Consider the following 57671-nt stretch of genomic DNA (forward strand, 5'->3'; position numbering starts at 1 on the left):
CTCGTCCAGCGCGCCCCGGTAGCCGCCGGGGTGGTCGGTCGACTCGGTGGTGACCGGGTAGACCAGCGCTTCCTCGATGTGGTCGGGGCGCAGGTGCTCGGCGGCGATGGAACGCGCGATGGAGCGTCCGTGCCGGGCGCTGTGGTACGCGATGACGTCGGCCTCGGCGATCACCCGCACGGCCCGTACGGTCATCAGCGAGGGATCGCCGGGGCCGAGCCCGACGCCGTACAGACGGCCCGGGGACTCGCTCGGGCCGCCGTTGGCCTGCTGCTCGCTCACGCTCATTCTTCCTCGCTCGCCATGGCGTTGATCGCGGCGGCGGCCATGGCGCTGCCGCCACGCCGCCCGCGCACCACGATGTGATCCAGCTTCGACGGGTGGGCGATCAGCGCGTCCTTGGACTCGGCCGCGCCGATGAAGCCGACGGGTATGCCGATGACGGCGGCCGGGCGGGGCGCGCCCTCCTCGATCATCTCCAGCAGCCGGAACAGCGCGGTGGGCGCGTTGCCGACGGCCACCACGGCACCGTCCATCCGCTCCCGCCACAGTTCCATCGCGGCGGCGCTGCGGGTGGTGCCCATGCGGGCGGCGAGTTCGGGCACCGACGGGTCGGCGAGCGTGCACAGCACGTCGTTGCCGGCCGGCAGCCGCTTGCGGGTGACGCCGCTGGCGACCATGTTGGCGTCGCACAGGATCGGGGCGCCGGCGCGCAGCGCGGCGCGGCCGTTCGCCACCACCTCGGGGGTGAAGGCCAGGTCGCGTACGAGGTCGACCATGCCGCAGGCGTGGATCATCCGGACCGCGACCTGGCTGACGTCGGCGGGCAGGCCCGCGAGGTCCGCCTCGGCGCGAATGGTGGCAAAGGACTGGCGGTAGATCGCCGCCCCGTCCTTCTCGTAGTCGAACACTGTGCCCTCGGGGTGGTGGGTCATCTGATGGGTCGTGCGGTCGGCTGTGCGGTGAGCTGTGCGGGGAGCCGCGGGGTCGGGTGCTGCGGTGGGTCGTGCGGTCATGGAGCTGCCGGCGGGGGCGCGGTGGCTCCGGAGACGGCCGCGGCGACGTCCCGGAGCCGGGCGGTCGTGCCGGCAGGCGCGTCGTCGTCGGCGGCGCTCCCGGGAACGGGCCGCCGGCCCTCCGGTCCCACGACGGACACCTCGTAGCCGTCCTCGGTCGCCAGGACGTCGACCCAGGTGCCGTGCGGATGGCCGCAGCGGCGTGCGCAGCCGGACCAGTGGACGGGGAGCCCCGGCGGGCCCGCGGGGGAATCGGCGATCACGGCGGCGGCGTCGGCGCGGACGTCGCGGAGTGACTTGGCGCAGCCGGGGCGGCCGGTGCAGGCGCCCGTCCGGTGCCAGGGGGAGGCGGGGTCGGTGAGGAGCCCGGCGTCCGCCAGCTCGCGCAGCCGGGGCGCGGACGCGGCGGCCGGCAGCCCGGGGACGATCACACCGCGCCATGGGGTGACCCGCAGTACGCCCGCTCCGTCTTCGGCGGCCACCGCGGCCAGCAGCCGCCACCGGTCGACGGTCAGCCGGCCCAGCGGGGCGAGGACGGACAGGGCGTGGGGGCCGGGGGAGCCGTCCGGTTCCGCGGGCCCTTCGACGACGCCGGGGACGGGGACGTTCGTGTGGTCGGGAGCGGGGCGGGGCTGTTCCGGCGCCGGGACGTACGCGGCCGGAATGCCCGCGGTCCGCATCGCTTCCGCCGTGCCGCGCGCGGTCAGGGCGTGCGCGGCGGGCAGCTCACGTATCCGCCAGGCACCGCTGCCGCTCGCCGCGGCGGCGCCGAGGAACGCCTCGGCGGCGACGAGCGCGGCGCGCGCGACATCCGGCCCGCAGATCCGCACGGCCGCCGGGTCGTCGCCGACGTACAGCAGCGCACTGCTCCCGGCGGTGGCTTCCGCCACAGTCCCCCGCGCCTGCCCGCACGGTTCTGCGACCAACCTCACATCACCGCCGAGCGCCGTCACATCTCCCCTGCCGTCGTCCAGGACGAAGAGGAAACGGCCGGAGAGCGCCGTCGCGGACGTGCTCGCGCAGAGCAGGCCGTCCAGCTGACGGGCCCACAACCGCACGTCAGGCGGGGTGCGGCGGTCCAGACCCGCGAGCGGGGAGGCCAGGATGTTGCGGACGCGTTCGTGGCGTTCGGAGGGCAGCAGGCCCGCGTCGCGCAGCAGCTCCGCGAGCTCCCGGCCGCAGTCCTCCGCGAGGCCGCGCAGTTCCACGTTGCCGCGGGAGGTGAGGGAGAGGTGGCCGTCGCCCAGGCGCTCCGCGGCGTCGGCCAGCGCCGATGCCTGCCGGGCCGTCAAGTCGCCTGCGGGCAGCCGGACTCGCGCCAGGCTGCCGTCGTCGGCGGAGTGCAGCCGCAGCGCTCCCGGGCAGGCGTCACCGCGGTCCCGGAGGGGCGGTGCGGCCGCAGTGGGCCGGAGCGAGGGGGAGGGCGGCATGGCGGCGAGCATACCGACGTCGGGCAAGGGCGGACCGGGGGAGGCGGGCCGGGGGCGGGGCCCGCGCGGGCGGGCCCGGAGGCGCTCTCCCCCGCCCGGCACAGAGCCCTTACTATGCAGGTCGGTGGGTCGGCTGATCCGCCGGACGCCAGCGACGGCGCCAAGGGAGGAAGCCCGGTGAGAATCCGGCGCGGTCCCGCCACTGTGAACCCGTTCCACGGGTGAGCCAGGAACTCCCGCCGTCCTCCTACCGCCCGGGGCGCGGACCCCGAGGAAGGCCTGACGCCGCATGCTGCAATCTTCCGGGGGGCGGCCCCCGCGCCTCCGCGCAACCACCGGGCCGCAGGGCGTGACCCGTGAGATCTCGCGAGGTGCATCCCTGTGATCCTGCTGCTGTCGACGTCCGACACCGACCTGCTGAGCGCCCGTGCCGCCGCAGGCCCCGTGCCGTACCGCCTCGCCAACCCCGCACGCCTCGACCTCGACGAGCTGCCCGCGCTGCTGGAGGGCACCGACCTGGTCGTCGTCCGCCTGCTCGGCGGCATCCGCGCCTGGCAGGAGGGCCTGGACCTGCTGCTCGCCCAGGAGCGGCCGGTCGTCGTCCTCACCGGTGAACAGGCTCCCGACGCCCAGCTGATGGAGGCGTCCACGGTCCCGGTCGGCATCGCGGCCGAGTCGCACGCCTACCTCGCGCACGGCGGCCCCGCCAACCTCGACCAGCTCGCCCGCTTCCTGTCCGACACGGTGCTGCTGACCGGCCACGGCTTCGAACCGCCCGCGCCCGCCCCCACCTGGGGACAGCTGGAGCGCCCGGACGCCCGTACGGACATCGAGGGCCCGCTGGTGGCGGTGCTCTACTACCGCGCCCACCACATGAGCGGCAACACCGGCTTCGTCGACGCGCTCTGCGGCCGGATCGAGGAGGCGGGCGGCCGCCCGCTGCCGCTGTTCGTCGCCTCGCTGCGCGCGCCCGAACCGGAACTGATCGACGCCCTGCGGCCGGTCGACGCCATCGTCACCACCGTCCTGGCCGCCGGCGGCACCAAGCCCGCCGAGGCATCGGCCGGCGGCGACGACGAGTCCTGGGACGCCGGCGCGCTCGCCGCCCTGGACGTACCGATCCTCCAGGCCCTGTGCCTGACCGGGTCGCGCGCCGCCTGGGAGGAGAACGACGAGGGGCTGTCCCCGCTCGACGCCGCCTCGCAGATCGCCGTCCCCGAGTTCGACGGCCGGCTGATCACCGTCCCGTTCTCCTTCAAGGAGGTCGACGAGGACGGACTGCCCGTCTACGTCGCCGACCCCGAGCGGGCCGCCCGGGTCGCCGGCATCGCCGTGCGCCACGCCCGCCTGCGCCACATCCCGGCCGCCGACAAGCGCCTCGCGCTGGTGCTGTCCGCGTACCCCACCAAGCACTCCCGCATCGGCAACGCCGTCGGCCTGGACACCCCGGCCAGTGCCGTCGCCCTGCTGCGCCGACTGCAGGCGGACGGCTACGACTTCGGCGCCGAAGAGGTCCCCGGACTGGTCTCCGGCGACGGCGACGAGCTGATCTACGCCCTCATCGAGGCCGGCGGCCACGACCAGGAATGGCTCACCGAGGAGCAGCTCGCCCGCAACCCCGTCCGCATCCCGGCCGCCGACTACAAGCGCTGGTACGCCACGCTGCCGCAGGAGCTGCGCGCGTCGGTGGAGGAGCACTGGGGCTCGCCGCCCGGCGAGATGTTCCTCGACCGCTCCCGCAACCCCGAGGGCGACATCGTCCTCGCCGCCCTGCGCCGAGGCAATCTGCTGATCCTCATCCAGCCGCCGCGCGGCTTCGGCGAGAACCCGATCGCGATCTACCACGACCCCGATCTGCCGCCCTCGCACCACTACTTGGCGGCCTACCGCTGGATCGCCGCCTCCCAGGACGACGGCGGCTTCGGCGCGGACGCGATGGTCCACCTCGGCAAGCACGGCAACCTGGAGTGGCTGCCCGGCAAGAACGCCGGCCTGTCCGCCGCCTGCGGCCCGGACGCGGCGCTCGGCGACCTCCCACTGGTCTACCCCTTCCTGGTCAACGACCCGGGCGAGGGCACCCAGGCCAAGCGCAGGGTGCACGCCACCCTCGTCGACCACCTCGTGCCGCCGATGGCCCGCGCGGAGTCCTACGGCGACATCGCGCGCCTGGAGCAGCTCCTCGACGAGTACGCCGCCATCTCCGCCATGGACCCGGCCAAGCTGCCCGCCATCCGCGCGCAGATCTGGACGCTGATCCAGGCGGCCAAGCTCGACCACGACCTCGGTCTGGAGGACCGCCCCGACGACGACGGCTTCGACGACTTCCTGCTGCACGTCGACGGCTGGCTGTGCGAGGTCAAGGACGCCCAGATCCGCGACGGTCTGCACGTCCTCGGCGGCGCGCCGGAAGGCCCCGCCCGCGTCAACCTCGTCCTGGCCATCCTGCGCGCCCGGCAGATCTGGGGCGGCACCTCCGCCCTGCCCGGTCTGCGCGAGGCGCTCGGCCTGGACGAGTCCGCCGCCACCCGGACCGCCGCCGACGACACCGAGGAGCGCGCCCGCGCCCTCGTCCAGGCGATGGAGGACGCGTCCTGGGACCCGGCCGCCGCGGAGCGGGTCGCCGCCGAACTCCCCGTCGCCCAGCGGGAGGCGGTCACCGCCATCCTCACCTTCGCGGCCCGCGAGGTGGTCCCCCGGCTGGCCGGCACCACCGACGAGATCGATCACGCCGTGCACGCCCTCAACGGCGGCTTCGTCCCGGCGGGCCCCTCCGGCTCGCCGCTGCGCGGCCTGGTCAACGTCCTGCCGACCGGCCGCAACTTCTACTCCGTCGACCCCAAGGCCGTCCCGTCGCGGCTCGCCTGGGAGACCGGCCAGGCCCTGGCGGACTCCCTCCTGGAGCGCTACCGCGCCGACAACGGCGACTGGCCCACCTCGGTCGGCCTGTCGCTGTGGGGCACCAGCGCCATGCGCACCTCCGGCGACGACGTGGCCGAAGCGCTGGCGCTGCTGGGTGTCCGCCCGGTCTGGGACGACGCCTCGCGCCGGGTCACCGGCCTCGAAGCCGTCCCCGCCGAGGAGCTGGGCCGCCCCCGCATCGACGTCACCCTGCGCATCAGCGGGTTCTTCCGCGACGCCTTCCCGCACGTCATCGGCCTGCTCGACGACGCCGTACGGCTCGCCGCGGACCTCGACGAGCCGGCCGACGTCAACTTCATCCGGGCGCACGCCCAGGCCGACCTCGCCGCCCACGGCGACGAGCGCCGCGCCACCACCCGGATCTTCGGCTCCCGGCCGGGGACGTACGGCGCGGGCCTGCTCCAGCTGATCGACAGCCGCGACTGGCGCACCGACGCCGACCTCGCCGAGGTCTACACCGTCTGGGGCGGTTACGCCTACGGCCGGGGCCTCGAAGGCCGCCCGGCCCGCGACGAGATGGAGACGGCCTACAAGCGGATCGCGGTGGCCGCGAAGAACACCGACACCCGTGAGCACGACATCGCGGACTCCGACGACTACTTCCAGTACCACGGCGGCATGGTCGCGACGGTCCGCGCGCTCAAGGGGACCGCGCCCGAGGCGTACATCGGGGACTCCACCCGCCCCGAGACGGTCCGCACCCGCACCCTCGTCGAGGAGACGTCCCGCGTCTTCCGCGCCCGGGTGGTCAACCCCCGCTGGATCGAGGCGATGCGCCGCCACGGCTACAAGGGCGCCTTCGAACTCGCCGCCACCGTGGACTACTTGTTCGGCTACGACGCCACCACCGGCGTCGTCGCGGACTGGATGTACGACAAGCTCGCCCAGACCTACGTCCTGGACCCGGAGAACCGCGCCTTCCTCCAGGACGCCAACCCCTGGGCCCTGCACGGCATCGCGGAGCGCCTCTTGGAGGCGGAGTCCCGGGGCATGTGGGAGAAGCCGGACGCCGAGACGCTGGCCGCGCTGCGCCAGGCGTTCCTGGAGACCGAGGGTGACCTGGAGGGCGAGGACTGACCTGCCCGGCGCCTCGGTGATCTGCCCCGCGCGGGCAGATCACCGAGGCGGCGGCCGTTGCGTGCCGTGAGCCCCTCGGCCTCTGGTCAGCCTCCGGTGACGGCGAAGTCCGGGCCGATGGTGAGGGTCACCTCGCCCGGCGTCGCCTCGGCCGACCCGCTCAGCTCGGCGTGGGGGAGGCGCGAGGCGAGGACGCGCGCCGCGGTCCTGAGGTCCGCCGGGTAGGTGACGGCGGTCTTGCCGGCGGCCGGGGCGTTGCCGGTGGTGGTGACCGTGAACCCGAGCTTGCGCAGCTGTTCGGCAGCGGCGGCGGCCCGGCCGGGGGTGCCGGTCCCGTTGAGCACGCGGACGCGTACGGAGTGCGCGGTCACCGGGCTCTTGGCGGCCTGCGCCAGCTTCTTCTTGCCGGCGGCGCCGATCTCCCGGTCGTGGGCGAGATCGCTGAACAGGTCGCCGGCCTGCGGGTACTGCCAGACGACATTGGCCCGGTCGGTGGGCACGTCGGCCTCCCGGGGGTAGTTGGGCACGGTCAGGAAGGTCAGCCGGTCACTGGGGACGTCCTTGACCGTCGCGGCCAGGTCGTAGAGGGGCTTGAGGCCGGCCAGGTCCTTGTCGGTGGTGATCGACTTGGTGGCCGAGTCCAGGAAGTCGTAGAGCTCACCGGGACTGGTCAGCTTCGACTGGGCGCGGGCGGCCAGCGCCTTCATGAACTCCTGCTGCCGGCCGATCCGTCCGAGGTCGGAGCCGTCGCCGACGCTGTAGCGGGTACGGACGTAGCCGAGCGCCTTCTCGTCCCTGACGTTCTGGCAGCCGGCCTCCATGTCCAGGTGGGCCTTCTTGTCGTGGATGGCGTGCTCGGGGCAGACCCTTATGCCGCCCAGGGCGTTGACCATCCCCTTGAAGCCCTGGAAGTCGACCGAGGTGAAGTGGTCGATGCGCAGACCGGTGTTCTTCTCCACGGTCTTGATGGTGCAGGCCGCGGCCTTGCCGATGTCGCCGCCCTCCCCGCCGATCGAGAAGGCTTCGTTGATTTTGAAGTGGTGCGGGGCGGAGCTGCTGCCGTTGCTGCGCCGGCACGCCGGGATCTGCACCCAGGAGTCCCGCGGGAAGGACACCGCGGTGGCCCACTCGCGGTTGGCGGCGATGTGCAGCACCATCAGCGTGTCCGACTGCATCGTCGTCAGGCCCTTGCCGTACTTGGCGTTGGCGCCCGCGCGGCTGTCGGAGCCGACCACCAGGATGTTCTTCGAGCCGGGGCTGAGGTTGACGGGCCGGTCGCCGCCGAGGCCGATGTCCGCGCCACGGATGTTGGCGTCCAGGTGCTGGTAGATCCAGGCGCCGCCGCCGGTGACCGTGAGCAGCAGCGCGCCGAGCACACCGGCGGACCAGGCCACGATCCGGCCGCGGCGGGTCATGCGCACCCTGCCTGCCTTGCGGGGGCCGCGACCGGCCCGGCGTGCGGAGCGAGCGGGCGGACGCGGTCCGCCGGACCTGCGGCGGGCGCCGCCGTCCGTCCCGGACGTACGGGAGGCGTCAGCGGCCCCTCGGTCGTCCCGCTGGTAGGTCTGCCTGTCATGCACGGCCGGTGGCCCTTCTGGTCCTTCTGGTGCTTCGTGGGGGAGGGAGCGGCAACGGCGGCCGGGGGCGGGGGCGGAGAAGCGGGCGAGGGCCGGTGGGAAAGGGGAGCGGTCAGATGCCGGTGCTGGTCACCAGCCGTACCGATTCGGGGTCGTAACGCAGCCACCGCGGGGCGCTGCCGCCGGGCAGGGTGCGCAGCCGGCACCACAGCTCGCCGGCGCCGTCCGTCCACCAGGCGCTGATCCGGCCCAACTGCCATGTGCCGTCCGGGGAGTGGACCTCCACGGGTTGATAGACCCATCGCACCTCCGCCTCCGGTGGCGGGCAGTCCCAGGTCAGGAGTCCGCACCTCGTCGCCATCTCCCCCTCCGGCCGCGCCTGTTGCATCCGCCGGAAACTCTACCGGCAGTATCTACAAGACTGTAGAAGTTGCCCGAAATGCATCGGAACAGCCCGAGAAATCAGGAGAGTCAGAGATCAGTGTGCCCGCACAAGGGCGTGACCGCTCCGAGAACGACGAACGGGGCTACCGCCGTGTTGGGCGAAAGCGGCAACGGTGCGTGGGGCGCGTGGGGAGTTGTGGGCGCGCGGGCCCGAACGGTGGGCGAGGGAGTGTGCGGGGCGCAGAGAGGCGTGCGGGGGGCACGGGGCCCGCGGGGCACGGGACGCGGGTCCGCTGTGGTCTCCGCGAGGGCTCCGTGTACGACCGCGCCGGGAGGGCCGGCGTCCCGTTCAGGTGCGGTGGCCGGGGGCGGGGCGCCCGGCGGCGGACTCCGGGGCGGGCTCCTGCCGCTCTTCCGGTACGCGGTCGAGGAGGGCGCGCAGCAGCCGCGCGTCCCGCGGGGAGAGCGCGGCGGCGAAGCCGGTGAGGACGGCGTCCCGGTCCGGTTCGCCGTCCAGCACGCGGTGCATCCGCAGTGCCGCCAGCCCGGCCTCGTCGGCGGTCGGCGTCCAGACGTAGGCGCGGCCCGCCCGCTCGCGGGTGACGGCCTTCTTGGCGTGCAGCCGGGACAGGATCGTCACCACGGTGGTGTACGCGAGACCGCCGCCGAGCTGCTCCTGGACGCGGGCGGCGGTCGCCGGGCCGGGCGCGCGGTGCAGCGCGGCTAGCACCTGCGCCTCCAGCTGGCCTTGCCCGCGTCGGCGACGCCCCCGGTCGGCGGGATCGGCGCCGGGGCTGTCCGGGGCGCCGGACCCGGCGGGATCTTCGGGGCGGCGAGGCGCGCCGGAGCCGTCAGGGCCTTCGCGCGGCACTCCGTGCGGCTCCTCGCTTCGCTCCTCGCCGCGCCCTTCGCGTGGCTCCTCGAAGGAATCGCCGAGGGCTTCCCCGGAGGGCTTCCCGCCCATGCCGTCGTCTCCCGTCGCGCCAGGTGCCCCGCTGCCGGGACGTCGGGGCATCCTACTGAGCGTCCGGGGCCCGGCTAAGGGCCCGGACGCGGGTGTTTTCGGGCGCCCGGCCCGAGGCGGCGGCCGACGGGCGGACCGGGCCCGGCCGGCCCGACCGATCCCCCGATCACTCCTCGACATCTGTGGGTCTTCGTCCCGTCATCGCTGCTTACGCGCGAGTTCCTCCCATATCACCCGTCTCGGGCGGATTTCCGGGCCGCGGGCGGAGTACGGTGGAGGAAACCGAGGGGACCACGTATGTCGGCAGTACGCCGCTCTCGTCCTCGGATCTCCACAACACCGGGCGCGCAAGGGACCTGCCGCGATCCGCCCGAGTGAGGTGAGCACCATGCAGACTCTGCTGACCGTGATCGTGCTGCTCGCGCTGGTGGCGCTGGGGGCACTCTTCCTGATCAAGATGAACTCCCAGCAGGCCGGGCGGCTCGCGACCCACCGACATCCGGCCCCGCCGCGGCACCACCAGGCGCAGCGTCCCACCCACCGCTTCTGGGCGCGCAAGACCGCGCAGGACGAGGACCCCACCATCCACCCGGGCACCCACTCGGCACAGCAACCGCCGCGCGACCCCCTGACGGATGACGACGCGCGCCCCCGAGACTGGCGATGACCTGTGAATATCTGTGCCGATCCGCAGCCGGCCGCCGACGCGAGCACCCCCCGCTATGACACGCGTCATCGCGCACCGCACGCGGACCACCCGCTGCCGGCGCCGGGCCTGGCCGAAGTCCGGATCGTCTCGGCCACCCCCGACGCGGCCCGGCAGGTCGCCGAGGTCATCCACCGCGTCTTCGTCGGTGAGGAGCAGCGCAGCTACCCCGCGGGCGACGACGGCAGCGGCACGCGCCTGTACCTCACCGTCGACACCCTGCGTGAGGTCAGCACCTCGCGCGGCCCCGCGGCCTCCGCGCCGCCGCAGCGCCGTGGGCGCCACGGCAGCAGGACCGACACCGTCAACGGGCGCGTGCACCACGGCGAGTCCGGCTGAGTCCGCGGCCGAAGCGGGGCCCGTGCGGGACGTCCGTCCCCTTTCCCCACTTCCCCTTCTCCCCCGTTCCCTCTTCCCTTCGTCCCCGTCCAGGAAGCAGCCCGGCGCCCCGGCCGCCGCTCCACCATCCCCGAGGCACCTGGAGTGTCCGTGTCAGCGCATCCCCCCGCATCCACCACCGGAACCGGCCCGCCCCAGGGGCCGCGGAAGCAGCCGCCGCGCAAGCAGGAGTACGACGGCGTCTCACCCTTTCCCACCGACGGCCCCGAGCCACCGCCCAGTAGCGGGCGGCGGATGTATGTGACGGTGACCGGCATCATCGTCCTCGCCCCGTTCGTGGGCCTGGCCATCGCCATCCCGCTGCTGTGGGGCAAGGTCGTCGGCCCCACCGACCTCGTGCTCGCGGCGGTGTTCTACCTCATCAGCGGCCTGGGAGTCACCGTCGGATTCCACCGCGGCCTGACCCACGGCAGCTACACCGCGAAGCCCGCGCTGCGCATCGCCCTCGCCCTCGCCGGGTCGCTCAGCTTCCAGGGCGACGTCATCGACTGGGTCGCCACCCACCGCCGCCACCACGCCTTCACCGACCGGCCGGGCGACCCGCACTCCCCCTACCGCTACGGCACCGGCCTGGGCGGTCAGCTGCGCGGCCTGGTGCACTCGCACATCGGCTGGCTGTTCGGCAACGACCCCACCTCGCACGAGCACTACGCGCCCGACCTGCTCGCCGACCGCGGGATCCGTGCGGTGGACCGGGCGTTCCCCGTGCTGTGCCTGGTCACCCTCGGCCTGCCGTTCCTGCTGGGCTGGGCCATCGGCGGCTCCTGGGTCGCGGGGCTGACGGCCCTGCTGTGGGCGGGCTTCCTGCGTATCGCCCTGCTGCACCACGTCACCTGGAGCGTCAACTCGCTCTGCCACCTGATCGGCGAGCGGCCGTTCCGCACCCGGCGGCACGACCGGGCGACGAACCTGTGGCCGCTGGCGCTGCTCTCGTTCGGCGAGAGCTGGCACAACCTGCACCACGCCGACCCGACCTGCGCCCGGCACGGCGTCGACCGCGGTCAGATCGATGTCTCCGCCGGGCTCATCCGGCTCTTCGAACGCCTCGGCTGGGTGTACGACGTCCGGTGGCCTGACCCGGCACGGGTCGCGTCCCGCCGCGTCGAGGCGGCGAGCAGCGCCTAGAGCCCGGGCCATGCGCCGCCTCCGCCTGTGCGGCGACCCGGTACCGCGCCCCGGTGCCGGGTCACCGCACTGCCCGCACTCCGTCAGGAGCACCCCATGACCACCGCCCTCGGCGCCCGGCCCGAGCACCCCGCCCCGCCGCTCGTCTCCCGGCTGACCATCGCGCCGCACAGCGGGCTCCCGCGCCGGATAGACGGCGCGTGGTGGCCGCACTCGGCCGACCTGGTGACCGAACTGCCGGAACTGCTGGGCGCCTTGCCCTTCGACTGGCCGCCCATCACCCACGCCACGGTGAGCGGTCCTCTCTGGCCCGCGCTGCCCGGCCGGCTGCTCGTCGCCGGCCACGTCGTCCGGCTGCGCAGAATCGCCGACCGCCCCGGCCCCGACACCATCTGCCTCGTCTCGCACGGCAACGGCCGCTGGGACCTGCTGGTCATCCCACCCGCGGCGCCCGAGCCCGAGGCCATCCGGATCATGGCGGAGATGGCCGGGACCACCGGTCTGACGCCCGCCTGACCACCGCGGCCCGGCCGTCCGCCGCCGGGCCGCAGGACGCCGACGTCCCCCGCCCTGAGTGACCGGCACGATGCCCGCCGCCGCAACACGGCGCCTGCGGCCCGTACTGCGGACGAGTGGCCGACTACTGCGTCCGAGTGCTGTTCATCCGAAGAACGCCGATCCAGGGGCGTTGCTCCACAGTTCCTCGCATTGCGTACTCATCATAAGAAAACGCAACAGATCCCCCATGGATCCGGTGCCGACCCACCCGTGGATCTCCCGGAGAGATCCTCACCGAAAGCGAGGGACCATGGCTGCGACCAAGGTCATGAAGTTCTGGGCGGTGTGCCTGGCCGTGCTGGGCAAGCTGCTCGCCGCACTGGGCGTCTCCGCCCCGGCCGCGGCGGCACGCAGAGAGGCCGCGCTGTACGAGGCCACGACGCGCCCGGCGATCCCCTTCACCCCGGCACAGCGCGGCCCGAGCACCCCGCGGGACCCGGACCCTGGGACCGCGGGCGTTCCCGTGAAGCCTCCGGCGCCGCGGTACGACCAGGGGCGTTCCCTGGGCCGGATGCTCAGCTGTCCGCAGCTGCCGCCCACGATCAAGCAGCGCATCCGTGCCGAGGCCCACGGCGCCTCGCCGACCTCGCGCACGCGCCTGGCCAACGGCGTCGAGCCGCTGTCCACCCTCCCCGCGGAGGCCGCGCTGCACTCCGGCGCCCAGGCCGTTCCCGCGGCCATCCCGGCGGCCCGTCGCCGCGAACACGCCGCTTGCGCGCGCTGACCCGGGGACCCAAAGACGCAGCACGCAAAGACGCAGAGCAGCACGCATCGACGCCGAAGTGACGGACCGATGCCCTGCCCGAAAAGACGCAGCACGCGACGCAGCACGCAAAGACGCAGCCGGCCTCGCAGCAGGAGCAGCGACAGCTACCCGGCGCAGCGACACGGAGACCGGAACGAGACGTAGAGGACCTTGGAGGAGCTAGAGGCCCTGGAGGACCCAGCTAGCGGACCTGGAAGACGCAGCGGCGCGGCGATGTAGGGCACGCGAGCCCCGGAGCCGTATGGCCGCAGCGCCGTGGAGCGACACAGATTTCAGCGACACAGACTTCCTCGGCGAGTCATCAGGGCCCGGCCCTGCCGGCCTCGCCACACCCTCCGCGCATCCAGGAGCCGCCATCCGCCCGCGGCCCGCGACCTCGGGTTGCGCACGCGCCTGCCACGCCGGCCCGCTACCGCGCCACCGCCACCAGGTGCCGCGTGAACCAGTCCCGGGCCAGGTCGGCGACCTCGTCCAGGGCGCCCGGCTCCTCGAAGAGGTGGGTCGCGTCCTCGATGACCTCCAGCCGGTTCTCGCAGCGCAGCTCGGCCTGCGCCTGCCGGTTGAGGTCCAGCACGGTCGTATCGCTGCCGCCCACGATGAGCAGCGTCGGCGCGGCCACGTCGCCGAGCCCTGCCCCGGCCAGGTCGGGGCGGCCGCCGCGCGAGACCACCGCGCCGACGTCCGTGTCCGGGGACGCGGCGGCCCGGAGTGCCGCCGCGGCGCCGGTGCTCGCGCCGAAATAGCCGATCGGGACCGCCTCCCGGTCCCGCAGCCAGCGGGTGGCGCCGGCGAGCCGCTGCGCCAGGGTCCCGATGTCGAAGACGTTCGCCCGGTCCGCTTCCTCCGCGGGCGTGAGCAGGTCGAAGAGCAGTGTGCCCAGGCCCGCCCGGTTCAGGGCGGCGGCCACCGCGCGGTTGCGCGGGCTGTGCCGGCTGCTGCCCGAGCCGTGCGCGAACATCACGACCGCTCCGGCGCCTTCCGGCAGCACCAGGTCACCGGCGAGCCGTATGCCGCCCGCGTCCACATCCACCGCCGCCACCTCCCTCGTCAGCCCGGCTGCCGGTGGGGGCCGCGCGGGCCGGGCGTGACCTCGGCACGGGCGAGCAGGGCGACGACCTCCTCGTCCGGCGTCTGGGAGAAGTCCGCGTACCACTCGCCGACGGCGGCGAAGCCCAGCGGCGTGGACAGGCAGACGACCTCATCGACCGCGGTGCGCAGCCGGGCCGCCGCGTCCGGAGGCGCCACCGGGACGGCGAGCACCACCCTTGCCGCCCCCTGTGCCCGCACCACCTCGCACGCGGCGGCGGCCGTGGAGCCGGTCGCGATCCCGTCGTCCACCACGATCGCCGTCCGGCCGTCGAGCGGCAGTCGGGGCCGCCCGGCCCGGAACCGCTGCGCCTGCCGGGCCAGCTCCGCCTCCTCGGTCCGCTGGACGGACTCCAGATCCTCGGGGCGCACCCCGCCACGCCGTACGACGTCGTCGCTGATCACCCGCACCCCGCCCTCGCCGATGGCGCCGAAGCCCAGCTCCGGGTGGTAGGGCACGCCGAGTTTGCGGACCACGATCACATCGAGGGGGGCGCGGAGAGCTCTCGCGACCTGGAAAGCCACCGGGACGCCGCCACGGGGCAGCCCGAGCACTATGGGGTCGTCGTCCGCCAGCCCTTGCAACGCCTCTGCGAGGCGGCGGCCGGCGTCCGCGCGGTCAGTGAACAACACGGTGTTCACCCCCTGCGAGGGGAGACGGTAACCACGTTCACACCTCCTTCGAAACAACCTCATGTACGGACATTTCGCAAGTCGGGGCGGTGACGGCCACCGCGCCGCCCGCGGGGCTACGGTCGCCGGTATGGAACGAATCGGAGCGGTCCTGATCGATATCGACGGCGTGCTCACGGTCTCCTGGAAGCCCCTGCCCGGCGCCGTCGAGGCGATGGAACGGCTGCGCGCCGAGGACCTGCCGCTGGCGCTGGTCACCAACACCACCTCGCGCAGCCGGGCCGCGATCGCCGAGAAGCTCTCGGGGGTGGGCTTCCCGATCGTCGCCGACGACATCCTGACGGCTCCCGCCGTGACCGCCGGGTACCTGCGCGCGCACCACCCGGACGCCCGCTGCCTGCTCCTCAGCAGCGGTGACGTCCGAGAGGACCTGGCGGGCGTCACGCTCCTCGGGGAAGGGGACACCGGCACCCCGGACGTGGTCGTGCTGGGCGGCGCGGGCGAGGAGTTCGGCTACCCGGCCCTCAACTCCGTCTTCCGGCACCTCCAGCACGGTGCCCGGCTGGTCGCCATGCACCGCAACCTCTACTGGCGTACGGCGGACGGGCTCGACCTCGACACCGGTGCCTTCCTCCCCGGCCTGGAGCGGGCCGCGCGGGTGGAGGCCGCGGTCACCGGCAAGCCCTCCGCGGATTTCTTCGCCACGGCGCTGGCGCACCTCGGCGCCACGGCCGGCGCCACGCTCATGGTGGGCGACGACATCGAGTCCGATGTGCTGGCCGCCCAGCGCAGCGGCATCACCGGCGTCCTCGTCAGGACCGGCAAGTACCGCCGGGAGACGCACGAGGCGGCCGACGGCACCCCCGACCACGTCCTCGACAGCTTCGCGGACCTCCCCGACCTGCTGGAAGGCAGGACGTAGCGCGGAGGCCCGCTGCGGACTCACCCCGGCCGGGATGCACTCCCGCCCCACGGGGTGGCACTCACCCCCCGGCGTCCGCTCCACTCTCTCCGGCCGCTCTCCCCGGCCCGCCCTGTGCCCCGTCCTCTTCTGCCAGCGCGGTGATGCGCGCGGCCGTCCACTGCCCGTCGGCGCCCGGGCACCCGGCCACGTACTCGGCGGCCTGCCGCACGCTCCAGCCGTGCGCGGCCGTGATCCCGGCGATGAGGTGCCGCAGATACGCCCAGGAAGGAGTGCTCACCGCGACATCCGCCCGCTGCCAGGGGCAGGTGAAGGTCAGCACCGGGTAGCCGTCCAACTGCCCCGGGCAGACCAGCGTTTCGTACCGTCCAGGGCCCATCCGTGCCCGGCCTCGCGCGAGTACCTCCGTCAGGTCCAGGTCCTCCCCCGGCTCCCGGTACATCTCCTGCGCGACGATGTCGGAGAACTGCTGGGCGGTCAGCAGATAGGCACGGCCGGGCACTTCGCCCGCCGCCCCCGGGTCGTAGAAGGCCCGGCCGCCGGTCCACACCTCCGACTCGGTGGCGAAGTAGACCAGCCCCGGCAGCAGGACCGCCTCCGTACGGGCCGGCCCGCGCGGATCCCGGCAGCCGGGAGAGGCCAGCCGCCCGCCCACCGGGCGGCCGCCGTGGAGGTAGGCGGCCAGCCGGTCCAGATGCATGTTGGACCCGTACGCCGCGTACCAGACATGGCGGACGGGCCCGTCGAACCCGCCAAGAGCTTCGAGTCGTCGGGGCCTGATCACGTACTCACTCCGTGGGGACGTCGTGGCATGCCGCTGCCACCGGGCTTGAGCCCTCCCCGTTCCGCCGGAACAGGAAACGCGCACCGGCGCACAGGGCCCGGCCACCGGAGGCCCGTGTGGCCGCCGGGTAGCCACCAACAACGCCGGGGGCTACCCCCACCCCCACTGTCCTGCTTGCCGGATGGGCCGCGCGCCTCCGCTCAACAACCCTGGCCACATGCCGACTTACCGTCCCGACGCATCCGAATCCCTGCGCACCCGCAACCCCGCCGCCTCCCCTCCCTCGCGCCCTTCCCCGCCCTCCCGGGTCGCGCAGCGGGCGCTGCTCCTCACGCTCTCCGCCACGGCCGTCGCGGCGACCCTGGTGACCGCCCCTGCCCGGCCCGCCCACGCGGAAGCCACGCCCCGCACCTCCGCCGCGCCGGGTCTCACCTGGCGGCCCTGCGCGCCGTCCAACGGCCCCGCCGAGCTGGAGTGCGCCACCCTGCCCGTACCGCTCGACCACGCCGACCCGAACGGCCCGCAGATCTCCCTCGCCGTGACGCGCCTCCGCAGCGACCGGCCCGCGGCGCGGCGCGGGACGCTGCTGCTCATCCCCGGCGGGCCGGGCGGCTCCGGCGTGCGACACCTCGCGCAGAAGGGGGCCGCATTGCGCAAGGAGATGGCCGGGGCGTACGACATGGTCAGCTTCGACCCGCGCGGCGTCGGCGGCAGCACGACCGCGAGCTGCGCGCTCGAACCGGCGGACCGGCACCTGGTGGCCCTGCGGTCCTGGCCGGGCCCGGACGGCGACATCGCGGAGAACGCCGCCAGGTCCCGGCGGATCGCCGACGCGTGCGGCCGGCACGGTGGAGCGGTGCTGCGCAGCCTCTCCACCGCGAACGAGGTACGCGACATCGACCGCTTCCGCCAGGCGCTCGGCGAGCGGAGACTGTCGGCCTGGGGCGTCTCGTACGGGACCTATGTCGGCGCCGTGTACGCGCAGAAGTACCCGCAGCACACAGACCGTTGGGTGCTGGACAGCGCGGGTGACCCCGACCCGGCCCGCGTGGAGCGGGGCTGGCTGGCGAACACCGCGGTCGGCGCGGACGACCGGTTCCCCGACTTCGCCCGGTGGGCGGCGGACCCCGCCAGGGACGACCAAGGGCTGCGACTCGCCCAACGGCCCGAGGACGTAAGGCCGTTGTTTCTCGCCCTGGCGGCCGAGCTGGACCGCGAGCCGAAGGAATCGACCACCCCGGGCGTCCCGCTGACCGGCAACCGGCTGCGGCTGGCCCTCCAGATCGCCCTGCAGGACGACGACCTCTTTGCCGAGCCGGCGCGGCTCGTCCGGGCGGCCCAGGACCCGGCGGCGAAGCCGGTCCTGCCCGCCGTCCTCGCCGGGCCGCTGCCCGACCGGGACGCGGCAGTGACCATGGCCGTCATCTGCAACGATGTGCGCTGGCCAGGGTCGGTGTCCACGTACCGGCGCGCGGTGGCCGAGGACCGCGTCCGCCACCCCCTCACGGCCGGGAGTCCCGCCAACATCCCGCCGTGTGCCTTCTGGAAGGACCGCCCGGCGGACAAGCCCACCCGGATCACCGCCGAAGGCCCGTCCAACATCCTGATGGTCCAGAACCTGCGCGACCCCAACACCCCGTACGCCGGGGCCCTCAAGATGCGCACCGCCCTCGCCGGCCGCGCCCGCCTTGTCACGGTCGACCACGGCGGCCACGGCGTCTACCTCGCAAACGGCAACCCGTGCGCGGACCGCACCGTGACCACCTTCCTCACCGAGGGCCGACGACCGCACCGGGACACCACCTGCGCGGACTGAACGGGGCGGTGGTGGAGCGACGGGCGGACAGGGCGCGCCAGGACATCGCCGTTCGCCTGCCGTTCAGCGGCGGCCTGCCGCGTGGCCGCCCTCGGAGTCCCAGACCGCGACCACCCCCGCCTCCACCTCCGCCTCCACCTCCGCGGCGGTCCGGCGCTGCTCGGCCGCGGCCATCAGACCGCTCGCCGTGAGGGCGCTCAGCGGATCGGCGGCCTCGGCCATGAGCCGGGCCGCGTCGGCCGGACCGGTCTCCGGCGGAATCACCAGCAGGTCCCAGCGGCCGGTGCGGTAGGAGAGCAGCAGCAGTTTGTGCGGGTCCTGCTCGGCCGTGAACCAGCCGACGCGCATCACATGGCCGTCAACAGGCACTTTCCGCGGGATGACCGACCAGAACGCCGGGTTCACCGTGGCGTGCGTGATCCGCCCCCACAGCGGGTCGAGCGCCCTCGCCAGGACGGGGAGTTCCGCCGTGAGGTCGCGGGAGTGGGGCCACCAAGCCCCGTCGAGCAGGGCCGGAGCGGTGCCGGCCGGTGCGAGCGTGAGGCGAAGAGCGAGAGAGGAAGTCCGGTCTTCCGTCGCCGGCGTGTACAGAATGGTCGCGGTCATGACGCGAACCCTGCCCCGGGCGGGTCTGAATCGCCCGGTGTCGTGAATCGCCGAAAACGACACGGGCGTGGAAGCCGGTGTGCGAAATATCCTCGGTATCTCCAGAATACTCCCGAAACAGCTGGCCAGGCCGATGCGATGCAGGAGTTGGCGCCCGATCATTCGGCCCGAATGATCGACCCGAAGCGAGCCATCACGCGCCGAATGTGAAGGCACACGACAACGACCCCGGCGTATTCAGCACCGGGGTCGCCCTTCCGGGCGGTGACACGTGAGAGTGCACCTACCCACATCCCATTTTACCGCGAGGGAGGGCCGGGCCGGCTTCGGCGGGCAGGCGGCGGGCTTGGGTGAGCCTCCCTGCGCACGATGAAGCCGATGCGGTCCTCTCTTATGCGGAGGAGCCGACAGGGGGAGCCGTCGATGGCCAGGCCCGCCCCAGTGAGGCTCCTGTTCGAGACCCCTTGCCGGCGGCCGGAGACCTCAAACCGGCTCCGGCCGCCGGCAAGGGGGTCTGTTGCAGGGCTGTGACAGCCGATATCTCATCGCAACCTGTCTGAACAAGTTAAGCGGCCGATGCGTGTCGGGAGCAGCTGTCGTCAGCAGGCCCTGCCCGGGCGGCGAGAGGGGTGAGGCGGCAGCGGTACGCGACTCCGATGGACAACCCTGGCCATTTTGTCGCAGGTAGAAGGCATGTCATGCTGTCCGCCCGGCTCTGCTGCGGTGGGTGTTCCGATGCCCGACGCAGCGGGCATCGCGCTTGAGGACGGCGCCACCGGCCGCCTCGCCCTTACGGGAAACAGCCGCCGAAGCACCGGAACTGTGCACAACTCCGGCCAGCCGGACCGGCCTTCACAGCGCGGTGGGGGCCGCCCCCACGGGCGCTCCGCGACGCCCGCCCCCACGACCAGGAAGCGGACGATATGCGACCGGTAGGCAGCAAATACCTGCTGGAAGAGCCGCTCGGGCGCGGCGCCTCCGGCACGGTGTGGCGAGCCCGCCCCACCGGCACACAGGACACGCCGACCGGCACCGAAGCGCCGGAGGCCACCGTCGCGATCAAGGTGCTCAGGGAAGAACTGGCCGGCGACCCCGACGTGGTGCTGCGCTTCCTCCAGGAACACTCCGCGCTCCGCCGCCTCACCCACGCCAACATCGTGCGCACCCGCGACCTGGTCGTCGAGGGCGACCTGCTCGCTCTCGTCATGGACTTCATCGACGGCCCCGACCTGCACCGATACCTGCGGGAACAGGGCCCCATGGAACCGCTCCGAGCGGTCCGGCTCACCGAACGCATAGCGGACGCCCTGGCCGCCAGTCACGCCGACGGCGTGCTGCACCGCGACCTCAAGCCCGCGAACATCATGCTCGCCGACACCTGTACGGACGACGCCGGCGACATCCGGCCGATGCTCACGGACTTCGGCATCGCACGCCTGGCGGACGCCCCCGGCCTCACCCGCACCCACGAGTTCGTCGGAACGCCCTCCTACATAGCGCCCGAGTCCGCGCTGGGACACCAGCCGACCTCCGCCGTCGACATCTACAGCGCCGGAATCCTGCTCTATGAACTGATCGCGGGACAGGCCCCCTTCCAGGGCGGCACCGCCCTGGAGATACTCCACCGCCACCAGAGCGAGGAGCCCGAGCGCCCCGCGGGATTTCCCCAGCCCGTCTGGACCGTCGTCGAGCACTGCCTGCGCAAGGACCCCCTCGAACGCCCCAGCGCCGCGAGCCTCGCCCGTGCCCTGCGCGCGATCACCGCGGAGACCGGCGAACCGGCCCTCCTGCCCGAGTCGACGGCCGATCCCGCCGCGCTCCTGCCCCCGGACCCGCAGCCCACCCTCCTTCGCGCCCCGATGCAGCCGCTGCGTACGGACACCGTCGTCACCGGGACGCCCCACGGCGGAGACGCAACGGCAGGCGGGGCAGGAGCCGTGGCGGAGCCGCCTGAGAGCCGTCCGCAGGAGCGCAACGAGGACGCGGCGGAAGCCCCCTCCTCCGGCCGCCCGCCGAACTGCCCACACTGCGGAGCAGCCCAGCCGGCTCCCGAGGCCGCGGCTGATCCCCGAAGTCCGTCGGCCCGTACCGGGGAGGCCGGCCGCCCCCGCCGCCGCATCCTCCTCAAGACATCCCTCGCACTCGTCGTGACGCTCGTCCTCGCGGGTGTGGCCGTCTGGAGCATCCCCCCTCTGCACGACTGGGTGACCGGGGGCGGGAGCATGCGACACCAGATCGGCCACTGGTACACGAGCCTGAAGCACTGGGCCGGGTCGCTCCGCTGAAGCCGGCCCGGCGCGAAGCGAGACGAGGGCCGGGCTCGGAAAACGCCCTTGCACCCCTGCCGGCCCGTCGCGACCCTCGTCCGGGACGAGAAGCAGCCGTTGCCCTTGCCGCCGTTGCGGTAGGGATCCCCGGCCGTGTCCCGTACGACCACGTCGTTCCTGCCGTCCCCGGTGCGGCCGTTCCCGGTCGGGTCGCCGGGAGCGGTCAGCACGCCGTACGCGCTCCACCTGGTCCCCAGCGATGCGTGACTGTCGGCCGGTGTGTAGGCGCCGCCGCACTTACCCGCGTACCGGCGCGGTTCCCCGCCCGGTATCCGTACGAGCATCTCGGCGCAGCGGTCGCTGCCCATGTCGCCGAACGGGACGGCCATCGAACCGGCCGGCCAACCGGAGCCGGAGTGCTTCCAGTTGAGGACGCCCTTGCCCTCGGCAGGCGTCGCGGTCAGTACCCAGCCGTACATGCCGTTGCAGGTGTAACTCCCCGCGCCGGTCCTCCCGTCCCAGAGGACGACCGCCTCCGTGCTCCCGCTTCCTGACTCCCTGCGTACGGCCTGGCCCGCCGCGTCCTTGGCGCGCGGGCGCAGTGCGCCAGAACGACGGCTCGAATCCTGAGCGGCGCCAGGGGAGTTGGCCCGGCTGCCGTCAGAGACGCGTATCGGACGACCGGCCCCAAGGGGAACCGCCGACCGTCGCGCCAACGGGTGTCCCGGCACGCAGCGGCCAAGCTCCGATCGGCTGTGTTCAGCCTTCGGCCCAGGCTTCTTCTTCCTCGCGTGCGGTGTCGTACGCGCGTCGGGCGGCGGTCACTGCCGGGAAGTGCTCGCCGGACCAGTCCGTGATGGCGCTGAAGAGCGGCGTCAGGGTGCGGCCCAGGTCGCTGATCTCGTACTCGACCCGCGGGGGGATCTCGGCGTGGTACGTGCGGATGACCAGGCCGTCGCGTTCGAGCCGGCGCAGCCGCTGGGTGAGGACCTTGGGGGTGATGGTCGGCAGATACCGCTGCAGCTCGTTGAAGCGCAGCCGGCCGTGGTGTTCCAGGACCCACAGGATCGGTGTGGTCCAGCGGCTGAACACCAGGTCGATCACCGGGTTGATCGGGCACGCCTGCTCAATGGCATCGGCCACGGCTCCTCCTCTCCCTCCTGCCCCGTGATCATGACCAGGGCACTTTCCCATAGGAAACCACTATACCGAGGAAACTAGCCTGGTGGTGTGCACAGCGGCTCCGCTTCGTCCGGGTCGCCGATGCCGGCCGCGCCCCGTGCGGGTGAGCGGTCCCCTGACGACCAAGGAGGCACCACCATGACGTTCCCGACACTCCCCACCCGCGAAGGCGACCGGCCGCACACGGGCCCCGAAGTCCCCCACCTGCAGTTGAGCCAAACCGGCCCCGCCGAGGCCAGGGGCGAGCTGCTGGAGTGGATGGACGCCGCGCTGCCCGGCACCACCTGGGGCCGGAGCAAGGTTTCCGCTCCCAGCTCCCGCGCGCTGTTCCTCGACGGCACGGCAGCCGCCCCGGGTGCGGTGCTGATGCCGCCGGGCGGCGATGAGGAGTTCGCGCACGTGCACGCCGACGGCAGTCTCCACCTGGCGCTGGACCCGGCCGACCACGCGGCATTCCTCTCCAGCGGCTGGGGTGAGAAGCACCCGCTGTACGACCACGGCATCAACGTCGTGATGCTCTACGCCCCACGCGACCAGGCCGAACTGGCCGTGGCCAAGACGGTCATAGGCGCTTGCTACGCCTACGCGACGGGCCGCGCGCCGCTCTCCGACCCGGCTGCGCTCTGACCCTCCCCGCCCAGCGTCCGCTCCCTCCCCGGTAAATCCCCTCCGCATTCCGACTCTCCACCGTCCCTCTCCGGCCCTGACCGGTCGGCCGCCACGAACCGAAAGGCCCTTCTGATGCGTAACTCCTCCTCGACCGCGCCCGTTTCCGCCGCAACGCCCGCCCCGTCGGCCGCGGTGCCCGCAGCACGGACGCGCACGGTGGTGGGCAAGGCGATGCTTTCGCTGGTCGCCCTCTTCACGGGCGTCTCGCCCTACCTCGCCGACTGGAACCACACCCACGTGCTCAATCCGCTCTGGCCCGCGCACGCCAAGTTCCACAACGGCCAGACGATGGCCATGGGCACCCTGCTGGCCCTGGCCACGCTCTACTTCGTGTGGCGCCGCCGCGGCGACGCCGGTTCCAACCTGCGCGCCGCGGTCGCCTTCGCCGGCCTGTACTGGGTCAGCCAGGCGGCAGCCATCCTCTATCCGGGCGCCGCGTACTTCGATCCCCGGTTCGATACCCCGGGCATGTACATCGCCGGCCTGCCGGTGCAGGCCGTCATCGAGATCGTCGCCCTGGCACTGATCGCGGGAGCGGCCCTCCTCTCCCGTCCGACGCCGGCCCCCCGGCACGTCCACAAGCAGCAACTGACCCGGAACGCGCAGCCAGAACCTGCCGGCCCCACAACCTGCCTGAACGGGGACGAGTTCCACCGCTGAAGCTCCATCGGGAGTGCTCCGCAGCGGAGTTGGGGCGGCGGTGAGATCCGCATCGGCCGTCAGCGGTACGGGGGTGGGCCGGGCCGCCTCGCCGGTTCAGCCGGCGAGGCGGCGGCAGGGAGGTTCAGGGCAGGAGAACGGCCTTGCCCTTGTTGCGGCGGGCCTCGATGTCCCGGTGGGCGGTGGCGGCCTGGTCGAGCGGGTACGTACGCCACACCGGCACGTCGAGTTCACCGGCCGCGGCCAGTCGCACCAACTGCGGCAGGGAGTCCTCGGCAGGGTCGGCGCTTCCGGCGCTGAAGCGCACACCGTGCTCGGCGGCGGACATGTCGGCGATGGTGATCACGCGCGCGCTGTCGCCGGTCAGGGCGACGGAGTCGGCGAGGACGCCGGCACCGGAGGCGTCGAGGACGAGGTCGACCCCCTTAGGGGCCGCGGCCTTCACCCGCTCCGCCCAGCCGTCGCCGTAACGGACCGCGGTGGCGCCCCGCGCGGTGAGGCGCTCGACGTCGTGCTCGCCGACGGTCCCGACGACGGTGATGCCGCGTGCGACGGCCAGTTGTACCGCGATGGTGCCCACACTGCCCGCGGCGCCGTGGACGAGCAGGGTCTGCCCGGCCTGCGCACCCAGTTGCCGCAGGACACGGGACGCGGTCTCGCCGACCGTGACCAGCGACGCGGCGACCTCCCACGGCAGGGTCCGGGGCCTGGCCACCGGCCGCTCCAACAGGGCGTACTCGGCGTAGCTGCCGCCGACGACGGCACCGAGGACCTCGTCCCCCACAGCCGCACCGGCTCCCTCGCCGACGGCATCGACGACACCGGCCGCGTCCAGACCGGGAATCACGGGGAAGCGCGCCGGGGCGGCCTTCGCCATCAGACCGGACCGGATCTTGAGGTCGAGGGGATTCACGGAGGCGGCCCGCACCCGGATCCGGACCTGGCCCGGCGCGGGCTCCGGCGGGGTGACCTCGGACGGCCGCAGCACCTCGGGCGCGCCGTAGTCGGAGAAGGTGATCGCTTTGGACATCGGAAACTCCCGGGTTGGGGCGAGGGGGGAGGGACCGCACGCGCGGTGACTCACGGTGCGGTTGCCTCGGCGGAGTCGTCGCCGCTCAGGCGGTGAGGGTGGGGTAGTCGGTGTAGCCGCGGTGGTCGCCGCCGTAGAAGGTGGCCTTGTCGGGGTCGTTGAACGGACCGCCGGAGGCGAGGCGCCGGGGCAGGTCGGGGTTGGCCAGGAACAGCGCTCCGTAAGCCACCATGTCCGCGCTCCCGTCCTCGATCAGACCCAGCGCGTCGGGGCCGGTGGCGTCGGGGTAGGTGAAGGGGTTGAGGACGAACGTGCCGGGCCAGCTCTTGCGCAGGCGCGGGGTCAGATCGCGGTTCGGCCCTTCCATCAGGTGCAGGTAGGCGAGGTCCAGGCCGGCGAGCCGGTCCAGCAGGGCGAGGTAGATCTCGTCCGGGGCGTCCTCGGAGATGTCGTTGAACTGGTTCCCGGGCGAGATCCGCAGGCCCACCCGGTCGCCGCCGATCGCCTCGGCCACGGCGGTGACGACCTCGACGGCGAAGCGGATCCGGCCCTCGGTGGTGCCGCCCCAGCCGTCGGTGCGGTGGTTGGTGTTGGGCGCGAGGAACTGGTGGATCAGGTAGCCGTTGGCGCCGTGCAGCTCCACGCCGTCGAACCCGGCCGCGACCGCGTTGCGGGCCGCGTCGGCGAAGTCGGCGACGGTCTGCCGGATCTCCGCCTCGCTCAGCTCCTTCGGCGTCACGAACTCCTTCGGCCCCTCATGGGTGAAGACCCGCCCCTCGGCGGTCACCGCCGACGGCCCCACCGGCACCAGCCCGTCGGGCAGCAGGCTCGGGTGCCCGATCCGGCCGGTGTGCATCAGCTGCGCGAAGATCGCGCCGCCCTCGCGGTGCACGGCGTCGGTCACCGTCCGCCATGCCCGCACCTGCCCGGGCGTGTGCAGGCCGGGGGTGTCGGGGTAGCCCTGGCCGACCGGCGAGGGCTGGATGCCCTCCGTGACGATCAGCCCGGCGGCGGCGCGCTGCGCGTAGTACGTCGCCATCAGCTCGGTCGGCTCGGCGCCGGGACCGTGGGCGCGGCTACGGGTCATCGGCGCCATCACGAGGCGGTTCGCCAGGCGCGTGCCGCCCAGGGCGATCGGATCGAATGCAGTGGTCATGGGTCTGTCCTCCGGGTCGGTGGTGCTCCGCGGCCGGGCGCTCACGAGCCCGCACCAGCAGTTGCCTGCCTGAACAAGTAAATCACCTGTCCGAACAGGCAACCACCCCGAATCCATTCCCGCCTTCCCCTGTGAAGCACGCAACAGGTCGCCATCAGCCCCTACGCGCCCTGGTGCCGGCGCAGGTGCCGCCAGCTGTTGCATCGGAAGGTAGGCTTAGGCTGCCCAAGCAGGAAAGTGAGATTCGATGACGCAGTCCACGCCGGAAACCGGGAAGGGTCCCGCGGAGGCGGGGCAGGAGGTCACCGTTCCGGTGCCGGCCGCGGCCGGCGGCGGGCCGGTCAGTCACGCGATCTTCCGCCTGGCCCGCCTGCACCGCATGTTCGCCGGACAGCTGCTGCGCCGGATCGGCCTGCATCCGGGCCAAGAGCTGGTGATGATGCATCTCTGGGAGCTGGGCCCCCAGCGGCAGGCCGACCTGGTGCGGCTGATGGACTCCGACGCCGCCACCATGACCCGCACCGTCCGGCGCCTGGAGCAGGCCGGCTTCGTCCGCCGCCGCCCCTCGCCCACCGACAAGCGCGCCTCACTCATCGAACCCACGGCGGCCAGCCATGCCCTGCGCCGCGAGGTCGAACAGGTCTGGACCCACCTGGAGGACCTCTCCACCGCGGGCCTCTCCCCCGACGAGCGAACCGCCGCCCTGCACACCCTCGAACGCCTGGAACAAAACCTCGTCCAGGCCGCCGCCGACCCCGACAGAGCCGCCGGGGAGGGGGACTAGTACCTCGACGCCTGCAAGGCGCTCAAGGCGCTCAAGGCGCTCAAGGCGCTAGGCCGTCGGCAAAGGGGGATACGCGAAATGGGGATTGACCACCCATCAACGGCCATCCGCAGCGCGACCGGCGTCTCCCGCGGCACCCTCTCCAAGAGCGGCGCATCGACCACCAAGAGCCCCGGACGAAACAAGGCCCAGGTCGTTGACCTGGGCCTCAACTATGGAGCGGGTGACGGGAATCGAACCCGCGCTCTGAGCTTGGGAAGCTCATGTTCTACCATTAAACTACACCCGCGCGAGCCGCCTCCGATGGAGGGCGGAGCATCGTCGCACACTCTACCCCATAGCCGTTCTGCGGTGTATTTGGCGTGTCCGAAGGGTGTGGGGGCGGGCGTTGAGGCCGGTGTGCGGCCGGTGTTGAGGCGGGTGTGGTCGCCGGGGCTCGCGGGGTGGGATGCGGGTGTGAGGTAAGGGAGTTGGGGCGTACCGTGGGGCCGCGGAGTGCCGCGTGGAGTGGCGCCCAGTTCATCCCCTAATGTGGCTTTTGTTGTCCACGCAGTTGGGAGAGGGACCTGATGGAGCGCACCGTCGTACGTTGTGCCGAGGGGCATGTGTTCAGCACCGCTTCGTTCCCCATGCAGACCACCGACCGGCTCGGTCCCGGACGGTTGTTGCGCTGCCCGCGCTGTGCGCGCCTGCGGCATTCGGTGCCCGTGGAGCACGCCAAGCGGTAGTGAGCGCAGCGGTAGCAGGCGGTAGCGAGCGAAGGCTGTGAGTGAGGGCCCGGTCCCCCTGGTGGGGCCGGGCCCTCGCCGTGCGGTGGGGGCGGCCCGGACGCGTATCCTCATCTGCGTGCTTCTCTCAGACAAGGACATCCGGGCCGAGATCGATGCAGGTCGGGTGCGCATCGACCCCTACGACGAGTCGATGGTGCAGCCGTCCAGCATCGATGTGCGGCTCGACCGCTATTTCCGGGTGTTCGAGAACCACCGCTACCCGCACATCGATCCCGCGGTGGAGCAGCTGGACCTGACCCGCGAGGTGGTGCCGGAGGGTGACGAGGCGTTCATCCTCCACCCCGGTGAGTTCGTGCTCGCCTCGACGTACGAGGTCATCACGCTGCCGGACGATCTGGCCTCCCGGCTGGAGGGCAAGAGCTCGCTGGGGCGGCTGGGACTGCTGACGCACTCCACCGCCGGGTTCATCGACCCGGGATTCAGCGGGCACGTGACGCTGGAGCTGAGCAATGTCGCGACGCTGCCGATAAAGCTGTGGCCGGGGATGAAGATCGGTCAGCTGTGCATGTTCCGGCTGACCTCGCCGGCCGAGCACTCCTACGGCTCCGCGCACTACGGCTCCCGCTACCAGGGGCAGCGCGGCCCGACGCCGTCCCGGTCCTTCATGAACTTTCACCGTACGCAGGTCTGACGGATGCGGCGGACCCGGCGGACCGGAGAGCCCGAGGAGTGCTCCGCGGTCATGGGTCCGATGAGTACGAGCAGGTGTGGGGAAGCGCCGATAGGTGGCGTGTGGACAGCGAAGGTCTGAGAGAGATACGTGAGTGACGTGCGGGAGAACCTGACGTACGAGCGCTTCGGCGGTGCGATCCGCGAGCTGGCGCAGACGATCGCGGACGACGGGTACGAGCCCGACGTCGTGCTGTCGATCGCCCGGGGCGGCGTCTTCGTCGCCGGCGGTCTGGCGTACGCCCTGGACTGCAAGAACATCCACCTGGTGAATGTGGAGTTCTACACCGGCGTCGGTACGACGCTGGAGATGCCGGTGATGCTCGCGCCGGTCCCGAACGTGGTCGACTTCTCGCAGAAGAAGGTGCTGATCGCGGATGACGTCGCGGACACCGGCAAGACGCTGAAGCTGGTGCACGACTTCTGCCAGGGGACGGTCGCCGAGGTACGCAGCGCGGTCATATACGAGAAGCCGCATTCGCTGGTGAAGTGCGAGTACGTGTGGAAGCGCACGGACGACTGGATCAACTTCCCGTGGAGCGTCGAGCCGCCGGTCGTGCGCCGGGAGAACCAGGTGCTGGACGCCTGAGCCGCTGCCCGGCCGCGGGGGGTGTGGGGCGCCCGCCTCCCCGCCGTCCGTCGCTGTGTTGACCGATGGACTGATGGGGCATCAGTAACCCTTTCGCGTAAGCGAGTTGGCGGACGGGCCCGTCTTCTTGCGCGCCTTTCGGCCAATCCCGTTCCGGGTGTTCCGCCGGTGGCTACCTCCGAGTAGAAACCGGCGGTAACAGCAGACCGGAGGGGAGGCCCAATGGTGCGTGCGAGACGTGAGTGGCCGGCAGGTGCGCGGCGGTGGCGGCGGAGGGGGCGACGGTCGCGGCCGGGGCTGGTGGCCGCGGTGGCGGCCTTGACGGTGGCGTTCACCGGGGCGGTGGGCGGCGCCGGATCCGCCGCCGCGGTCCCGGCCGCCGCCGGGGCGGGCACGGCGGTGGCCGCGAAGCCGCTGCCGCCCGAGCTGGAGAAGGTGCGGGCGCAGCAGGCGGCGAAGCTCTACGGCGATCCGGCCGAGCGGCCGGTCGGCGAGCGCAAGACCTCGTTGATCTCGCTGGGTGACAGCGAGATCTCCGGCGAGGGCGTCGGGACGTACGAGCCGGGGACGAACGGGCCCGACAACTGGTGCCACCGGTCGCCGGACGCGGCCATCCACCGGACCGGGATCGCGGCCGATGTGACGTACAACGCGGCCTGCTCGGGCGCCTACAGCGGCAATATCCGGATCGGCGGCAGCAAGCAGTACGCCGATGAACTGGTGCAGAGCGACAGCCTGGCCATCGCGGCCCGCAACACCCGGCTGAAGATGGTCCTGCTGGTGGCAGGGGCCAACGACGACCTGCAGTTCGGCCCGGTGATGACGGACTGCGTCACCCGCTGGTTCCTGCTCCAGGGCACCTGCGAGACGAAGTACCGGCCCGGGTGGCAGGCCCGGGTCGACGGGCTGGTGCCCAAGGTCGAGCAGACGGTCGGCGATCTGCGGACGGTGATGCGGGACGCGGGGTACGCGGACGGCGACTACCGGCTCGTGGTGATGTCGTACCCCAGCCCCATCGGGCCGGACGTGGAGGACAACCCGTCCTACCCGGGGAAGCTGCCGGGCGGGTGCACGGGCTACACCTCCGACGCGGGCTGGGGACGCAACAGCGCCGTGCCGGGCTTCGAGAAGGGCATGCGGAAGGCCGCGCGGGACACCGGCGCCACCTACCTCGACGCCTCCCGGCTCTTCCACGGCCACGAGGTGTGCATGGAGGAGACCTGGGCGCGCGGGCTGTACGTGGACATCACCAACCCGTTCCCGCCCGACTCGAACTCGGTGCGCCAGTCCTTCCACCCCAACGCGCGCGGCCACGGCGCCTTCGCGTCGTGCCTGACGCAGCTCTACACGTCGGGGCTGCGCGAGGCGTCCTGCGCCGACCCGGCGAGCACCGGGCAGCCGAAGCTCTTCGCGGGGGCGTGGGACGACATGTACCGGCCGCTGAAGAACGCCGGGACGGGCAGCTGCGTGGACGCGACCGGCGGCGCCAGCCGCAACGGCACGGCGGTCGTCGGCTGGGACTGCAACGGGGAGCGCCATCAGAGCTGGTGGCTGGACCCGCAGCAGCGGTCGGTGCACGTGGAGCTGACGCACGACCGGTGCCTGGACGTGCCGGGCGGGCGCTACGAGCCGGGGGCGGCACTGGTGCTGTGGAACTGCTCGGGCGCGGCCCATCAGCAGTTCGTCCGGGCGGCCGGCGACACGCTCCGGCCGGCCGGAGCGCCTTCGCTGTGCCTGACGCTGGACGCGGCGAAGGATCCGCTGCGGCTGCGGGCGTGCGACGGTTCGGCGGCGCAGCGGTTCGTCTGACGCAGGCGTAGCGGTTCGTCCGAGGGGTGGTGCGGTCGCCGGTGGCCCGGCCGGGGGCGCCGGCGGCCTCCGCCCCGGATGAGCGCCGTGGCATGGCGAAGGGCCCCGCTCGCAGGTCGGAGCGGGGCCCTTCGTCGTACGGCCGGTCGGTGGGGACGGCTACAGGGTGCCGAGCTTCACCAGGGCCAGCAGGGCGACCAGCTGGATCGCGGAGGCGCCCAGTGCCTTGGGCCAGGGCAGGTCGTGCGACTTGTTGACCATGGTGGTCAGCAGGAAGCCGGTCGCCAGCCAGGTCAGCCAGCCCAGAACCTGGACCAGGGTGCTGTCGCCGCCGAGGAACATCGCGAAGAGCAGCCGGGGCGCGTCGGAGACCGTCATGATCAGCATCGACAGGCCGATGGTCGGCGCCCAGGCGCCGTCGCCGCCGAGCTGGCGCGCCAGGGTGTGGGTGACCGTGCCCAGGATCAGGCTGCCGATGACGAACATCACGCCGGTCATCAGCACCCACGGGATGCTGTTGGAGAGGGTGGCGTTCAGCACGTCCTCGCGGGCCTTGTCGAAGCCGAAGACCGCGAGCAGGCCGTAGACGAAGCTGACGATCAGGGCCGGGGCCCACACCGAGTGGTCACGCATCTGCCAGAACGTGGCCGAGGGGCGCAGCACCATGCCGGAGAGGAGCTGCTTCCAGTGCAGCCGGGGGCCGGTCGGTGCCGTCGTCTGGCCGGCGCGGTAGACGCCGCCGTCGGCGTACTGCCCGTCCTGGCCGCCGTCGTAGCCGCCCTGCGGGCCGTAGGCGTCGGGCGCCTCCCCGACGCTGAACTGCTGTGTGTGGCCCGGGTTGTTGTCGTTGGTGTACGGCGCGGACGGCTGCTGTGGTGGGTAGCCGTCCCCGAAGTACTCGGGCTCGCCGTGCTGCGCCTGCGGGCGGCTCTGCGGCTGCGTCTGCGGCCGGCCCCCGTAGTGCTGCTGCGGCTGCGGCGTCTGCTGCCACTGCCCGTGCGGAGGCGGGGGCTGCTGCCCGTACGGCCCTTGCTGCCCGTACGGCATCTGCTGCCCCTGCTGCTGTCCGTCCTGCGCGGCGCGGGCATCCCGTCCGCGACCCATCCTGAATCCAGCCACGTCATCGAAAGTACCTGGTCTGGGTGGCTTCGGTGGCGGAGCCGGGCACTGGGCGGGGGTTTGCTGCTGACCTGTGACATCCCCTAAGGGGCTCCCCGAGGGGCGCGGGGGCGCAGTCGGAGCCGGTCAGGGCCGGTGTGGCCCGGGTGCGCGCGGGCGGGACGGGGGCGTCGGCATCGGCAGGGCCGCATGTGCGTTGCCGTCCTCGGTGGTGCGCAGGGCGCCAGGGCGGAGAGGTACGCGGAACTGCCCTCCCCCGATGCTGAGTTGACAGGTGCTTCGGTAAAACGCCGACGGCCGGCCCCGCGCTGTGCGGGACCGGCCGTGGTGTTGAGCGTGGGCCGTTACTTCACCGGCTCGGGCTCGGGCGCGTCCTCGATCTCGGCTTCGCCCGCCGGGTCCACGGGGGTCTTGACGGAGTCCAGCAGCAGCTGGGCGACGTCGACGACCTGGACCGATTCCTTCGCCTTGCCGTCGTTCTTCTTGCCGTTGACGGAGTCGGTGAGCATGACCAGGCAGAAGGGGCAGGCGGTGGAGACGATGTCGGGGTCGAGGGAGAGGGCTTCGTCGACGCGCTCGTTGTTGATGCGCTTGCCGATCCGCTCCTCCATCCACATCCGCGCGCCGCCGGCGCCGCAGCAGAAGCCGCGCTCCTTGTGGCGGTGCATCTCCTCGTTGCGCAGGCCCGGCACCTTGGCGATGATCTCGCGCGGCGGTGTGTAGACCTTGTTGTGGCGGCCCAGGTAGCAGGGGTCGTGGTAGGTGATCAGACCCTCGACCGGGTTGACGGGGGTGAGCTTGCCCTCGTCGACGAGGTGCTGCAGCAGCTGGGTGTGGTGGATGACCTCGTACTCGCCGCCCAGCTGCGGGTACTCGTTCGCGATGGTGTTGAAGCAGTGCGGGCAGGTCGCGACGATCTTCTTCGACGACTTCGGCTTCTTGGTCGTCTCGTCCTCGTCGTCCTCGCCGAAGGCCGCGTTCAGCGTGGCGACGTTCTCCGCGCCGAGCTGCTGGAAGAGGAACTCGTTGCCCAGGCGGCGCGGCGAGTCACCGGTGCACTTCTCGTCGCCGCCCATGATCGCGAAGTTGACGCCCGCGATGTGCAGCAGTTCCGCGAAGGCCTTGGTGGTCTTCTTGGCGCGGTCCTCCAGGGCGCCGGCGCAGCCGACCCAGTAGAGGTACTCGACCTCGGTGAGGTCCTCGACGTCCTGGCCGACGACCGGAATCTCGAAGTCCACCTCCTTGGTCCACGCCAGGCGCTGCTTCTTGGCCAGGCCCCAGGGGTTGCCCTTCTTCTCCAGGTTCTTGAGCATCGTGCCGGCCTCGCTGGGGAAGCTGGACTCGATCATGACCTGGTAGCGGCGCATGTCGACGATGTGGTCGATGTGCTCGATGTCGACGGGGCACTGCTCGACGCACGCGCCGCAGGTGGTGCAGGACCACAGCACGTCGGGGTCGATGACGCCGTTCTCCTCCAGCGTCCCGATCAGCGGGCGCTCGGCCTCGGCGAGGGCGGCGGCGGGCACGTCGGCGAGCTGCTCGGCGCTCGCCTTCTCGTTGCCCTCCTCGTCCTTGCCGCCGCCCGCCAGGAGGTACGGCGCCTTGGCGTGCGTGTGGTCGCGCAGTGCCATGATCAGCAGCTTGGGCGACAGCGGCTTGCCGGTGTTCCAGGCGGGGCACTGCGACTGGCAGCGGCCGCACTCGGTACAGGTGGAGAAGTCGAGGATGCCCTTCCAGGAGAAGTGCTCGACCTGCGAGACGCCGAACTGGTCGTCCTCGCCCGGGTCCTCGAAGTCGATCGGCTTGCCCGCGCTGGTCATCGGCTGCAGCGCGCCCAGCGCGACGTCGCCGTCGGCCTCGCGCTTGAACCAGATGTTGGGGAAGGCCAGGAAGCGGTGCCAGGCGACGCCCATGTCCGTCTTCAGCGCGACCGTGATCATCCAGATGAAGGACGTCGCGATCTTCAGGCCGGCGAAGAAGTAGGTGAGGTTCTGGAGCGTCGAGACGTCCATGCCCTCCAGCCACGAGATCACCGGGTAGGAGATGAAGAACGACGCCTCGTAGCCGTCCAGGTGGTGCTGGGCGCCCTCCAGCGCGTGCAGCATGAAGATGCACACGCCGACGATGAGGATGACCGCCTCGACGAAGTACGCCTGGCCGACGTTGGAGCCGGCGAAGCGGGACTTGCGGCCGGCGCCGCCCGGCCTGTTCAGCTGCCGGATGGCGATCAGGACGAGGATGCCGACGACCGTCATCGTGCCGATGAACTCGACGAAGACGTTGTAGGGCGTCCACTCGCCGATGACGGGCAGCAGCCAGTCGGCTTTGAAGAGCTGGCCGATGGCGTTGACGATGGTCAGCAGCAGCGAGAAGAAGCCCACGGCGACGAACCAGTGCGCCACGCCGACGATGCCCCAGCGGTTCATCCGGGTGTGGCCGAGGAACTCCTTGGCGACCGTGACGGTGCGCTGCACGGGCTCGTCCGTGCGGGTGCCTGCCGGTACGGACTGGCCTAGCCGTACGAAGTTGTAGATCTGCAGGATGGCACGGCCGAACAGCGCGACGCCGACCGCGATTAGGACCAGCGACACGATGATCGCGGCGAGTTGCATTGGGGGCTCCTCGAACCTGCGAGAGCGGAAAACAGAGACAGCTGAGCGGAACTACTAAGCGGTAACTTTTTGAGTCTGCGGCTGAGGTTACCCAGTATCCCCGGCGCCATGAAGCCGCCCGGCCGGTGATCTGCGTCGCGCAAGGCAACCCTCTGTGGGTCCCGCGAGGGGGCGGGACGGCCTCACTGAGGGTCGGTGACGATAAGCGCGACATAAAAGTTGAGCGCGCCTGACTCAGGTCTGTTGACAGGTTTCCTTCGGTGTTGCACGCTTGAGCCTGTTCCACTCAAGTCAGCTGGAGGAATTGAAATGGCACGTGCGGTCGGCATCGACCTGGGCACGACGAACTCCGTCGTCAGTGTTCTCGAAGGCGGTGAGCCCACCGTCATCACCAACGCCGAGGGCGCCAGGACCACGCCGTCCGTTGTCGCCTTCGCCAAGAACGGCGAGGTGCTGGTCGGCGAGGTCGCCAAGCGCCAGGCGGTCACGAACGTCGACAGGACCATCCGGTCGGTCAAGCGCCACATGGGCACCGACTGGAAGATCGACATCGACGACAAGGGCTTCAACCCGCAGCAGATGAGCGCCTTCATCCTGCAGAAGCTCAAGCGTGACGCCGAGTCGTACCTGGGCGAGAAGGTCGTGGACGCGGTCATCACCGTCCCGGCCTACTTCAACGACTCCGAGCGCCAGGCCACCAAGGAGGCCGGCGAGATCGCGGGCCTCAACGTCCTGCGTATCGTCAACGAGCCCACCGCGGCCGCCCTGGCGTACGGCCTGGAGAAGGACGACCAGACCATCCTGGTCTTCGACCTCGGTGGCGGCACCTTCGACGTCTCGCTGCTGGAGATCGGCGACGGCGTCGTCGAGGTGAAGGCCACCAACGGTGACAACCACCTCGGTGGTGACGACTGGGACCAGCGCGTCGTCGACTACCTGGTCAAGCAGTTCCAGAACGGCCACGGCGTCGACCTGGCCAAGGACAAGATGGCGCTGCAGCGTCTGCGCGAGGCCGCCGAGAAGGCGAAGATCGAGCTGTCGTCCTCCACCGAGACGACGATCAACCTTCCCTACATCACCGCCTCCGCCGAGGGCCCGCTGCACCTGGACGAGAAGCTCACGCGCTCGCAGTTCCAGCAGCTCACCTCGGACCTCCTGGACCGCTGCAAGACCCCGTTCCACAACGTCATCAAGGACGCCGGCATCCAGCTGTCCGAGATCGACCACGTGGTCCTGGTCGGTGGCTCGACCCGTATGCCGGCCGTCGCCGAGCTCGTCAAGGAGCTGACCGGCGGCAAGGACGCCAACAAGGGTGTCAACCCGGACGAGGTCGTCGCCATCGGCGCCACCCTCCAGGCCGGTGTCCTCAAGGGTGAGGTCAAGGACGTCCTCCTGCTGGACGTCACCCCGCTGTCCCTCGGTATCGAGACCAAGGGCGGCATCATGACCAAGCTCATCGAGCGGAACACGACGATCCCGACCAAGCGGTCCGAGATCTTCACCACCGCCGAGGACAACCAGCCGTCCGTGCAGATCCAGGTCTACCAGGGCGAGCGCGAGATCGCGGCGTACAACAAGAAGCTCGGGATGTTCGAGCTGACGGGCCTGCCGCCGGCCCCGCGCGGTGTCCCGCAGATCGAGGTCTCCTTCGACATCGACGCCAACGGCATCATGCACGTGACCGCGAAGGACCTGGGCACGGGCAAGGAGCAGAAGATGACCGTCACCGGCGGCTCCTCGCTGCCGAAGGACGAGGTCGACCGCATGCGCCAGGAGGCGGAGCAGTACGCGGACGAGGACACCAAGCGCCGCGAGGCCGCGGAGACCCGCAACCAGGCCGAGCAGCTCGTCTACCAGACCGAGAAGTTCCTCAAGGACAACGAGGAGAAGGTCCCCGGCGAGATCAAGACCGAGGTCGAGGAAGCCGTCACCGAGCTGAAGGAAAAGCTCAAGGGCGAGGACACGGCCGAGATCCGCACCGCCACGGAGAAGGTCGCGGCCGTCTCCCAGAAGCTGGGCCAGGCCATGTACGCCGACACCCAGGCCGCGGGTGGCGCCGAGGGCGCGGCCCCCGGTGGCGAGCAGGCCCAGTCGGCGGACGGCGCCGATGACGTCGTGGACGCGGAGATCGTGGACGACGAGAAGCCGAAGAAGGATGGTGCCGCGTGACGGAGGAGACCCCGGGCTTCGACGAGAAGCCCGACGTCCCCTCCGACACCGAGTCCGCAGGAAACCCTGACGACACGGCGCAGAGTGCCGAGTCCGCCGAAACGGCGGGCTCGGCCCCGGCCGGGGACGACAACCAGGTGACAGCTCTCACGGCGCAGCTGGACCAGGTGCGTACGGCGCTCAACGAGCGCACGGCGGACCTCCAGCGGCTCCAGGCGGAGTACCAGAACTACCGCCGTCGGGTGGAGCGGGACCGGATCACGGTCAAGGAGATCGCCGCGGCGAACCTCCTGTCCGAGCTCCTTCCCACCCTCGACGACGTCGGCCGCGCCCGCGAGCACGGCGAACTGGTCGGCGGCTTCAAGTCGGTGGCCGAGTCGCTGGAGACCGCGGTCGCCAAGCTGGGTCTGCAGCAGTTCGGCAAGGAGGGTGAGCCCTTCGACCCGACGATTCACGAAGCGCTGATGCACTCCTACGCGCCCGACGTCACCGAGACGACGTGCGTGGCGATCCTGCAGCCCGGGTATCGCATCGGTGAGCGAACGATCCGCCCCGCGCGGGTCGCCGTCGCCGAGCCGCAGCCGGGCACGCAGACCACCAAGTCCGCCTCCGAAGAGGACACCAAGGCTTCGGACGAGGAGAACGGTGGCCCGGAAGAGGGCTGACGTGAGGACAGGAAAGAAAACCGCGCGGAAGGAGGGACGTCGGGGATGAGCACCAAGGACTTCGTGGAGAAGGACTACTACAAGGTCCTCGGCGTCCCGAAGGACGCGACCGAGGCGGAGATCAAGAAGGCGTACCGCAAGCTCGCCCGCGAGTTCCACCCGGACGCCAACAAGGGTGACGCCAAGGCCGAGGAGCGCTTCAAGGAGATCTCCGAGGCGAACGACATCCTCGGTGACCCCAAGCGCCGCAAGGAGTACGACGAGGCCCGGACGCTGTTCGGCAACGGCGGCTACCGGCCCGGCCCCGGCGGGGGCGGCGGCAGCTTCAACTTCGACCTGGGCGACCTCTTCGGGGGCTCGCCGGGTCAAAGCGGGGGCGGCGCCGGCGGCTTCGGCGGCGGTCTCGGGGATGTCTTCGGCGGCCTGTTCAACCGCGGTGGCGGCGCCGGGACGCGTACGCAGCCGCGCCGCGGCCAGGATGTCGAGTCCGAGGTGACGCTCAGCTTCACCGAGGCCGTCGACGGGGCCACGGTCCCGTTGCGGATGTCCAGCCAGGCGCCCTGCAAGGCGTGTTCGGGCACCGGTGACAAGCACGGCACTCCGCGGGTCTGCCCGACCTGTGTGGGCACCGGTCAGGTCAGCCGGGGTGCCGGTGGCGGTTTCTCGCTCACCGACCCGTGCGCCGACTGCAAGGGCCGGGGCCTGATCGCCCAGGACCCCTGCGACGTCTGCAAGGGCAGTGGCCGGGCGACGAGTTCGCGCACCATGCAGGTCCGTATCCCCGCGGGCGTCTCCAACGGGCAGCGCATCAGGCTGCGCGGCAAGGGCGCCCCGGGCGAGCAGGGCGGCCCGGCGGGCGACCTCTATGTCGTGGTGAACGTCGACGCCCACCCGGTCTTCGGCCGCAAGGGCGACAACCTCACCGTCACGGTGCCGGTCACCTTCCCGGAGGCCGCGCTCGGCGGCGAGGTGAAGGTGCCCACCCTGGGCGGCCCGCCCGTCACGCTGAAGCTGCCGGCCGGCACGCCCAACGGGCGCACCATGCGGGCCCGCGGCAAGGGAGCGGCCCGCAAGGACGGCACCCGGGGTGACCTGCTGGTCACCATCGAGGTGCTGGTGCCCAAGGACCTCGGCGACAAGGCGAGAGAGTCGCTGGAGACGTATCGCGAGGCGACCGCGGGAGAGGACCCGCGGGCGGAGCTGTTCCAGGCCGCGAAGGGAGCTTGAGATGGACAGCCGGGGCGGACATCGTCGTAATCCGTACGAACTGACCGAAGAGTCGCCGGTGTACGTCATCTCCGTCGCGGCTCAGCTCTCCGGCCTGCATCCGCAGACCCTGCGGCAGTACGACCGGCTCGGCCTGGTCTCGCCCGACCGTACGGCCGGGCGGGGCCGCCGCTACTCGGCCCGGGACATCGAACTGCTGCGCACCGTGCAGCAGTTGTCCCAGGACGAGGGCATCAACCTCGCGGGCATCAAGCGCATCATCGAGCTGGAGAACCAGGTCGCGGCCCTGCAGCAGCGGGTCGCCGAGCTCCAGGGCGCCCTGGAGGGCGCGGCCAGCGCGATGCAGCAGCGGGAGGCCGCGGTGCACGCGTCCTACCGCCGTGACCTGGTGCCGTATCAGGATGTGCAGCAGAGCGGCGCTCTGGTGGTGTGGCGGCCCAAGCGGTCGGAGTAACGGGCCGCTCCGGCTCCGGCCGGCAAGCAGCCACCTCGCGCGAGTTGGTGGGAAAGGGCCGGGTCAGCCGGCCCTTTTTCGCGTGCGGAGGGCGGCGTCAGCAGCCGTTGTAGCCGGCCGTCGGCATCGAGAGGCGGCGGTGCACATGCGACTTCATCGCCAGGGTGTAGACCGGCTCGTCGAGGTCGGCGGTCTCCAGGCGGACCCCGGCCGCGGCGCAGCGGGCGGTGAATTCGTCGGCGCCCTTGATGGCGTTCTCCAGGGCCCGCAGGTTGGGGGTCACGAACACATCGACCAGCCCCGCCTTCACGTCGCTCCACAGGGCCTGGTGATCGGCGCGCAGGCGGTGCAGGCTGAGCTGGCAGGTCAGGCGGTAGTCACGGGCGGCCGCCCACTGTTTGCACATGTCGTGCTGGGTGCGGTCATCGACCAGGAACGGATCCTCGTCCAGCTCGGACAGCGGCATCAGGCAGGCGATCGCCGTCACTCGGACCGGGTTCATCGTGCCCTCCGGGGCGTGGCGAGTGTGGGGGCGACGATACCCCCGCGAAGGGCCCGGGGTGGAGGGGCGGCGCCGGGCGGCGAGGCGTAACCACAGGCGTGGCAGATCTTCCATCCGTCCTGGTTGACGGCGAGTTGGCCACCGCAGCGCGGGCAGAGCTCGGCGCGGGGGCGTGGCAGGGCCGGGCCGGGGTGGCGGGGAACGGTCGGGGTGGGGTGTGCTGCCGACGCCATGCGGCCTCCAGCTGCCGTCTGCTGCCCGTTGTCGCCCCGGGCGGAGTGGGGGTGTGAGGGGTACGGGCGATGCCGACTGATCGCCATGGGCCGAGTCGGTCGCGGATCTGTTCGGAGCCGACCGGTCCTGGGTACCAGGTGGACGGCCGGCGGCGGGGGCGCAGGGGCGCTTTTCGGTCAGGTGCCGGGTCGGCTGTTCGCGCGGCTCAGGCGCGGCCGAGGGCCTTGTTCACCGCGATCTCGATCATGACGCGGTCGGGGTTCGGCGTCGGCGTCCGGCCGTAGCGCTCGGCGTAGCGGCGCACGGCGTCCGCCACCGACGCGTCGTCCGTACGCACCCGCGCGATGCCCTCCAGCGTCGCCCAGCGGCCGCGGTCGACCTGACAGACGGCGACGGTTGCGCCCTCGGGGCCGGCGGCGAGGACGTTCTTGACCTTGGTGCTGTCCTTGCGCGTGATGATCCGCGCGATCCGCTGACCGGAGTCGTAGGTGACGCCCACGGGGACGACATGCGGGGTGCCGTTCGCCCGCAGTGTGGTCAGCGTGGGCATGAGGTACTCGCCCCAGAAGGCGAGGTACTCGGGGCTGAGGGCGGCGAGGTCGTGGGCCATGGGAGGAAGGGTAATCCGGGCGCGGTGGCGCGGGGGAGGCCGGAGGCGGCGGGAGCGGAAGAAGGGGCCGGGCGGTCCGGCGGTCGTCGGGCACGAGGTTGCGTGCGGGGCGCTTCGGCCCGCCCGCGAGACTGTGGAAGGGGGCGGACGGGGCCGCCTTTTCTGCCTTGAGTGGAATAGACTCAACTTATCGCATGCTGTGGTGAGCAGATTTGGCACAATGGGCCTACGGGCGCGGGGCGCCGGACGCACAGCTGCCGTGGTCCATGAGTCCCACCGGCCCCCAGCCCGTAGTGCTCAGTAAGCCGAGCAGGTCGAGTAAGCCGAGTAAGAGGAGGAGCGCGCCGACGTGGACGCCGAGCTGACGAACAAGAGCCGGGAGGCGCTGAGCGCCGCCAACGACCGGGCGGTCGCCGCCGGGCACGCGGACATGACGTCCGCTCATCTGCTGCTCGCGCTGCTGGCCGGGCAGGACAACGAGAACATCACCGACCTGCTCGCGGCCGTCGAGGCCGACGCCGCGGTGCTGCGTTCGGGCGCCGAGCGGCAGCTCGGCGCGCTGCCCAGCGCACAGGGCTCGACCGTCGCGCCGCCGCAGCCGGACCGCGTCCTGCTCGCCGTCATCGCGGACGCCGCGCAGCGCGCCAAGGAGCTCGGAGACGCGTACGTTTCCACCGAGCACCTCCTCATCGGCATCGCGGCCAAGGGCGGCAAGACCGGTGAGCTGCTGGCACAGCAGGGCGCCACGGCCAAGAAGCTGCTGGCCACATTCGAAGAGACGAGAGGCGGGCAGCGGGTGACCACGGCGGACCCGGAGGGCACGTACAAGGCGCTGGAGAAGTTCGGTACGGACTTCACGGCGGCGGCCCGCGAGGGCAGGCTCGACCCGGTCATCGGGCGGGACCAGGAGATCCGCCGGGTGGTGCAGGTCCTCTCCCGGCGTACGAAGAACAACCCGGTGCTGATCGGCGAGCCCGGCGTCGGCAAGACCGCCGTCGTCGAGGGCCTCGCGCAGCGCATCGTCAAGGGCGATGTGCCCGAGTCGCTGCGCGACAAGCGGCTGGTGGCGCTCGACCTGGGCGCGATGGTGGCGGGCGCGAAGTACCGCGGTGAGTTCGAGGAGCGGCTGAAGACCGTCCTGGCGGAGATCAAGTCCAGCGACGGCCAGATCATCACCTTCATCGACGAGCTGCACACCGTCGTGGGGGCGGGCGCCGGCGGCGACAGCGCGATGGACGCGGGCAACATGCTCAAGCCGATGCTGGCCCGCGGTGAGCTGCGGATGGTCGGCGCGACGACGCTCGACGAGTACCGCGAGCGGATCGAGAAGGACGCGGCGCTGGAGCGGCGCTTCCAGCAGGTACTGGTCGCCGAGCCCACCGTCGAGGACACCGTCGCGATCCTGCGCGGCCTCAAGGGCCGCTACGAGGCGCACCACAAGGTGCAGATCGCCGACTCCGCCCTGGTCGCCGCAGCCACCCTCTCCGACCGCTACATCACTTCCCGCTTCCTGCCCGACAAGGCCATCGACCTCGTCGACGAGGCCGCGTCCCGGCTGCGGATGGAGATCGACTCCTCGCCCGTCGAGATCGATGAACTCCAGCGCGCCGTCGACCGGTTGAAGATGGAGGAGCTGGCCCTCAAGAACGAGACCGACGCCGGATCCGTCCAGCGCCTGGAGAAGCTGCGCAAGGACCTCGCCGACAAGGAGGAGGAGCTGCGCGGCCTGACCGCCCGCTGGGAGAAGGAGAAGCAGGGCCTCAACCGCGTCGGTGAGCTGAAGGAACGGCTCGACGATCTGCGCGGCCAGGCCGAACGCGCCCAGCGCGACGGTGACTTCGACACCGCCTCCAAGCTGCTCTACGGCGAGATCCCGGGCCTGGAGCGGGAGCTGGAGGAGGCCGCCGAGGCGGAGGCGGAGCAGGAGGCGACCAAGGAGGCCAAGAGCTCCATGGTCAAGGAGGAGGTCGGCCCGGACGACATCGCGGATGTGGTCGGCTCCTGGACCGGCATTCCCGCGGGCCGCCTCCTCGAAGGCGAGACGCAGAAGCTGCTGCGGATGGAGGAGGAGCTCGGCAAGCGGCTGATCGGCCAGGACGAGGCGGTCCGCGCCGTGTCCGACGCCGTACGGCGCTCGCGGGCCGGGGTCGCCGACCCCGACCGGCCCACCGGGTCGTTCCTCTTCCTGGGGCCCACCGGCGTCGGCAAGACCGAGCTGGCCAAGTCCCTCGCGGACTTCCTCTTCGACGACGAGCGGGCGATGGTCCGCATCGACATGAGCGAGTACGGCGAGAAGCACAGCGTCGCCCGGCTGGTGGGCGCGCCGCCCGGCTACGTGGGATACGAGGAGGGCGGCCAGCTGACCGAGGCCGTCCGGCGCCGCCCCTACAGCGTCGTGCTGCTCGACGAGGTGGAGAAGGCGCACCACGAGGTCTTCGACGTGCTGCTGCAGGTCCTCGACGACGGGCGGCTCACCGACGGCCAGGGCCGCACGGTCGACTTCCGCAACACCATCCTGATCCTGACCTCCAACCTCGGCTCGAATGTGCTGATGGACCCGCTGCTGAAGGAGGAGCAGAAGAAGGAGAAGGTGCTGGAGACGGTCCGGGCGTCCTTCCGGCCGGAGTTCCTCAACCGGCTCGACGACCTGGTGGTCTTCCACCCGCTCGGTACGGACCAGCTCCAGCGGATCGCCCGTATCCAGATCGACCACCTCCAGCGCCGCCTCGCCGACCGCCGCCTCACCCTGGACGTCAGCGACCGGGCCCTGACCTGGCTCGCCTGGCTCGGCCAGGAACCCGTCATCGACGCCCCGAGCACCTCGATGCCGGACCTGTCCTACGGCGCCCGCCCGCTGCGCCGCCTGGTCCAGACGGCCATCGGCGATCAGCTGGCCCGCGCGATCCTCGCCGGCGAGGTGCTGGACGGGGACACGGTCCGGGTGGACGTCGACGGCGATCACCTCTCCGTGGAGGCGGTCGGGCCGGTGGCCTGACCGCACGGCGCGCCGCGCCGTGCGCATGCCTTCGCGCTGTGCCCCGTCCGGGCCGGGCTTGCCAGGACGGGGCGGAGATGGGGGAGGATGGCAAAAGACCATACGAAGGGAATTCCACGGTGAGCATCGACCCGTCCTCGATTCCGAATTTCGGGGGCCAACCCGAACCGCAGCCGTCGGGGCCTGAGGGTCCCGTCGTGCCCGACCAGGATCTCGTCAAGCAGCTCCTCGACCAGATGGAGCTGAAGTACGTGGTCGACGAGGAGGGGGACCTCGCCGCCCCGTGGGAGCAGTTCCGCACGTACTTCATGTTCCGGGGCGAGGAGGAGCAGCAGATCTTCTCCGTCCGTACGTTCTACGACCGTTCCCACGGCATCGACGACAAGTCGAAGCTGCTGGAGGCGATCGACGACTGGAACCGTCGGACCCTGTGGCCCAAGGCCTACACCCACACCCACGACGACGGCACCGTCCGGCTGATCGGTGAGGCATCGATGCTGATCGGCGTCGGCGTCTCGCTCGAACACTTCGTGTCGAGCACGGTCAGCTGGGTCCGCGCGTCCATCGAGTTCGACAAGTGGATCGTCGAGCAGCTCGGCCTGGAGGCCGAGATCGAAGGCGACGAGAAGCCGGGTGACGACGAGGCCTGAGCCTCACCGGAAACCGGCTGCGCGGGCCCCTGGAGCATCGGCTCCGGGGGCCCGCGTCCGTCTGCCCGGGATTCCCCGGGCTACAGGGGCAGACCCGCGACCGTCAGGAGATAGATCCCGTAGCCCAGCGCGAGGCTGCCCAGGGAGCCCGTGGTCAGCAGGAGCGTGCGGGTGCGCGCCCGGGACAGCGCCAGCGCCAGGGGCAGGAGGAGCGGGAAGGCCGGCAGCAGGAAACGCGGCTTGGAGGCGAAGTAGCCGGTGCCGCCCAGCGCGATCACGACGAGGACGGTGGTGTAGACGAGCAGCGCCGTCGGCGGCCGGTCGAGCACCAGCAGCGCGTAGAGCAGCAGGGACACCGAGAGGACCGCGACGACCATGACATGGGCCGGTGGGTCGCCGTACAGCACGAGGTGTTTGACGGAGCGCAGCGTGTCGTGGCCGAAGTCGAAGCGTGAGCCCCACAGCTCCTGCACCTCGAAGTAGCCGAGCGGCCCGGTGCCGGCGCGCGCCCCCACCCACAGGACGTAACCCAGCCAGCCGAGCGGGGCGAGCAGGGCGGCGGCCCACAGGCGCAGTGGCAGGGGCCCGGGGCGGTGCCAGGTGTGGGTGACCGCGACCGCGCCGACCGCCGCGACGATGGCCAGAGCGCTGGGGCGGGCCAGCCCCGCGAGCACCGCGAGCGCTGCCGCGGCCAGGAAGCGCCGGGTCAGCAGCGCGTACAGCGACCAGGCACACAGCGCGGTCAGCAGGGACTCGGTGTAGGCGAGTGACTCGATGACGCCGTGCGGCAGCAGCGCCCACAGGACCACGAGCAGAGTGCCGACGCGCCGGTCGTACAGATGCGCGCCGACGGCGAAGACCCCCCAGGCGGCCAGCCCGGAGGCGGCCCAGGCCACCAGCAGACCGGCGTTCAGCAGGCCGACGGGTATCAGGCTTGCGACGATCCGTGCCAGCCAGGGGTAGAGCGGGAAGAACGCCAGGTCGGCGAGGGGCAGGTCGGGCCACATCCCGGTGGGGGCGGGCGCGCCGTAACCGTGGCGGGCGATGCTCAGGTACCACCGGGAGTCCCAGGAGGCGCCCAGCAGCGTGCGGGGGTGCCGGCCGGTGTGCCACGCCCACAGCGCCGTGGTCACCAGCCCGGTGAGCCGGATCGTGGCGAAGAGGGCGAGGGCGGGCGCGGCACGGCGCAGGGCCGCGCGGATCCGGAGGCGGCCGGGGAGCAGGGTGGCCGGTGCCCCGGCCCGGTCGGGGGGAGCGGCTCCGGCCGGTGTGTCGACGGTCTCGGCGGACACGGAACACCTCCGGTGCGGGGGCGGGCCTCCGCGCCGGAGGCAGGAACGACGGCTGCCGGACCGACCCCCTGTCCGGCGGACAGGCTCGCGGCCGCTCTCCCCGACTCTGTGCGGCGCCCGTGCCGCGCGCTACCGCAGTCGGCCGATCGGGTGGGCGGCCGGGCGGCCCGTCCGGCAGAACCTGCACCTGCACGCGCACCCGCAGTTGAAGGTGCCGGTGCAGGCTCCGGTGCCGGTGCGCGTCAGAGTGCCTTCAAGCGGCTGACGGCCTCTTCCAGGACGCTGACGCTCTTGCAGAACGCGAAGCGGACGAAGGGTGTGCCCTGGTCCTTGTGGTCGTAGAAGACGGCGTTGGGGATGGCGACGACACCGGCGCGCTCGGGGAGGGCGCGGCAGAAGGCGAAGCCGTCGGATTCGCCCAGGGGGCGGATGTCGGTGGTGATGAAGTACGTGCCGGCGGGGCGGAAGACCTGGAAGCCGGCGTCCGCGAGGCCGTCGGCGAGGACATCGCGCTGGGCGCGCAGCGTGTCGCGCAGCCCGGTGTAGTAGCTGTCCGGGAGGGCCAGGGCCTCGGCGACGGCGTACTGGAAGGGGCCGGCGGAGACGTAGGTCAGGAACTGTTTGGCCGAGCGGACGGCGGCGACCAGTTCGGGAGCGGCGGTCACCCAGCCGACCTTCCAGCCGGTGAAGGAGAAGGTCTTGCCCGCGGAGCTGATGGTGACGGTGCGCTCGTGCATGCCGGGGAACGAGGCGAGCGGGAGGTGCTCGCCCTCGAACACCAGGTGCTCGTAGACCTCGTCGGTGATGACGAGCAGATCGCGCTCGCAGGCCAGCCGGGCGATCTCGGCGAGCTCCTCGCGGGTGAGGACGGTGCCGGTGGGGTTGTGCGGGGTGTTGAGGAGGATGAGGCGGGTGCGGTCGGTGACGGCGTTACGCAGTTCGTCCAGGTCGAGGGTGTACGAGCCGGTCGCCGCGTCGGCACGCAGGGTCACCGGGACGCGGGTGGCGCCCGCCATCGCGATGCAGGCGGCGTAGGAGTCGTAGTACGGCTCCAGCGCGATCACCTCGTCGCCCGGCTCCAGCAGCGCGAGCAGCGAGGCGGCGATGGCCTCGGTGGCGCCGGCGGTGACCAGGACCTCGGTCTCCGGGTCACAGGTGACGCCGAGGTGGCCGTAGAAGCGCTCCTGGTGCGCCGCGACGGCGTAGCGCAGCTCGGGGACTCCGGGGCCCGGCGGATATTGGTTGCCGCGGCCGTCGCGCAGGGCGCGCACCGCCGCCTCCCGTACCTCTTCGGGGCCGTCGGTGTCGGGGAAGCCCTGGCCGAGGTTGATGGCGCCGGTCCGGACGGCGAGTGCGGACATCTCGGCGAAGATCGTCGTGCCGAATTCGGCGAGGCGGCGGTTGAGCAGCGGTCGGTCCATGGGCGCCATCCTGCGCCGAACCTCTGGACTTCCTCAACTGTGCTTTGAGTCCTTCGGGGCCCGGGCATCAGAGCGTCACAACAGACAAGGACGGCCGCTGACGGCAGTGGCCATCGGCACCGGACGGTGCCGGAGCGGCGCACGGGGCGCCGGACGGAGCGGAAGCCTCGCTTCGGGGGAACGGAAGGAGTGTGAGGCAGATGGGAATCGTCATTTTCCTGGTCATCTGCGCGGTGTTCTTCGGCCTGGTGGCCATGGCATCGCGGGGTGGGTCCGGCAAGGGGCGCGGACGCAGCGGTGGGTACGCGGGTTCGGGCGGCGGCAGCTGGTGGGCCGGCGGCGGTGACTCCGGATCGGGCGGCCACCACGGCGGGTCCTCCTGTGGCGGGGGCTCTTCCTGTGGCGGGGGTTCCTCGTGCGGGGGCGGCGGCGGTGGTGGCGGCTGTGGCGGTGGCGGTGGCGGCGGAGGTTCCTGAGGCAGCCGGGGGCCTCGGTACGGGCCGTGCCCGCACCCGTACGGAGGTCCCCCGGTCGGCACACATGCATGCGGCTCATGCCTGTTCGCATATGCACCGCGACGGTGGCCCGAGCTGCATCAACGCCCCTCAGCGGCTTGGTTGTTGAACAACTGAACTGGGAGGCCCTCTAGGGGATGGAAACCCGGAGAAGATGGGTAAAAACGCTGTGGGCGAAGGGGCATTCGTGATTCCCTCTCCCTTGAGAATCCCCCAGTTCTCGGACCCCACGTGGGCACGAGCCGGCAGGCAGTCATACATCCCTGAATCCTTCTAGGGCGGGCCGGCCCACCATCCATTGCGTGCTTGCGGAGCCGACCCATGCTCAGGACCCTGAAGACGGCCTACACCGACACCCGTGCATCCGACCTCGCGTGGGCGCTGGGCAGGGAACCCCTGCCGGCCCTCGCGGTGCTGGATCTTCAACTAGACGACGCCCAGGTGCAGTTGAGACTGCTCGGGGCCTCCCATCAAGTGCTCCTCGAAGAGGAGCACGGCACCTGTTCCGAAACGGTCGCCTGCATGCCCGGGAGCAATACGCCGCTCCCGCTGGGCGTGGCCAAGCGGCTGGGGGACTGGGAGTACGAATTCGCCGCGCATGTCGAGACGCTCTCCCGTGGCTCGTTCGCGGGGCGCGCCCAGGAGCTGCTCGCCCTGGTGGCGGAACACCCGTACGGCCTGGCCGGGACGTTCCCCGGCTCACCGCACGCCTTCACCGCGATGCTGGCGCAGCGTCAGCAGGGGCAGGTGCGCTGGCGGACGTGGCACGCCTACCCGCAGGAGGGCCGCCTGGTGGCCACCCGCACCCGCGTCGGGGTGCGTGCGACGGTCGCGGCTGCCTGAGGTGCGGAGCTTCGTGGGCGGCATCCGAAATTGATGCCGCCCACGGGGTGTAGAACGGAGAGTGCACTCTTGTGGGTGACAAGGGGCCACGGAACCGTCACGTAGCGTTCATTTCATGATCGAGCCGCCAGAGCCCGCTCCCACCGGCGTCCTCGAGCCGCCGGAGGACATCAAGCCGGCCCGGCTGCCCGTACCGTCCGGGCTGGGCCGTGTGCTCGTCCTCGCCGTCGTCTTCGTCTGCGCCGCCTGCGGCCTGGTCTACGAACTCGAACTGGTCGCGCTGGCGACCTACTTGGTGGGCGACTCCGTCACCCAGGCATCCGTCGTGCTGTCCGTCATGGTCTTCGCGATGGGCATCGGTGCCCTGCTCGCCAAGCGGCTGCGCTGCCGGGCCGCGGTCGGCTTCGGCGCGGTCGAGGCGGGGCTGGCACTGGTCGGCGGCACCTCCGCGATGGCCCTCTACGCCGCGTTCGCCTGGTTGGGCCAGTCGCGCTCCGCGCTCATCGGCTTCTCGCTGGCGATCGGCGTGCTGATCGGCGCCGAGGTGCCGCTGCTGATGACGCTGATCCAGCGGGTGCGCCGGCAGGACGCGGGCGGCGCGGTCGCCGACCTCTTCGCCGCGGACTACGTCGGCGCCCTGGTCGGCGGCCTGGCGTTCCCCTTCCTGCTGCTTCCCTGCCTGGGCCAGCTGACCGGCGCCCTGGTCACCGGCGGCGTCAACGCGGTGGCCGGCGGCGCGCTCGTACTGTGGCTGTTCCGCCAGGATCTGACCCGCCGTGCGCGCTGGGCGCTGCTCGCCGTCAACGTGGTGGTGCTCGCCCTGCTCGTCGCGGGCGCGGTCCTCGCCACGCCGTTCGAACGGGCGGCCCGGAAGGCGGTCTACGGATCGGCGGCGCGGGTCGCGGTGCAGACCGGTGTCCAGGAAGTGGTGATGACCGGGGGCACCGGCGCGGGAGCCCGCGCGGGACGCGGGAGGAAAGGTTCCGGCCGCCCGCTGGCGCTCTATCTGGACGGGCGGCTGCGGGTCAGCGCGGACACCGAATTCCGCTACCACGAGGCTCTGGTGCACCCCGCGATGGCGGGCGGCCCGCACGGCCGGGTGCTGGTCCTCGGCGGCGGCGACGGTCTCGCCGTGCGCGAGATCCTGCGCTACCGCTCGGTGCGTTCGGTGACCGTCGTCGAACTCGACCCCGGCCTGATGCGGCTGGCGCGCACCGACCCCGGCCTGTCCGCCCTCAACCGCCATTCCCTGAGCGACCCCCGGGTGCGGACCGTCACGGCGGACGCCTTCAGCTGGCTGCGCGGGCACGGCGGGAGAGGCGGCCGGGCGGCGCCGCGGTACGACGTCATCGTCTCCGATCTGCCCGATCCGGGGATCACCGCGAGCACCAAGCTCTACTCGCAGGAGTTCTACGGGCTCGCGGTGCGGGTGCTGGCGGCGGACGGGCGTCTGGTGGTGCACGCCGGGCCGCCGGTCGCCCGGCGACGGTCGTTCTGGACGGTGGAGGCGACGCTGCGGTCGGTGGGGCTGCGGACCGCGCCCTACCGCTTCCCGGGCAGGTTCACGGACTTCTCCGGCGGCCCGGACCGAGCCGTCGGCCTGATCGGTCCTCTCGCGCCGGAGGCGTCCACCGCCGGGGGCGCGCCGGCCGGGCCGACGACCGGGCCGATCCAGCACTGGGGCTTTCTGCTGGCCGCGCGGCAGCCGCTGAGGCCGGACGTCGCGCCCGACGCGCCCCCGCTCGCCACGGTCACCCCCAGCACCCTCCGCGCCGCCGAGCGCCAGGCCGTCCACGACCGCATCACCGGCCTGCTGCCGTCGACGCTGATGCACCCGCGCTACCGCCAGTGAGCCCGCGGCCGCCGGTTCGGCGGGGCGCGCGGGGCCTGGGCGGGTGGCGCCGGCGGGGCGGGAAGAAAGTTGCGCGGGAGCGGGCACGTGTCCCGGGGGCGCTGGGTAGGCTCCCATGTCATGGAGCATGAGGTGTACGTTCCGTTTCCCGCCGGGGCCGTGCGGCAGGCGCTCGCCGAGCCGGCGCGTGTGGCGCGCTGTGTCCCAGGGGTGCAGCTCGACGCCGATGCGGCCCCGCAGAACCCGGAGGGCCGGCTGCGACTGCGCGTCGGCAGCGCCACCATCACCTACCGCGGCACGCTGAAGATCACCGCCGAGGAGTCCCACCGCTCCGGCGCCACGGACGCGGCGGCCCCGGTGACCGTCGAGGCCCGCGGCACGGAGGCCCGGGGCGACGGCTCCGCCACGCTGACGCTGACCGTACGGCTCTCCTCGGTCACCGAGCCCGGCCCCGGCACCACGTTGACCTGCATCGGGAAGGTCAGCAGGGACGGCCGGCTCGCCGAGGTCACCGACCAGGCAGCCAGGACCGCCGGGCGCCGGCTGCTGGACCGGTTCGCGGAGAACCTGGCGGCGGATCTGGCGAAGCGGCCGGTGGACGGGGCGGCGGAGACCGCTGCCGGGTCGGGAGCGGAAGCCGCCGAGCAGGCGCCCGGTGAGCCGGAGGACTCCGGCCCGATCGACCAGAAGCCCTCCGGGGAGGCCGAGGCGCCCGGCGGGCCCGAGGCGGCCGGGCGCGGGGTGTTCGACACCGAGGTGCCACCGCCGTCGCTCGACCCGCTCAGCGATGCGGACGGCACGGGCGGCGCCCATGACGCCGACGGCGCAGACGAGGTGGACGAGGGCGACGGTTATGGCGACGGCTATGAGGGCTACGACGACGACGTCGACGGCACTCCCGCGGAGGCCGCGCACGCGCGCCGCACGATGATCGGGCGCAGCGCGGAGGAGGTCGACCACGCCCCGCCGCGCGGGCGTTACGCGCCGGTGCCGGCCCCGGAGGCGAACTCGACGTCGGCGACGCTGCGCTGGGCGGCGCCCGCCGCCGCGGTGGTGCTGGCCTCCGCGGTCGTCGTCGGCCGGGTGCTGCGCCGCCGCCGCTGAGCCGGGGCGCAGGCTCCTCGCATCGGCCACCCGTACCGGACGGGATCCGGGCGGGGCGGGCGCCTGCGGCGTGAGACGTCGGGCGCGGGGCGGGGGGCACCGTTAGGGTCGGTTCCGTGAGCACCGACAACACCGCGCAGAGCGCGTCGCAGACGCTGAACGGCGTGCGACTGGCCGCCGGGGACACCGAACTGACCGTTCATCCGGACAACGGCTGCCGCATCGGCAGCCTCCGTCTCGGGGGTACGGAGCTGTTGCGGCAGGGCGCCAAGTACGGCTGCTTCCCGATGGTCCCGTGGTGCGGGCGGCTCGATCACGGGCAGTTCCGCAGCGGGGTCTCCGTGGGCGGCCCGGGGCAACGCCACGGCGTGCTGCACCAGATGCCGATCAACGCCGACCCGCACGCAATCCACGGAACCGGCCGCAACCTTCGCTGGCGTACCGCGCGTGCGACGGCGACGACCGCCGCGTTCACCTACGACCTCGCCGATCCGGCGGCCCCGTGGCCGTACCCGGGAAAGGTCACCCAGCTCGTGGAGCTGGCCGAGGACGGGCAGTCGCTCACCCTCACCATGGGCGTCGAGGCGACCGACGACTCCTTCCCGGCGCAGGCCGGCTGGCACCCCTGGTTCGTACGCCACCTCGGCGGCCCGGAGGGTGCGGCGTCGGAGGGTGGCGACGCGGAAGTGCAGCTCGACTTCACCGCCGAGTGGCAGGAGGAGCGGGGCGAGGACCACCTCCCGACCGGACGGCGGCTCCCTCCGCAGCCGGGGCCCTGGGACGACTGCTTCGGCATGCCGCAGGGCGTGGACGTCACCCTCACCTGGCCGGGCCGGCTGGAGCTGAAGGTGGCCGGCCGCTCCGAGTGGGTGGTGATCTACGACGAGCAGGAGGCGGCGGTGTGCGTCGAGCCGCAGTCGGGTCCGCCCAACGGTCTCAACACCCGGCCGCGCCTGGTCACCCCGATCGACCCGCTGGAGATCTCCACGACGTGGAGCTGGCGCTCACTGGCCTGAGCAGGCGGACCGGCTCCTTCCGCAGAGCCCGCCGCCGCAGAGCCCGCCGCCTGGGACATGCCGCCGTGCAGGCGGCAAGGCCCGCCCGCCGCCTCGGCCCCCGGCCCGGCCCATGGCGTCCTGAGCTGGCCTAAGCTCATCCGCATGAGCGAGGACGTCAACGAAGTAATGCCGGGCGACACGCGCGGCGCGCTGCTGCAGCAGATCAAGGACAAGGCCGTGGTGCACGGCCGGGTGACGCTTTCCTCCGGCAAGGAGGCCGATTACTACATCGACCTGCGCCGGATCACCCTGGACGGCGAGGCCGCGCCGCTGGTGGGCCGGCTGATGCTGGACCTCACCGCGGACCTGGACTACGACGCGGTCGGCGGGCTGACGCTCGGCGCCGACCCCGTCGCGACGTCGATGCTGCACGCCTCCGCCGCGCGCGGTGGGCGGCTGGACGCCTTCGTCGTACGCAAGGCGCAGAAGGCGCACGGTATGCAGCGCCGTATCGAGGGACCGGACATCAAGGGCCGCCGGGTGCTGATCGTCGAGGACACCTCGACCACCGGTGGCTCGCCGCTGACCGCCGTCGAGGCGGCCCGTGAGGCCGGCGCCGAAGTCGTTGCGGTCGCGACGATCGTCGACCGCGGCGCCTCCTCCGCCATCGCCGAGGCGGGTCTGCCGTACCTCACCGGCTACCAGCTCGGTGACCTCGGCCTGGGCTGATTGCCGGCGGCCGGACCTCGCGCACACCGGGGCGGACGGTGCCGTGAGCGAGCGGCAACGAAGTCGTGATGTCGGGCGTGGAAACAGGCACGCGCTGCCCTGACCAGTGGCTTTCCCAAGGGGTGGACGGTTTCACGTGAAACCGTCCACCCCTTGGTCATGCGCACCGTGCTAGGGATGTGGAGCAAACGGCCGAGTCTGGGAAGATGAGCCCGGCGAAGTCGTCGCCCCCTGGTCAGGGCCAAGAACGCACACCCGCATACACAAGGAGCGGACAGATGCCCATCGCAACTCCCGAGGTCTACAACGAGATGCTGGACCGGGCGAAGGCAGGCAAGTTCGCCTATCCGGCCATCAATGTGACCTCGACGCAGACTCTGCACGCAGCGCTGCGTGGTTTCGCCGAGGCCGAGAGCGACGGCATCATCCAGATCTCCACCGGTGGTGCGGAGTTCCTGGGTGGCCAGTACAACAAGGACATGGTGACCGGCGCGGTCGCGCTCGCCGAGTTCGCGCACGTCGTGGCGGACAAGTACGACATCACCGTCGCACTGCACACCGACCACTGCCCCAAGGACAAGCTCGAAGGGTATGTGCGCCCGCTGCTCGACGTCTCCGCGGAGCGCGTCGCCAAGGGCCTCAACCCGCTCTTCCAGTCCCACATGTGGGACGGCTCGGCCGAGACCCTCGCGGACAACCTGTCCATCGGTCAGGAGCTGCTCGCCAAGGCCGCCGCCGCCAAGATCATCCTTGAGGTCGAGATCACCCCGACCGGTGGCGAGGAGGACGGCGTCACCCACGAGATCAACGACGAGCTCTACACCACGGTCGACGACGCGCTGCGCACCGCCGAGGCGCTGGGCCTGGGCGAGAAGGGCCGCTACCTCCTGGCCGCCTCCTTCGGCAACGTGCACGGCGTCTACAAGCCCGGCAATGTCGTGCTGCGTCCCGAGCTGCTGAAGGACCTGCAGGAGGGCGTCGGCGCCAAGTACGGCAAGACCGCTCCGTTCGACTTCGTCTTCCACGGCGGCTCCGGCTCCACCGAGCAGGAGATCGCCACCGCGCTGGAGAACGGCGTGGTCAAGATGAACCTGGACACCGACACCCAGTACGCCTTCACCCGCCCGGTCGCGGACCACATGTTCCGCAACTACGACGGTGTGCTGAAGGTCGATGGCGAGGTCGGCAACAAGAAGACCTACGACCCGCGCAGCTGGGGCAAGCTGGCCGAGGCCGGCATGGCCAAGCGTGTGACCGAGGCTTGCGCCAACCTGCGCTCCACGGGCACCCGGATCAAGTAGTCCGCGGCGGGAGGGGCGGCGGATCCGCGCCGCTCCGACCGTTCGGGAAGGGCTCCGCATCCTCCAGGGTGCGGAGCCCTTTCGCGTGCCGGGCGCCCGGAACGGCCCGGAGTACAGGGGGCGAACGGCGCCGTGTGCGGGCATGCTCTGCGTATGAGTGAGCCGAGTGCGTCCGGCGCGATCCGCCTGTCCTCGCCCCAGGGCCGCTGGGTGCTGACGACGGCTGTGCTGGGTTCCGGCATGGCGATGCTCGACAGCACCGTCGTCAATGTGGCGCTGCCAAGGATCGGCGAGGACCTGGACGCCGATCTGGCGGTCCTGCAGTGGACGGTCTCCGCCTACATGCTCACCCTCGCGGCGCTGATCCTGCTGGGCGGCGCACTGGGGGACCGCTACGGGCGGCGCCGGATCTTCGTCATCGGCGTGGTGTGGTTCGCCGCGGCCTCGCTGCTGTGCGGACTGGCGCCGAACGCCGCGGTGCTGATCGCCGCCCGCGGGCTGCAGGGCGTCGGCGGGGCGCTGCTCACCCCGGGCTCGCTGGCGCTGATGCAGGCCGTCTTCCACCCGGACGACCGGGCGCGGGCGGTCGGCGCCTGGTCCGGGCTGGGCGGTGTGGCCGCGGCGGTCGGGCCCTTCCTCGGCGGCTGGCTGGTGGACGGGCCGGGATGGCGCTGGGTGTTCTTCGTCAATGTGCCGCTGGCGGCGGTGTGCGTGCCGGTGGCGCTGCGGTTCGTACCGGAGACCCGCGAGCGGGACGCGAAGGAGCACCGGGGCTTCGACGTGCCGGGTGCGGTGCTGGGCGCACTGTCCCTGGCCGGGGTCACCTATGCGCTGATCGCGGCGCCGGACCGGGGGGCCGCACCGGGGGTGATCGTTCCGGCGGTGGCCGGGGTGCTGCTCGGCGTGGTCTTCCTGCACGTCGAGCGGCGGCGGCAGGACCCGATGATGCCGCCGTCGATCTTCGCCATCCGCCAGTTCACCGCCATCAACGCGGTCACCGTGTGCGTCTACGCGGCATTCGGCGGATTCTTCTTCCTCGCCGTGCTCCAGCTCCAGGTCGTGGTGGGCTACTCGGCGCTGGCGGCCGGGACGGCGCTGCTGCCCACCACCGTGATGATGCTGCTGCTCTCCGCCCGTTCCGGGGAGCTGGGCCAGCGGATCGGGCCGCGGATCCCGCTCACCGTCGGGCCCGTGCTGTGTGCGGCGGGGATGCTGCTGATGCTGCGGGTCGGGGTCGGTTCCTCCTACCTGGCGGATGTGCTGCCCGCCCTGGTGGTGCTGGGCGCCGGGATGGTGACGCTGGTCGCGCCGCTGACCGCGACCGTCCTGGCGTCCGTGGACGTGGACCGGGCCGGCCTGGCCAGCGGCATCAACAACGCCGCGGCGCGCGCCGCCGGGCTCATCGCGGTGGCCGCGCTGCCGCTGCTGGTGGGCATGGGCCCGGAGTCGTACCGCTCGGCTGAGGAGTTCGGCTCGACGTTCCGGCGGGCCATGCCGCTGTGCGCGGGTGTGCTGCTGGTGGGCGCGCTGATCGCGTGGCTGACGGTGCGGACCAATGTCCTGCGCGGCGCGGCGGTCGAGGAGCCGTGCCACCCCGAGGTCAACTACCACTGCGGGGTGAGCGCGCCGCCGCTGGATCCGGGGGAGACACGTCGGCCCGCACCGGAAGCGAGGGCCTAGGCCGCGTCCGGGCGGTACGAACGGCCCTGACCGGCCCGAACCCTCCCCGGTGGGCCCCGCAGACGCCCGGCCGCGCCCCCCGCCGCCCGGGAGATGCCGGGCGCTTGCCGTCCCCGGGACCAGGCAGACTGGGAGCATGGCCATTCACGAGAACCTTCTCGGGGGACCGCCCCCGACCCATCTGCCCGACGACCCCGAGCCCCGCGAGATGCTCGCGGCGGGCACGGCGCCGTCCGATGTCGCCGCGAAGTACCCGACCTCCTCCTTGGCCTGGGCGCAGCTCGCCGACGACGCCTTCGAGGGCGGCCGGACCGTCGAGTCCTACGCCTACGCCCGCACCGGCTACCACCGCGGCCTGGACGCACTGCGCCGGGCCGGCTGGAAGGGCCACGGCCCGGTGCCCTTCGAGCACGAGCCCAACCGGGGCTTCCTGCGGGCACTGCACGCCCTCGCCCGCGCCGCGCAGGCGATCGGCGAGCAGGAGGAGTACGAGCGCTGCTCGACCTTCCTGCGGGACTCCTCGCCGACCGCCGCCGACACGCTCACCTGAGAGCGGCCGGGGGCTGCCCCGGCGGTGTCCGGCCGGCCCGTGCGACAGCCGAGAGGCGCCTGTGAGCGCGCCGGGCAGGCTTCCTGGTAGCGGCCGCAGGGCACTCCACCCGAGCCGTCAGGTGCCGTCCCGGCGCGCTCCGAGCGGCCCTTTTCCGCCGCCGCGGAGGGGGCGCCGGGCGCCGCCGGGCCGACGCACCGGGCAGTGACCGAGGGCCGGCCGCGTGATCGCGGTCGGCCCTTGCGCGGTCGCTGTCCAGCACGGATGATTTCCCTGGGCCCGGATCGTTCCGCGCCCGAGGGGACCGGGGCTCCCGAGCCGACAAGGAAGGGGCGGACCGCTACCCGGTAGTTCGCACTGAGGAGTCCCTCATGTCGCAGCCTTCTCCCCATCACAGCGTCGAGGAACCGGGCCGCGCCCCGGCCGGTGGCGCCGAGGTCCCCTTCGAGCCGGAGCAGGACCCGCCGTTCGCCCCCGATCTGAGCATCGGCAGCAGCACCACCACCCCGTACGAGGACTACGTCCAGGCGGGCGTCCTCACCCACCTGCAGCACCCGCTCTCCGACGACCCCGGCGAGATGGTCTTCCTGGTCACCACCCAGGTGATGGAGCTGTGGTTCACCGTCATCGTCCATGAGTGGCACACCGCGGCCGAGGCCCTGCGCCGCGACGACCTGACGGTGGCGATGGACGCGCTCAAGCGCTCCACCTACGAGCTGGAGGCGCTGAACGCCGCCTGGAAGCCGCTCGCCCGGCTGACCCCCGCGCAGTTCAACGCCTACCGCAGCGCGCTCGGCGAGGGATCCGGCTTCCAGTCCGCGATGTACCGCCGGCTGGAGTTCCTGCTCGGTGAGAAGTCCGCCTCGATGCTGGTGCCGCACCGCGGTGCGCCGCGCGAGCACGCCGAGCTGGAGAAGGCCCTCCAGGAGCCGAGCCTGTGGGACGAGGTGCTGCGGCTGCTCGCGCGCCGCGGCCACGCCGTCCCGGAGGCCGTGCTCCGGCGGGACCCGGCGCAGCGGCACGAGGCGGACCCGGCGGTCGAGGCCGTCTGGGCGGAGATCTACGCCGGTGGCCAGGAGTCCGAGCTGGTCCGGCTCGGTGAGGCGCTGACCGATGTCGCCGAACTGGTCTGGCGCTGGCGCAACGACCACCTGGTGGCGACCAGGCGGGCGATGGGAGCGAAGATGGGCACCGGTGGTTCCGCGGGGGTGGCCTGGCTGGAGAAGCGGGCCCGCAAGAACGTCTTCCCCGAGCTGTGGACGGCGCGCAGCCATGTCTGACGCCGCCGAGAACCCCCTGGGCCCGGATGCGCCCCCGGCTCGTGAACACGCCGGGCGCGCCGAGCAGTTGGATGTCGCCGATCCGCTCGGCGCGCTCCGTGACCGCTTCGTCCTCGACGACACCGTCTACCTCGACGGCAACTCGCTCGGCGCGCTGCCCCGTGCGGTGCCCGACCGGGTGGCCGATGTCATCGCCCGCGAGTGGGGCGAGCTGCGCATCCGCTCGTGGTCCGAATCCGGCTGGTGGACGGCGCCCGAGCGGATCGGCGACAAGATCGCGCCGCTGATCGGGGCGGCGCCCGGCCGCGTCGTGGTCGGCGACTCCACCAGCGTCAACCTCTTCAAGGCCGTGGTCGCCGGGATACGCATGGCAGGCAAGGGCTGCACGGAGATCCTCGTCGACGCCACGACCTTCCCGACCGACGGCTACATCGCCCGGTCCGCGGCCCGGATGACCGGTCTCGCGGTGCGCCCCGTCGAGCCCGCCAGGATCGG

General features: G+C 72.1%; 48 protein-coding genes, 1 tRNA gene, 1 pseudogene and 1 riboswitch (2 of these 51 only partly in view). Of the genes and pseudogenes, 31 read left to right on the forward strand and 19 right to left on the reverse strand.

The genetic code is table 11. The features are described 5' to 3' along the window. From QOM21_RS18805 to cobG, 3 genes are all read right to left on the reverse strand, one after another. Positions 1-288, reverse strand: partial view of a precorrin-2 C(20)-methyltransferase gene (locus tag QOM21_RS18805; RefSeq protein ID WP_407551598.1) — the start only. Its footprint begins 1260 nt before the window's first position; 288 of the gene's 1548 nt are visible here — the first part of the coding sequence; the start codon lies at positions 286-288; the stop codon falls past the left edge of the window. Further along, positions 285-935 carry a precorrin-8X methylmutase gene (locus QOM21_RS18810; RefSeq protein WP_407551600.1) on the reverse strand — a complete coding sequence of 217 codons (651 nt, stop codon included), beginning with the start codon at positions 933-935 and terminating at the stop codon, positions 285-287. Before QOM21_RS18810 ends, QOM21_RS18805 begins: the two co-directional genes overlap by 4 nt. A 77-nt stretch (positions 936-1012) precedes the next feature. Then, positions 1013-2446 (reverse strand): precorrin-3B synthase, encoded by a 1434-nt coding sequence (cobG, locus tag QOM21_RS18815; protein ID WP_407551601.1) that lies wholly within the window; start codon positions 2444-2446, stop codon positions 1013-1015. 124 nt (positions 2447-2570) lie between these two features. Beyond that, positions 2571-2703: riboswitch (cobalamin riboswitch) on the forward strand. Between the two features lie 124 nt (positions 2704-2827). Between cobG and cobN the strand changes: the two genes are divergently transcribed. Next, positions 2828-6442, forward strand: a complete 3615-nt coding sequence (gene cobN / locus QOM21_RS18820) for a cobaltochelatase subunit CobN (protein ID WP_407551603.1) — start codon at positions 2828-2830, stop codon at positions 6440-6442. An 86-nt stretch (positions 6443-6528) separates the two neighbouring features. Here the strand turns inward: cobN and QOM21_RS18825 are convergent, their stop codons facing one another. The 3 genes from QOM21_RS18825 to QOM21_RS18835 all read right to left on the reverse strand — a co-directional run bounded on the left by QOM21_RS18825 (position 6529) and on the right by QOM21_RS18835 (position 9145). Continuing rightward, positions 6529-7857: an LCP family protein gene (locus QOM21_RS18825; RefSeq protein WP_407555718.1), complete on the reverse strand. Its 1329-nt coding sequence runs from the start codon at positions 7855-7857 to the stop codon at positions 6529-6531. A gap of 274 nt (positions 7858-8131) precedes the next feature. After that, a complete protein-coding gene (locus QOM21_RS18830; protein ID WP_407551605.1) occupies positions 8132-8380 on the reverse strand; it encodes a hypothetical protein in 249 nt (82 codons plus the stop codon). 372 nt (positions 8381-8752) lie between these two features. Next, positions 8753-9145, reverse strand: a complete 393-nt coding sequence (locus QOM21_RS18835; RefSeq protein WP_407555719.1) for a BlaI/MecI/CopY family transcriptional regulator — start codon at positions 9143-9145, stop codon at positions 8753-8755. A gap of 610 nt (positions 9146-9755) precedes the next feature. On the opposite strand from QOM21_RS18835, the gene QOM21_RS18840 reads away from it, so the two are divergent. The 5 genes from QOM21_RS18840 to QOM21_RS18860 all read left to right on the forward strand — a co-directional run bounded on the left by QOM21_RS18840 (position 9756) and on the right by QOM21_RS18860 (position 12879). After that, positions 9756-10034, forward strand: a complete 279-nt coding sequence (locus tag QOM21_RS18840; protein WP_407551607.1) for a hypothetical protein — start codon at positions 9756-9758, stop codon at positions 10032-10034. A 3-nt stretch (positions 10035-10037) separates the two neighbouring features. Beyond that, on the forward strand, positions 10038-10412 hold the full coding sequence (locus QOM21_RS18845; protein ID WP_407551609.1) for a hypothetical protein: 375 nt from the start codon (positions 10038-10040) through the stop codon (positions 10410-10412). Positions 10413-10556: 144 nt separating this feature from the next. After that, entirely contained in the window at positions 10557-11597 is a 1041-nt protein-coding gene (locus QOM21_RS18850) for an acyl-CoA desaturase (protein WP_407551611.1), read from the forward strand. Positions 11598-11693: 96 nt separating this feature from the next. Further along, positions 11694-12113, forward strand: a complete 420-nt coding sequence (locus tag QOM21_RS18855; protein WP_407551613.1) for a DUF5994 family protein — start codon at positions 11694-11696, stop codon at positions 12111-12113. Positions 12114-12405: 292 nt separating this feature from the next. Next, complete coding sequence (locus QOM21_RS18860) at positions 12406-12879, forward strand: DUF6344 domain-containing protein (protein WP_407551615.1); 474 nt, start codon at positions 12406-12408, stop codon at positions 12877-12879. A 451-nt stretch (positions 12880-13330) separates the two neighbouring features. Here the strand turns inward: QOM21_RS18860 and QOM21_RS18865 are convergent. Further along, a pseudogene (locus QOM21_RS18865) lies at positions 13331-14640 on the reverse strand (phosphoribosyltransferase family protein). Between the two features lie 130 nt (positions 14641-14770). Between QOM21_RS18865 and QOM21_RS18870 the strand changes: the two are divergent. Further along, positions 14771-15562, forward strand: coding sequence for a TIGR01458 family HAD-type hydrolase (locus QOM21_RS18870; protein WP_407551617.1), 792 nt, complete (start codon positions 14771-14773; stop codon positions 15560-15562). A gap of 61 nt (positions 15563-15623) precedes the next feature. Here the strand turns inward: QOM21_RS18870 and QOM21_RS18875 are convergent, their stop codons facing one another. Then, on the reverse strand, positions 15624-16346 hold the full coding sequence (locus tag QOM21_RS18875; protein ID WP_407551618.1) for a histone deacetylase: 723 nt from the start codon (positions 16344-16346) through the stop codon (positions 15624-15626). 217 nt (positions 16347-16563) lie between these two features. On the opposite strand from QOM21_RS18875, the gene QOM21_RS18880 reads away from it, so the two are divergent. Further along, positions 16564-18162 (forward strand): alpha/beta hydrolase, encoded by a 1599-nt coding sequence (locus QOM21_RS18880; RefSeq protein ID WP_407551620.1) that lies wholly within the window; start codon positions 16564-16566, stop codon positions 18160-18162. A 63-nt stretch (positions 18163-18225) separates the two neighbouring features. Here QOM21_RS18880 and QOM21_RS18885 read toward each other — a convergent pair whose 3' ends face one another. Continuing rightward, a complete protein-coding gene (locus QOM21_RS18885; protein WP_407551622.1) occupies positions 18226-18768 on the reverse strand; it encodes a DUF5994 family protein in 543 nt (180 codons plus the stop codon). Positions 18769-19691: 923 nt separating this feature from the next. Here QOM21_RS18885 and QOM21_RS18890 point away from each other — a divergent pair. Continuing rightward, entirely contained in the window at positions 19692-21053 is a 1362-nt protein-coding gene (locus tag QOM21_RS18890; RefSeq protein WP_407551624.1) for a serine/threonine-protein kinase, read from the forward strand. A 741-nt stretch (positions 21054-21794) separates the two neighbouring features. On the opposite strand, the gene QOM21_RS18895 is transcribed toward QOM21_RS18890, so the two are convergent. Then, complete coding sequence (locus QOM21_RS18895) at positions 21795-22178, reverse strand: winged helix-turn-helix transcriptional regulator (protein ID WP_407551626.1); 384 nt, start codon at positions 22176-22178, stop codon at positions 21795-21797. A 177-nt stretch (positions 22179-22355) separates the two neighbouring features. Here QOM21_RS18895 and QOM21_RS18900 point away from each other — a divergent pair, with 177 nt between their 5' ends. Continuing rightward, positions 22356-22844: a luciferase family protein gene (locus QOM21_RS18900; protein ID WP_407551628.1), complete on the forward strand. Its 489-nt coding sequence runs from the start codon at positions 22356-22358 to the stop codon at positions 22842-22844. Between the two features lie 114 nt (positions 22845-22958). Beyond that, positions 22959-23546 carry a DUF6640 family protein gene (locus QOM21_RS18905; protein ID WP_407551630.1) on the forward strand — a complete coding sequence of 196 codons (588 nt, stop codon included), beginning with the start codon at positions 22959-22961 and terminating at the stop codon, positions 23544-23546. Positions 23547-23670: 124 nt separating this feature from the next. Here the strand turns inward: QOM21_RS18905 and QOM21_RS18910 are convergent, their stop codons facing one another. Together QOM21_RS18910 and QOM21_RS18915 are read right to left on the reverse strand one after the other, a co-directional pair. Next, positions 23671-24576, reverse strand: a complete 906-nt coding sequence (locus QOM21_RS18910; RefSeq protein ID WP_407551631.1) for an NADP-dependent oxidoreductase — start codon at positions 24574-24576, stop codon at positions 23671-23673. A gap of 85 nt (positions 24577-24661) precedes the next feature. Continuing rightward, the gene (locus tag QOM21_RS18915) at positions 24662-25732 is read right to left on the reverse strand and encodes an alkene reductase (protein WP_407551632.1); all 1071 of its coding nucleotides are present in this window, start codon (positions 25730-25732) and stop codon (positions 24662-24664) included. A 247-nt stretch (positions 25733-25979) separates the two neighbouring features. On the opposite strand from QOM21_RS18915, the gene QOM21_RS18920 reads away from it, so the two are divergent. Then, positions 25980-26516 (forward strand): MarR family winged helix-turn-helix transcriptional regulator, encoded by a 537-nt coding sequence (locus tag QOM21_RS18920; protein ID WP_407551634.1) that lies wholly within the window; start codon positions 25980-25982, stop codon positions 26514-26516. Positions 26517-26731: 215 nt separating this feature from the next. Here QOM21_RS18920 and QOM21_RS18925 read toward each other — a convergent pair. Continuing rightward, positions 26732-26805, reverse strand: a tRNA-Gly gene (locus QOM21_RS18925). Positions 26806-27362: 557 nt separating this feature from the next. Here QOM21_RS18925 and dcd point away from each other — a divergent pair. From dcd to QOM21_RS18940, 3 genes are all read left to right on the forward strand, one after another. Next, positions 27363-27938: a dCTP deaminase gene (gene dcd / locus QOM21_RS18930; protein ID WP_393893181.1), complete on the forward strand. Its 576-nt coding sequence runs from the start codon at positions 27363-27365 to the stop codon at positions 27936-27938. Positions 27939-28067: 129 nt separating this feature from the next. After that, a complete protein-coding gene (locus tag QOM21_RS18935) occupies positions 28068-28565 on the forward strand; it encodes a phosphoribosyltransferase (RefSeq protein WP_407551636.1) in 498 nt (165 codons plus the stop codon). Positions 28566-28787: 222 nt separating this feature from the next. After that, positions 28788-30374, forward strand: a complete 1587-nt coding sequence (locus tag QOM21_RS18940) for a ricin-type beta-trefoil lectin domain protein (protein WP_407551637.1) — start codon at positions 28788-28790, stop codon at positions 30372-30374. A 159-nt stretch (positions 30375-30533) separates the two neighbouring features. Here QOM21_RS18940 and QOM21_RS18945 read toward each other — a convergent pair whose 3' ends face one another. Both QOM21_RS18945 and QOM21_RS18950 read right to left on the reverse strand, forming a co-directional pair. Continuing rightward, positions 30534-31478, reverse strand: coding sequence for a Yip1 family protein (locus QOM21_RS18945; RefSeq protein WP_407555720.1), 945 nt, complete (start codon positions 31476-31478; stop codon positions 30534-30536). A 359-nt stretch (positions 31479-31837) separates the two neighbouring features. Next, on the reverse strand, positions 31838-34105 hold the full coding sequence (locus QOM21_RS18950; protein ID WP_407551639.1) for a heterodisulfide reductase-related iron-sulfur binding cluster: 2268 nt from the start codon (positions 34103-34105) through the stop codon (positions 31838-31840). Between the two features lie 309 nt (positions 34106-34414). Here QOM21_RS18950 and dnaK point away from each other — a divergent pair, with 309 nt between their 5' ends. The 4 genes from dnaK to QOM21_RS18970 are packed head-to-tail and all read left to right on the forward strand — an operon-like array spanning position 34415 to position 38620. Then, a complete protein-coding gene (gene dnaK / locus QOM21_RS18955; protein ID WP_407551641.1) occupies positions 34415-36274 on the forward strand; it encodes a molecular chaperone DnaK in 1860 nt (619 codons plus the stop codon). After that, positions 36271-36939: a nucleotide exchange factor GrpE gene (grpE, locus tag QOM21_RS18960; RefSeq protein ID WP_393893186.1), complete on the forward strand. Its 669-nt coding sequence runs from the start codon at positions 36271-36273 to the stop codon at positions 36937-36939. Before dnaK ends, grpE begins: the two co-directional genes overlap by 4 nt. Positions 36940-36984: 45 nt before the next feature. Beyond that, positions 36985-38166, forward strand: a complete 1182-nt coding sequence (dnaJ, locus tag QOM21_RS18965) for a molecular chaperone DnaJ (protein ID WP_407551644.1) — start codon at positions 36985-36987, stop codon at positions 38164-38166. Between the two features lies 1 nt (position 38167). Then, on the forward strand, positions 38168-38620 hold the full coding sequence (locus QOM21_RS18970) for a heat shock protein transcriptional repressor HspR (protein WP_407551646.1): 453 nt from the start codon (positions 38168-38170) through the stop codon (positions 38618-38620). Positions 38621-38717: 97 nt separating this feature from the next. On the opposite strand, the gene QOM21_RS18975 is transcribed toward QOM21_RS18970, so the two are convergent. Both QOM21_RS18975 and QOM21_RS18980 read right to left on the reverse strand, forming a co-directional pair. Continuing rightward, entirely contained in the window at positions 38718-39122 is a 405-nt protein-coding gene (locus tag QOM21_RS18975) for a hypothetical protein (protein ID WP_407551648.1), read from the reverse strand. Between the two features lie 439 nt (positions 39123-39561). Next, the gene (locus tag QOM21_RS18980; protein ID WP_393893190.1) at positions 39562-39966 is read right to left on the reverse strand and encodes a pyridoxamine 5'-phosphate oxidase family protein; all 405 of its coding nucleotides are present in this window, start codon (positions 39964-39966) and stop codon (positions 39562-39564) included. 349 nt (positions 39967-40315) lie between these two features. Between QOM21_RS18980 and clpB the strand changes: the two genes are divergently transcribed. Continuing rightward, a complete protein-coding gene (clpB, locus tag QOM21_RS18985) occupies positions 40316-42961 on the forward strand; it encodes an ATP-dependent chaperone ClpB (protein WP_407551650.1) in 2646 nt (881 codons plus the stop codon). A gap of 119 nt (positions 42962-43080) precedes the next feature. Continuing rightward, the gene (locus tag QOM21_RS18990) at positions 43081-43611 is read left to right on the forward strand and encodes a YbjN domain-containing protein (protein ID WP_407551652.1); all 531 of its coding nucleotides are present in this window, start codon (positions 43081-43083) and stop codon (positions 43609-43611) included. Between the two features lie 80 nt (positions 43612-43691). On the opposite strand, the gene QOM21_RS18995 is transcribed toward QOM21_RS18990, so the two are convergent. Together QOM21_RS18995 and QOM21_RS19000 are read right to left on the reverse strand one after the other, a co-directional pair. Then, positions 43692-44903 carry a hypothetical protein gene (locus tag QOM21_RS18995; protein WP_407551654.1) on the reverse strand — a complete coding sequence of 404 codons (1212 nt, stop codon included), beginning with the start codon at positions 44901-44903 and terminating at the stop codon, positions 43692-43694. A gap of 242 nt (positions 44904-45145) precedes the next feature. Beyond that, a complete protein-coding gene (locus QOM21_RS19000; protein WP_407551655.1) occupies positions 45146-46324 on the reverse strand; it encodes a pyridoxal phosphate-dependent aminotransferase in 1179 nt (392 codons plus the stop codon). A gap of 836 nt (positions 46325-47160) precedes the next feature. Between QOM21_RS19000 and QOM21_RS19005 the strand changes: the two genes are divergently transcribed. The 10 genes from QOM21_RS19005 to kynU form a co-directional block, all read left to right on the forward strand. Then, positions 47161-47682 carry a DUF2617 family protein gene (locus tag QOM21_RS19005; RefSeq protein WP_407551657.1) on the forward strand — a complete coding sequence of 174 codons (522 nt, stop codon included), beginning with the start codon at positions 47161-47163 and terminating at the stop codon, positions 47680-47682. A gap of 115 nt (positions 47683-47797) precedes the next feature. After that, positions 47798-49534: a polyamine aminopropyltransferase gene (locus tag QOM21_RS19010; protein ID WP_407551659.1), complete on the forward strand. Its 1737-nt coding sequence runs from the start codon at positions 47798-47800 to the stop codon at positions 49532-49534. Between the two features lie 120 nt (positions 49535-49654). Beyond that, complete coding sequence (locus QOM21_RS19015) at positions 49655-50638, forward strand: SRPBCC domain-containing protein (RefSeq protein WP_407551660.1); 984 nt, start codon at positions 49655-49657, stop codon at positions 50636-50638. Between the two features lie 116 nt (positions 50639-50754). Continuing rightward, positions 50755-51654, forward strand: coding sequence for an aldose 1-epimerase (locus tag QOM21_RS19020; RefSeq protein ID WP_407551662.1), 900 nt, complete (start codon positions 50755-50757; stop codon positions 51652-51654). Positions 51655-51822: 168 nt separating this feature from the next. Then, positions 51823-52365, forward strand: a complete 543-nt coding sequence (gene pyrE, locus QOM21_RS19025; RefSeq protein ID WP_407555721.1) for an orotate phosphoribosyltransferase — start codon at positions 51823-51825, stop codon at positions 52363-52365. Positions 52366-52643: 278 nt separating this feature from the next. Then, positions 52644-53666, forward strand: coding sequence for a class II fructose-bisphosphate aldolase (gene fbaA, locus QOM21_RS19030; protein ID WP_407551664.1), 1023 nt, complete (start codon positions 52644-52646; stop codon positions 53664-53666). Between the two features lie 153 nt (positions 53667-53819). Then, a complete protein-coding gene (locus QOM21_RS19035) occupies positions 53820-55346 on the forward strand; it encodes an MFS transporter (protein WP_407551665.1) in 1527 nt (508 codons plus the stop codon). Positions 55347-55482: 136 nt separating this feature from the next. Continuing rightward, the gene (locus QOM21_RS19040; RefSeq protein ID WP_407551667.1) at positions 55483-55896 is read left to right on the forward strand and encodes a DUF3151 domain-containing protein; all 414 of its coding nucleotides are present in this window, start codon (positions 55483-55485) and stop codon (positions 55894-55896) included. 371 nt (positions 55897-56267) lie between these two features. Next, complete coding sequence (locus QOM21_RS19045; RefSeq protein WP_407551669.1) at positions 56268-57176, forward strand: tryptophan 2,3-dioxygenase family protein; 909 nt, start codon at positions 56268-56270, stop codon at positions 57174-57176. After that, on the forward strand, positions 57169-57671 hold the start of the coding sequence (gene kynU, locus QOM21_RS19050) for a kynureninase (RefSeq protein ID WP_407551671.1). 769 nt of this gene lie beyond the right edge of the window; 503 of the gene's 1272 nt are visible here — the first part of the coding sequence; it begins with the start codon at positions 57169-57171; its stop codon lies beyond the right edge, outside the window. The genes QOM21_RS19045 and kynU overlap by 8 nt, the downstream gene beginning before the upstream one ends.

Origin of the sequence: Streptomyces sp. Pv4-95, assembly GCF_045782725.1 — a bacterium.
Lineage (GTDB): Bacteria > Actinomycetota > Actinomycetes > Streptomycetales > Streptomycetaceae > Streptomyces.

What these genes read in the sequence shown, in the direction of transcription:
- QOM21_RS18910 (WP_407551631.1), bottom strand. Translation starts at nt 24,576, where the DNA reads ATGTCCAAAGCGATCACCTTCTCCGACTACGGCGCGCCCGAGGTGCTG.
- QOM21_RS18920 (WP_407551634.1), top strand. Translation starts at nt 25,980, where the DNA reads ATGACGCAGTCCACGCCGGAAACCGGGAAGGGTCCCGCGGAGGCGGGG.
- dnaJ (WP_407551644.1), top strand. Translation starts at nt 36,985, where the DNA reads ATGAGCACCAAGGACTTCGTGGAGAAGGACTACTACAAGGTCCTCGGC.
- QOM21_RS18870 (WP_407551617.1), top strand. Translation starts at nt 14,771, where the DNA reads ATGGAACGAATCGGAGCGGTCCTGATCGATATCGACGGCGTGCTCACG.
- QOM21_RS18880 (WP_407551620.1), top strand. Translation starts at nt 16,564, where the DNA reads ATGCCGACTTACCGTCCCGACGCATCCGAATCCCTGCGCACCCGCAAC.
- QOM21_RS18905 (WP_407551630.1), top strand. Translation starts at nt 22,959, where the DNA reads ATGCGTAACTCCTCCTCGACCGCGCCCGTTTCCGCCGCAACGCCCGCC.
- QOM21_RS18890 (WP_407551624.1), top strand. Translation starts at nt 19,692, where the DNA reads ATGCGACCGGTAGGCAGCAAATACCTGCTGGAAGAGCCGCTCGGGCGC.
- cobG (WP_407551601.1), bottom strand. Translation starts at nt 2,446, where the DNA reads ATGCCGCCCTCCCCCTCGCTCCGGCCCACTGCGGCCGCACCGCCCCTC.
- QOM21_RS19040 (WP_407551667.1), top strand. Translation starts at nt 55,483, where the DNA reads ATGGCCATTCACGAGAACCTTCTCGGGGGACCGCCCCCGACCCATCTG.
- QOM21_RS18840 (WP_407551607.1), top strand. Translation starts at nt 9,756, where the DNA reads ATGCAGACTCTGCTGACCGTGATCGTGCTGCTCGCGCTGGTGGCGCTG.
- fbaA (WP_407551664.1), top strand. Translation starts at nt 52,644, where the DNA reads ATGCCCATCGCAACTCCCGAGGTCTACAACGAGATGCTGGACCGGGCG.
- QOM21_RS18885 (WP_407551622.1), bottom strand. Translation starts at nt 18,768, where the DNA reads ATGACCGCGACCATTCTGTACACGCCGGCGACGGAAGACCGGACTTCC.
- QOM21_RS19015 (WP_407551660.1), top strand. Translation starts at nt 49,655, where the DNA reads ATGGAGCATGAGGTGTACGTTCCGTTTCCCGCCGGGGCCGTGCGGCAG.
- QOM21_RS18940 (WP_407551637.1), top strand. Translation starts at nt 28,788, where the DNA reads ATGGTGCGTGCGAGACGTGAGTGGCCGGCAGGTGCGCGGCGGTGGCGG.
- QOM21_RS19000 (WP_407551655.1), bottom strand. Translation starts at nt 46,324, where the DNA reads ATGGACCGACCGCTGCTCAACCGCCGCCTCGCCGAATTCGGCACGACG.
- QOM21_RS18830 (WP_407551605.1), bottom strand. Translation starts at nt 8,380, where the DNA reads ATGGCGACGAGGTGCGGACTCCTGACCTGGGACTGCCCGCCACCGGAG.
- QOM21_RS18855 (WP_407551613.1), top strand. Translation starts at nt 11,694, where the DNA reads ATGACCACCGCCCTCGGCGCCCGGCCCGAGCACCCCGCCCCGCCGCTC.
- QOM21_RS19010 (WP_407551659.1), top strand. Translation starts at nt 47,798, where the DNA reads ATGATCGAGCCGCCAGAGCCCGCTCCCACCGGCGTCCTCGAGCCGCCG.
- QOM21_RS19045 (WP_407551669.1), top strand. Translation starts at nt 56,268, where the DNA reads ATGTCGCAGCCTTCTCCCCATCACAGCGTCGAGGAACCGGGCCGCGCC.
- QOM21_RS19005 (WP_407551657.1), top strand. Translation starts at nt 47,161, where the DNA reads ATGCTCAGGACCCTGAAGACGGCCTACACCGACACCCGTGCATCCGAC.
- QOM21_RS19035 (WP_407551665.1), top strand. Translation starts at nt 53,820, where the DNA reads ATGAGTGAGCCGAGTGCGTCCGGCGCGATCCGCCTGTCCTCGCCCCAG.
- QOM21_RS18915 (WP_407551632.1), bottom strand. Translation starts at nt 25,732, where the DNA reads ATGACCACTGCATTCGATCCGATCGCCCTGGGCGGCACGCGCCTGGCG.
- QOM21_RS18980 (WP_393893190.1), bottom strand. Translation starts at nt 39,966, where the DNA reads ATGGCCCACGACCTCGCCGCCCTCAGCCCCGAGTACCTCGCCTTCTGG.
- QOM21_RS18825 (WP_407555718.1), bottom strand. Translation starts at nt 7,857, where the DNA reads ATGACCCGCCGCGGCCGGATCGTGGCCTGGTCCGCCGGTGTGCTCGGC.
- QOM21_RS18860 (WP_407551615.1), top strand. Translation starts at nt 12,406, where the DNA reads ATGGCTGCGACCAAGGTCATGAAGTTCTGGGCGGTGTGCCTGGCCGTG.
- pyrE (WP_407555721.1), top strand. Translation starts at nt 51,823, where the DNA reads ATGCCGGGCGACACGCGCGGCGCGCTGCTGCAGCAGATCAAGGACAAG.
- QOM21_RS18900 (WP_407551628.1), top strand. Translation starts at nt 22,356, where the DNA reads ATGACGTTCCCGACACTCCCCACCCGCGAAGGCGACCGGCCGCACACG.
- QOM21_RS18950 (WP_407551639.1), bottom strand. Translation starts at nt 34,105, where the DNA reads ATGCAACTCGCCGCGATCATCGTGTCGCTGGTCCTAATCGCGGTCGGC.
- dnaK (WP_407551641.1), top strand. Translation starts at nt 34,415, where the DNA reads ATGGCACGTGCGGTCGGCATCGACCTGGGCACGACGAACTCCGTCGTC.
- QOM21_RS18975 (WP_407551648.1), bottom strand. Translation starts at nt 39,122, where the DNA reads ATGAACCCGGTCCGAGTGACGGCGATCGCCTGCCTGATGCCGCTGTCC.
- QOM21_RS18810 (WP_407551600.1), bottom strand. Translation starts at nt 935, where the DNA reads ATGACCCACCACCCCGAGGGCACAGTGTTCGACTACGAGAAGGACGGG.
- QOM21_RS18945 (WP_407555720.1), bottom strand. Translation starts at nt 31,478, where the DNA reads ATGGGTCGCGGACGGGATGCCCGCGCCGCGCAGGACGGACAGCAGCAG.
- QOM21_RS18970 (WP_407551646.1), top strand. Translation starts at nt 38,168, where the DNA reads ATGGACAGCCGGGGCGGACATCGTCGTAATCCGTACGAACTGACCGAA.